Genomic DNA, 56,232 nt, shown 5'->3' with positions numbered 1-56,232 from the left:
AAAGTAGCTCCCCTGAGCGTGGTTACGCTGGAATACACAGTCACCGACGAACACGGTGAAGTCATCGACACCACTGTCGGTAAAGAGCCTCTGGTGTATCTGCACGGTACCCGTTATCTGGTCTCCGGCCTTGAAGCCGAGCTGGAAGGCCGCAGTGTGGGCGAGGCGTTCGACGTCACGCTGGCACCGACCCAGGCCTATGGCGAATACGACGAAAGCTTGGTGCAAGAAGTACCTGGCGAGCTGTTTGACGGCATGGAAGTGTCTGAAGGGGATACTTTTGTGGCCGAGACTGACGATGGTCACCGCCCGGTGACTGTCATCGAAGTGTCCGAAGAGTTCATCAAGGTGGATGGCAACCATCCGCTGGCTGGCGTGACCTTGGGCTTCAAGGTCGAGATCAAGGACGTGCGTGCCGCCACGGCCGAAGAGCTGGCTCACGGCCACGTTCACGGTGCCGGTGGTTGCGGTCACGACCACGACCATGACCATGACCACGATCACGGCCATGAGCACGGCGGTTGCTGCGGTGGTGGCCATGGCCACGATCACGGTCATGACCACGGCGACGATCAGGGTCAGGGCGGTTGCTGCGGTGGCGGTGGCTGCGGTGGCAAGGGTCACCAGCACTGATCTGCGTTATGGGCAGAGCCCGATAAAAAACCCGCGTCTAACGCGGGTTTTTTTATGGCTGGGTGGCGGTGCGCGTTGCAGCTCAATAGTGCGGGGGGGGCGTCTCTTCGGCCATGCTGGCGATCTGGCTCGGCTGCACGCTCTGCAGCTTGTCCACCAGCAGCTGGATCTGATGCTTGAGTCGATCCAGCTCGCGGCCCTGGGTGGTAACCTCGTCGTTGAGCTGCTCTACCGTGTACTCGGCGAAGGCGAGGCGGCTTTCCAGGGTTTCGAGGCGATCGTTAAGTGGCTGACTCATGGGCCTTTGGGTCCTTACTTGATTGTCCAGATTTCGGCCAGGCCACTGGAGCTGGCGCTGACAAGGTGGCTATTGTCGCGCAAAGCCACGCCGTAGACCACTGCGCTCGGTGGTTTCACTCTGGGGTGGGGGGAGACGCGCCAGCTTTGCAGCAGGTTGCCATCGCTCACCCGCCACAGGGAGAGCCTGCGAGAAGGAGAGCCTGTGATGAGCCAGTTGCCGTCGTTTGCGAAGCGGGCGCTGGTGTAGACCTCGAAGCGGTGAGCGAATTGCAGCCGGCTCACCTCCTTGCCGGTGTTCAGATCCCAGATGCTGGCCTGGCTGCTGTCGGCGGTAAAGGCGAAACGGCCCTGGGGATCCAGCCTTGCTATCACCACCCGGCCGGCGTGGTTGAAACGCCATATTACCTGGCCGGAGCGGGTATCCCACAGATAGGCGCTGTAGTCGTTGCCGCCGGTGAGGGCGTAGTGGCCATTGGCGGAGAGATCCACCGTATTGACCTGCTCGGTGTGACCGAGGAATTGCAGCCTGCGGCCGGTGCGGGTATCGACCACCTCGGCCTTGCCATCTTGCCGGCCGATCAGCACCTGACGGCCATCGGCTGACAGGGCTATGTCCCTCAGCCTGGATTCAGGAAGCGAGTAGTAGCCTTGGGATTGACCATCTTGCAGACGCCAGATGGCGAAGGTATCCAAGGTCGCAGTGACGGCGTGGCGGTTGTCTGGCGAGAAGCGGGTGATGATGACGAAGTTGTCCTGATTGTCGGATTGGCGCCAGCGCCAGCGCTCTTTGCCCTGCTCCAGGTCCCACACTACTGTGCCCTGGCCCAGGCTGGAGACGATGGCCTGCTTGCCGTCGCTGGTGAGATCGGCGCTCAGCAGCCCCTGGTTGGCGAGGGTAATTTGCCGGTCCGGTAGTGAGCTCTGTTCGCAACCTGTCAGTATCAGGCAAATACCGATGAAATAAATGGCACTTTTTATCATTTTTCCTGTCTCATGCTTTCGTTACCTGCGATCACGGCGTTAGTATAAGGCGCTTGTCACGATAAACCTCTCATTTCACGAAGGAACCGAGAGCGGTATTTAGAGTTTTGGAGAAACTGATGAACAATTTTCTGAAGGTGTCCCTGTTGGCTGCGGCAGTTGCCGTGAGTCTGACTGCTTGCCAAAAAGACGAGAAGACTGCTGCGAATACCGCAGAGGTCAAGGCAGAAGCCAGCAAGCCGGCCGAGGCTCCCAAGGCTGATGCCAAGAGCTTCGAAGAGCAATCCGGCTATGCAATTGGCCTCTCCATGGGTCGTTATATCGCCAATACCCTGGAACGTCAGCAGGAACTCGGCATCAAACTGGACAACAGCGTCATCCTCAAGGGGGTGACTGATGGTCTGGGTAAAGAAGCCAGCATGACTGACGAGGAGATCCAGACGGTTCTGCAGCAGTACGACGCCAAGATCAACGAGTTGACCAAGGCCAAGTCTGACAAGGATGCCGTGGATAACCAGAAGAAGGGTGAAGAGTACCTGGCTGCCAACGCCAAGAAAGAAGGCGTGAAGAGCACCGAATCCGGCCTGCAATACCTGGTTGAGAAGATGGGTACCGGCGCCAAGCCGAAGGCCACTGACATCGTCAAGGTCCACTACACTGGCACCCTGACCGACGGCACCAAGTTCGACAGCTCAGTCGATCGCGGCGAGCCTGCCACCTTCCCGCTCAACCAGGTGATCCCTGGCTGGACCGAAGGCGTGCAGCTGATGCCGGTGGGTTCCAAGTTCAAGTTCTTCCTGCCGTCCGAGCTGGCCTATGGCGAGCACGGTGCAGGTTCCATCCCGGCCAATGCCGTGCTGGTGTTCGATGTTGAGCTGCTGGCGATCGAGAAGCCGGCTGCTGATGGCGACAAAGCCAAGAAGTAAGCGCTCATCGTTGAAAAAAACGGCTCCTTAAGGAGCCGTTTTTACTTGTATATCTTCGTAAATAGCGGGATAAAAGAGAGCGTCGCCAATTGTGCTAAGATGGCGGACAAGACTTGAAATAGACAACAAAATCAATTGCAAGGATGGCTCCCGTGGCTGAAAGCAAACCTCGAGTCCTGTTGGTGGAAGATACCCGCAGTCTGGCGGTGGTTTATGAACAGTATCTGGCCCAGGATGGCTATGAGGTGCTGCTGGCCGATTGTGGCCAGCAGGCGCTCGCACAGTTGTTGACCAGCCCGCCGCCTGTGGTGCTGCTTGACCTCGAACTGCCCGACATGTCCGGCATGGATATCCTGCAACAGATTACTGAGCAGCAACTGCCCTGCTCCGTGGTGGTGATCACAGCCCATGGCTCGGTGGATGTGGCGGTGGAGGCGATGCGCCTCGGCGCTTTCGACTTCCTGACCAAGCCGTTCGACGGCAAACGGCTGTGTGCCACCGCTCGTAACGCCCTCAAGCACCAGCAACTGAGTTCGCTGGTGGCCCAGTACCGGGAGAACTTCGAGCGCAGCTCGTTCGCCGGTTTCATCGGTGCCTCCATGCCGATGCAGGCCGTCTATCGCATCATAGAGAGCGCGGCGCCGAGCAAGGCGACCGTGTTCATCACAGGGGAGAGCGGCACCGGCAAAGAGGTGTGCGCCGAGGCCATTCACCAGTGCAGCCCCCGCAGCGAGCAGCCCTTTATCGCGCTCAACTGTGCCGCCATTCCCCACGATCTGATGGAGAGCGAGATCTTTGGCCATGTGAAGGGATCCTTTACCGGCGCCCAGGGGGATCGCAAGGGGGCTGCCAGTCTGGCGGACGGTGGCACCCTGTTTCTGGACGAGATCTGCGAGATGGATCTCGACCTGCAGAGCAAGCTGCTGCGCTTCATCCAGACCGGCACCCTGCAACGGGTCGGCAGCGGCAAGCTGGAGACAGTGGACGTGCGCTTCGTTTGCGCCACCAACCGGGATCCCCTGATAGAGGTGAAGGCGGGACGTTTTCGCGAGGATCTCTATTACCGTCTGCACGTGATCCCCCTCAGCCTGCCACCGCTGCGTGAGCGGGGCGAGGATATACTGCTGCTGGCACGCAGTCTGTTGCAGAGCTACACCAGAGAAGAGAACAAGCGCTTCAAGGATTTTGATGCCGAGGTGGCACGGGTGCTGCTCGATTACCCTTGGCCCGGCAACGTGCGCGAGCTGCAAAACGTAGTGCGCAACATAGTGGTGCTCAACGATCGCGAACTGGTGAATCTGGATATATTGCCACCGCCGCTCAGCGGCCGCAGGGGCGGGGTGGTGGCCATGGCGCCAGCCAGCACGGCCAGCGGTGTTGCCATGCCTTCGCTCAATACGCCGATCCGCCCACTCTGGCTGGTGGAAAAAGAGGTGATCGAGCAGGCCATCGCAAGCTGTGACGGCAATATCCCCAAGGCGGCGGCACTGCTGGAGATCAGCCCTTCCACTATTTATCGCAAGAAGCAGAGCTGGGAAGAGGCGAGCCTGGTTTGAGTGGCGAGGCATGGTCAATGTCCCGCCATCGAGCAGGCAATCGCCAGTGGTAATGGTAATACTCCCAAGGCGGCGATTCTGCTGGAGATCAGCCCCTCAATCCTCTCATGTATCGCAAGCAGCAGAGCCGGGAAGAGGCGAGCCTGGTTTGAGGCAGATGTCGGGATGGCATCCATGATCCCAGCTTGATGTGTATGTGTGCGGGGCGGCCAACTGGCCGCCCCGCTGCTTTGCTAGAGGCGGTTTTTCAGAGCTTGGCCAGCTGCTTGAGCCTGGCCAGCCGCTCTGCCCCGTTGGCCCTGAGCCAGCCATCCTGTGACAGCAGAAACCAGGCTCGGGCGAAGTATTCGGCTGCGGCCGGGTCAGACAGTACCAGTGCATTTTCCCCCAGCTCTTCGAACACATAGCCATCCTCGGGGGCACCGGCGGCGGCCATATCCTCTTTCAGCTGTGTCAGCTCGGCATGCGCCTGTTCGTGCTGCCCCTGGGCCCGGCTCAGGCGGGCCAGACTCCAGCGGGCGATAAAAGCCTTGGCCTGGTTGTTGTGCTGCTCGTGCCAGGTCAGACACTTTTGCTGGGATATCCTTGCTTCATCGAAACGACCCAGCTCGAACAGGGTCCAGCCCTGGTTGTTGTAGAGGGTGGCGAGCCAGCCACGCACCTGCTTGTCCTGGCTGCGCTCTGCCAGCTCCATCGCCAACAGGTTCCAGCGGCTCTGCTCCTCCAGCGGGGCGGCGATGGCGATCATGTGCGCTGCATCGATGGCGAGATACAGCTCCTTGTGCTTGAGCCCAAGCTGCCAGGCTTGTTCAAACAGCGTCTTGGCGCTGGCCTTGTCGCCGGCGGAATTGAAGGTGCGGCCGCGTTCCAGCAAGACGCGCAGGCGGGCCCGCGGGGTGGCCTCGGTGAGGCGGAGTTCGATGTCGTCGAGCAGCTGGTGCGCCTCGGCAAACTGGCGTTGCAGCGAATGGGTGCGGGCTATCTGGGTGAGCAGCTCCAGCTCGTACTGCAGATCGGTGGTGCGCGCCTCGGGAAGCAGAGTGTTAAAACGCAGGGCGCTGGCGGCGGGATCCCGATAATCCCACTGCGCCATGAAATCGGGCGGATTGTCCATTTGGCCTCCTTGCTAGCGATCCTGTCACCAAGATGCCTGCAGGCCACTATTTGCACAAGGGGCACCCGTCACAGAGTGCCCCTTGAGTCATGCCAACACCCGTTGTCAGCCGGTCAGTAGACCATGGCCAGGCTCATCAGCATCAGGCCGAGGGCGGCAAAGGCCCCCTCCTTGATGGCGAGGCGCGGCACCAGCGCCTTGGGCAGGGCCGGAAACAGACTCAAGGCAAAGCCGAGCCCCGGCATCAGCCAGTGAAAGGCCGGGTTGCGCAGGCTCGGGTCTGCCGCACCATTGATGATGATCAGCAGGATGAAGAGGGTGAAGGCCGGCAGAATAAACCAGCGGGCGCTGCCAGCGGCAACGGCGCGCAGCGGCGAGATGCGATAGAGCACCAGGGTCACGATAAACAGCACCAGAGGTGCCAGCAGATAGAGCGGAGCCGGGTTCATGGTTGGTGTTCTCCAGACGGTGGGTAAGTGGGGTTGGGGTTCAGCCATCGCACAGAGCCGGCGGGATGGCCTTGGCCGGCGAAGAGCCGTGGCGCGGGTTAAAGCTTGGAAGGAGAGCCTGGGCAAAACCTTGCCATCAGGGGATCAACGCAACCAGAACCAAGCGGCGGCAATGCCCAGCCAGCTCAGCAGCAAGAGGATCCAGGGCAGGGGATGCTGGCGGGAGACCTCAATCAGCTCGATCTCGCTCTCCTCTACCTGGTCGGCTTGCGGTTGCGGCTTTGCCTTGCTCTGCAACTTCTTCTGGCGACTGGCCTCCCGGGCCCGTGCCTTCATCTGTTTCTTGTACTCGTCTATGCCTTTCTGGATCCCTTGGGCGATCAGCTGGGTCTGCTCCTTGCTCTGTCCCGGCTTCTGATTGGCGCGGGCGATCTTCAGCGCATCCTGCTGGGTCTCTGGGGATATTTTGTCGTACTTCGCCATCAAAGGGTCTCCTCGGCATCGATTGGCGGGGAGTATGCCATAAAAACGGCGCCCTCAGGCGCCGTTGTAGCAGGTTGTGAGCCGGATCAGGGCTTGTAGTAGGTCACGGTCGCATAGGGCAGCGGATTAAGGGTGCCCAGGGACTCGGCGTACTCCATGAACATCTCGTTCTCACCGACGCCGGAGTCGACATAGTCACCCTTGTTGGGCAGCTCTTCACGCTTGAGCAGACCACTGTAGCCATCCTTGCCGGAGGCGATATAGGTGTTGGCACCGACACGGTACACCTGGTCGTCGTCCAGCGGCTGCCACTGGCCGTTGGCGTCCAGCAGTTCCAGCTTGGTGATGCGGGAACCCTTGGGCTGTGTGCCGTCATAGGTGTAGCTCAGGTGGCCGACGTAAGGGAAAGCTCCGCTGGAGGCGCCGATCCCTGTCTCGTGGCCGATGGAATAGTCAACGGCGTACTCCAGGGTGGCGCGCACGTCCTTGCCCTTGAGGTTGAAGGCTGCGATTTTGTTGCCAAACGGCAGCAAGGTGCCCATCACGTAACCGACGGAGAGCGGGCCCGCATTCACATCAGTGCGCACACCACCGGCGTTCTGGATGGTGAAGTCGACCTTGGTATTGAGCTTGTTGAGCTTCCAGTAGAGGGATTCGGCCACCAGAGGATCGATAAGACCCGCGCCATTCGGGGTGGTCGGCACGCGCACATGGGGCAACTGGGTCGGCACATCGGCGATGATCTTGGCCTCGAGCGCGGCCACGACCGGTTTGTACTCGGTGTCGATCACATCGCGCATGGCGGTGTTTTCCGGCACGATTTCGATGACGGGTGACTTGGTGATGAAATCGACCACGTTGGTCTGCTCGCTGCCGCTCAGGGGCTCTTTCTTCTTGGCCACGTCCTTGGTGAAATCGTCGCCCGTCATCAGGGTGTTGCGACCCTCACACTTGGTGATCTGGCCTTCCTTGTTCAGGGAGACGTTGACCAGGCCATAGCCTTTGGCCCATTCACCGGCCTGCACGATACAGGTCTTGCCACCGTCTGGGTTGCTCACCAGCTGGGCATAGGTGTTGTCGTCGTCCGGATTCTGGTTGTGGGCGGTGTAGCCTATGGTGTTGATCTCGTTAATGTCGCCGAGGAAGGTCTGGGAGTGACCACCGACAATCAGGTCGATACCGTTGACCGCCTTGGCGACGGCCTGGTCATTTTGCAGACCGATATGGGTGACCATGATGATCTTGTTGGCGCCTTTTGACTTGAGGGTGTCGACCATTTTTTGGGCGGTCTCAATCATCGGCAGGAATTGGGTATCGGTATCCGGTGAAGAGATATCATGCATATTTTCCAGCACCAGCCCGAAAATACCCACGCTCTCGCCATTTATTTCCTTAATGACATATTCATGAATATTTTCACTGTCTTTCAGGGTGGCGCTACTGGATTTCACCATGTTGGAAGCCAATACAGGGAAATTCACCCGTGAGGCGAAATCTTTAATGGCCTGATTACCCAAATCAAATTCGTGGTTGCCCAGCACCATGGCATCTATGCCCATGTCGGAGAGCAGGCGAGACTCCTCTTCCCCCTTGAACTGGGTGAAGTAGAGGGTGCCCTGGAAGGCATCGCCGCCGTTGAGCACCATGAAGTTGCGGCCTTCATTGGCAGCTTGGCTGCGCAGCTCGTCCAGCTTGAACTTCAGGCGGGGATAGCCGCCCAGCTGGGCGTAGAATTTGAACAACTCCTGGCCGGTGGGCTGGATGGCCAGCGCATTTTCGGTCGGGTCCAGGTGGGCGTGGGTATCATTGATGTGGGCAATGGTCAGATCCAGCGGAATATGTTCCTTGCTGCTGTTTTCTGAATTGCAGGCGGTCAGCCCGAACAGGGTAATAGAGACGGTGACGGCCAGTAGCGTCTTCTTCATCGGTAATCATCCTCTTGTTGTTATTGTCCTGTATATCGTTCCCGCATGACAGGAGTGTGGCGATTCTAGGCAAAACGCAATAATTGGAAATAAAGAGAGCCGATTCCTTTGAGCTACTGCACATTTAATAAATAAGCAAACGTTTGCCATATTGCGTAATGCCATGACCACAGACTAATGACAAATGTCATATCGCCGTATCTGGGTCTGACTGTATCGGGGGATCAGGCTGTGCCGGGCCGCTTACTCGGTGGTGATGGCGGGCAGCAGTCGCAGAAACTGCGCGGGGGTCAGCGGGCGGCCATAGAGATAGCCCTGCAGGTAGTTGACGTTGCGCTCGGTCAGGAAGTCCGCCTGCTCCTGGGTCTCGACCCCTTCGGCTATGGTCTCCAGCCCCAACCGGGTGGCCAGGCTGATGGTGCTGTCCAGAATATGACGGGAGAGGGCATTGGTACCTATCATGGCGACGAAGCTCTGATCGATCTTGAGATAATCCACGTGGAACTGCTGCAGATAGGTGAGACTGGAATGGCCGGTGCCAAAGTCGTCCAGCCCTATCCTGACCCCCATCTGCCGCAGCTCGCCAAACAGCTGGTCCGTCAGCTGGCAGGGGGGGATCAGCTCCCGTTCGGTCAGCTCCAGCACCAGCGTGATCGGATTGTCGGCGAAGGCGGCGAGGAAGGTGCGGCAGTCATCGATCAGGCTCAGATCCTGACAGTGTTGGGCGCAGATGTTGAAGCTGAAGTGAAAGCGGGTCGGTAGCTGCGCCGCATGGGGGGCGAACTGCAGGCGTACTTGCTGCATCAGGGTCTGGGTCATGAGTATGATGAGGCCGCTCTCCTCTGCCAGTGGGATGAAGAGATCAGGCCGGATCAGCCCCTGGCGGTGGTGTTGCCAGCGCATCAACACCTCGCAGCCATGCAGCTGGCCACTCTTGCTGAAGACAATGGGTTGCAGATAGGGGACGAACTCCTGTTTGATGATGGCGCGCTTGAGTTCCAGGGTCGGGGTCGAGATATGGCTCCACCAGCGATAGGTGGCGAGGCCGGCCAGGCCTCCCAGCGTCAGGATCAAGATGATGATGGAGCCCTGCGTTTGCAGGGGTAGGGACAGCACGGCATGCAAGGGAAACCCTTGGTTGAGGCTGTAGTCGAATGCTGCCGAGTTGAGCCGATAGTTGAATCCCCGCAATCTTGGGGGCTGGCCGTCGTGGATCTTGCCCTTGACGTCGAGCCACTGGTCGCCGATCTGCACCCAGCTATGGGCTCCGGCGAGCCGCCACTGCAAGGGGTTGCTCAGGTGATAAGGGTTGATGGCGACCAGCACCGAATGATCTCCTTCACTCAGGTGATAGAACAGCAGCGAGGGCTTGTTCCCGAGCCGGGTGACGGCGGTGAGCTTGAACCGCTCTTGCGGGCCGTCTTGCAGCTCATTGCTCAGGTCTATCTCGTCGAAGATGGAGGAGCAGTAGAGGCGGCCGTGGCGGGAGAGGTTGACCGAGCGCACATAGGGGGAGGTGGCGACCAGCACCCGCAGCTCGCGGGCAACCTCGACACAGGGTCTGGTCGCCAGTGGCAGGGCGGCCCTTGCCGCCAGGATCGAGTGGTGCAGGGCGCTGTCGATCTGCACCATGGCGCGCTCGGTGGCATTCTGGGCTTGCTGGCGAGTCAGAGCCCAGGCTTGCCAGTAGAGGGTGGCGAGGGAGATGAAGATCAACGAGGCGCAGCACAGCAGGCTGGCCAGCAGACGGGGCATGTTGCTGCGACGCAGAAAAGAGAGAGCCATGGACCACGCCTCAGTGAACGGAAATTGAACAAAAAAGGTCGGTCATACTACACAATCAGCCATCATTCTCATAGCCACCACAGGGTGTCAATGGCAGGGGCCCGGGGGGGGGCGGCGGAGAAGGGATATAGGGACTCAAAAATAACAGAGGCGGCCCAGGGCCGCCTCTGTTGTCATCGTAGACAAGGGAGTGCTTACAGCTGCTCGATGCCGACTATGTGCCAAGGTGCATTGTCCTTGGCCAGGTTGCGCTCGAGGTGCCACACCTCCTTGATGTCCTCCTCGACCTGCTCCTGGCGATCCATGTAGCGGCCGCTGAAGCGCACGCTGACCTGGGCCCAGTCGCTGCCGTAGTCGGCACGCACCAGCTGGGTATCCACATACATGACTTCGGTATGCTGCTCACCGGTCAGCTCGGCACGTTCCGCTTTGAGCTGTTCGAACAGCTCAGGGCTCACGTACTCGCGTACCTTTTCCAGATCGTTTTTATTCCAGGATTCTTGCAGGGTGCGGTAGTGATCACGGGCACCTGACAGGAAACCGTTCATGTCAAAGCCTGGCGGGAGACGGAAGGGCACGTCGCTGTCGGCAAAGCCGGTCGCTTGCGGTGCACTGTTGCTCTGCTCGAACTGCTGGGGGGCGGCCGATGGCGGCTGATAGCCGGCGTAGGCGGCCTGTGGCTGGGGCGAGGCCGCCTTGCTTCTGCGCATGGCACGGAACAAGAAGACGGCGCCCAGCGCCAGGGCGGCGATCAGCAGCATGTCCATGCCTTGCAGACCTTCGAATGCACCGCTACCCAGCAGGTAGGCGAACAGACCACCGGCCAGCAGGCCGCCGAGCAGGCCGCCCATCATGCCACCCTTCTTCGGTGCGGCCTGAGCCCCGACCGTCGGGTTCTTGCTGTCGACGGGCTTGGCCGCCGGCTGGGCCGGAGCTGTCTTGTAGTTCTTGCCAAAGGATTTACCGCCGCCAAACTTTTTGGCTTCGGCCATGGGTGCCCCCAGGCCAATGGCCAGGATCACGGCAAACAGGGTCAGCATTTTTTTCATTTTGACTCTTTTCACTCTCATCAGTGGGTGGGGCAAGCTCAGCGCGGCGCATGGCAGGCTGCCTGTCCCGCGTTGTATTGCAGCTTGCGACTATGATTAACATGCTTGTCATGAATTATTCATGAACAGATTGTCCCGATCGGGGGCATCAGAGGAGAAGCGCAATGAAAAGTCGACGACCGAGCCGCAAGGAGCGCAAGTTGCGCAACAAGGCGAGAGCCAAGCCCCATGACCAGATCCTGGTCTGGCCCTTTATCATGGTATGAGGCGGGGGTGAGCCCCTGGCATAGTTCATCGGCAAGTGGTGCCAGCCACCATCAGGAGGAGGGTTGCACCAGACAGAGGTGAATAGCGTGCATTAGCACTCGCGATGGCGGGGTTTCTTTTGTAAAATTCCCGTCCCCTTCCCGCTGCGGTTTTTATGTGTATGGCAGAGCAAGTGACGGCGAAAAAAGACGCCAAGACACAACAGCTGAAAGTTCCTCCCCACTCTTTTGAGGCCGAGCAGTCCGTACTGGGCGGCCTGATGCTGGATAACGACGCCTGGGATCGGGTCGCCGAACGGGTGATCGACAAGGATTTCTACAGCCGTCCGCACCGGCTGATCTTCCAGGCCATGACCCGCCTCTCCAATGTGGGCAACCCCATCGATCTCATCACGCTGCAAGAGGAGCTGGAACGCTCGGAGCAGCTGGAAGAGTCCGGTGGCTTCGCCTATCTGGTGGAGATCGCCAAGAACACCCCAAGTGCCGCCAACATCAATGCCTACGCCGAAATCGTGCGTGAGCGGGCGGTCGTGCGGGAGATGATCTCGGTCGCCAACGAGATAGTCGAAGCAGGCTATGAGCCGCAGGGACGCACTTCGGGCGATCTGCTCGATCTGGCCGAGAGCAAGGTGTTCCAGATCGCCGAGCAGCGCACCAGCGCCAACGAGGGGCCGCAGCCGCTCAAGCTGATCCTCGAGCAGACGGTCGACAAGATTGAAGAGCTGTTCAAGACCCCCCACAACGGGGTGACCGGGGTCTCCAGCGGTTATGGGGATCTCGACAAAATGACGGCAGGTTTGCAGCGCTCGGATCTGATCATCGTGGCGGCCCGTCCCTCCATGGGCAAGACCACGTTTGCCATGAACCTGTGCGAGCATGCAGCGCTCACCGCCGAGAAGCCGGTACTCATCTTCTCGCTGGAGATGCCCTCCGAGCAGATCATCATGCGTATGCTCGCCTCGGTCGGGCGTATCGACCAGACCAAGGTGCGAACCGGTCAGCTCGATGACGAAGACTGGGCGCGCCTCTCCTCCACCATGGGGCTGCTGCTCGAGAAGGGCAAGATGTATATCGATGACGCCTCCGGCCTCACCCCGACCGACGTGCGCTCCCGTGCGCGCCGCATTGCCCGTGAGCACGGCGGCCTATCCATGATCATGATCGACTACCTGCAGCTGATGCGGGTGCCCGCACTTTCCGACAACCGGACCCTGGAGATAGGTGAAATATCCCGATCCCTCAAGGCCTTGGCAAAAGAGCTGCAGTGCCCCGTGGTGGCGCTCTCTCAGCTCAACCGAAGCCTGGAACAGCGTGCTGACAAGCGTCCGGTCAACTCGGATCTGCGGGAATCCGGCTCCATCGAGCAGGACGCGGATTTGATCATGTTTATCTACCGTGATGAGGTGTATCACGATGACAGTCCTGACAAGGGGATTGCCGAGATCATCATCGGCAAGCAGCGTAACGGCCCCATCGGGCGAGTGCGCCTCACCTTCCAGGGTCAGTTCTCCCGGTTCGATAACTATGCCGGTCCTGCGTTTGATGATGACTACTAATCCGGGGGATGGCGCTTGTGTGGGTGCCACCTCCGGTTCCTGAAACAGTTTTCCCGGTTCGACAATTATGCCGGTCCGGCCTTAGACGATGACAATTAAGGGCTGACACCACACGGTGCCTGGCGCATTTACGTGCCATCATGCCCTCGTAAGGGAAAACAGATGAAAGCGGCAATTGCCCAAATCAATACAGCGGCCCTGCGCCATAACCTCGCCGTGGTCAAACGGCATGCTCCCGATTGCAAGATCATCGCAGTGGTCAAGGCCAACGCCTATGGCCATGGCCTGTTGCCGGTCGCCCGCACCCTGGTGGATGCCGACGCGTATGCCGTGGCTCGCATCGAAGAGGCGCTGATGTTGCGCTCCTGCGCCGTGGTCAAACCGATAGTACTGCTGGAAGGCTTCTTCTCGGCCGATGATCTGCCGGTGCTGGCGGCCAACAACCTGCAGACAGCGGTCCACACCTGGGAGCAGCTCGAAGCGCTGGAGCAGGTCGAACTGCCTGCCCCCGTGGTGGCCTGGCTCAAGCTCGACACCGGCATGCACCGCCTCGGGGTGCGCAGCGATGAGATGCCCGCCTTTATCGCACGTCTCGCCAAGTGCAAGAACGTGGTGCAACCGTTCAACATCATGACCCACTTCAGCCGCTCCGATGAGCTCGATCAATCCACCACCCGCGAGCAGATTGATCTCTTCAGCCGTCTTACGGCGCCGCTGCTGGGTGAGCGGGCCATGGCCAACTCGGCGGGGATCCTGGCCTGGCCGGACTCCCACTGTGACTGGATCCGTCCCGGTGTCATCCTCTATGGCGTATCCCCCTTCCCCCATTCGGTGGCGGCGGATTACGACCTGCAACCTGTGATGACCCTCAGGACCCAGCTCATCGCGGTGCGAGATCACAAGGCGGGTGAGCCGGTAGGTTACGGTGCCAACTGGGTTTCTGATCGTGATACCCGGCTCGGTGTGATTGCCATCGGTTACGGCGATGGCTATCCGCGCATGGCGCCCAACGGTACCTCAGTGCTGGTCAATGGCCGCATAGTGCCGCTGGTGGGCCGCGTCTCCATGGACATGACCACAGTGGATCTGGGACCGGGCGCCACCGACAAGGCCGGTGACGAAGCCGTGCTCTGGGGTGAGGGGCTGCCGGTGGAGCGGGTTGCCGACGAGATTGGCACCATCCCCTACGAACTCATCACCAAGCTCACCTCCCGGGTCTTTATGGAATACGTCTAGGCACGGCAAGCACCAAACGTAAAGAAGCCCCGCATGCGGGGCTTCTTTACAACTGTCTGCAGGAGTTTTACTGCCTGTGCATCCGCACAAACTTCTCCAGCAACTGCGCTTCGGTTTCCACATGCGCGGGATCCCAGATGATGCAATCGATGGGGCAGACGCTGATGCAGGTCGGCTTCTCATAGTGACCGACGCACTCGGTACAGCGACTGGGGTCTATCTCGTAGATCTCTTCCCCCAAGCTGATGGCCTGGTTCGGACACTCGGGATCGCACATGTCACAGTTGATGCACTTGTCGGTGATGAGCAGGGACATATCAGGCCGCCGAGTGCGGCTGACGGGTGTCCTGGCGATCGCCGAGGTTGCGCAGCAGTATGCCGTAGTTGATGTCGATCTCTTTAGGAACAGGCACATAGACCACGTGACCGTTGCCCGGCGCTGTGTCGATGAGCTCGCCCTTGCGGTTCTGCATCTGCTCCAGATTGAAGCTGACGTTGCCCTGCGGTGTCATCAGTTCCAGGCTGTTGCCCACCAGGAACTTGTTCTTCACTTCCACTTCCACCATGTCGCCCTGGCGACCAGTGATCTCGCCGACGAACTGCTGGGTGTCGGAGACGGAGTAGCCGTAGTCGTAGTTCTGGTACTCGCTGTGGTTGTGACGGCGCAGGAAGCCTTCGGTGTAGCCACGGTGAGCCAGGTTCTCGAGGGTGCCCATCAGGGTAGGATCGAACGGACGACCGGCGACCGCATCGTCGATGGCCTTGCGATAGACCTGAGCGGTGCGGGCGCAGTAGTAGAAGGACTTGGTGCGGCCTTCAATTTTCAGCGAATGCACGCCCATTTTGGTCAGGCGCTCGACGTGCTCGACGGCGCGCAAGTCCTTGGAGTTCATGATGTAGGTGCCGTGCTCATCCTCGAACGCCGTCATGTATTCACCCGGACGGTTGGACTCTTCCAGCAACACCAGTGCGTCGCTCGGCTTGCCGAGCCCCAGAGTGTTGTCCGGGCGAACTGCGATGGGCTCCTGACGGTGGACTATCTGGCCCACGTCATCTTCCTTGCCCTCGTGCACCTTGTACTCCCAGCGGCAGGAGTTGGTGCAGGTGCCCTGGTTGGGGTCGCGCTTGTTGATGTAGCCGGAGAGCAGGCAGCGGCCGGAGTAGGCCATGCACAGGGCGCCGTGGACGAAGACTTCCAGCTCCATCTCTGGCACTTGCATGCGGATCTCTTCGATCTCGTCGAGGGACAGCTCGCGGGAGAGGATAGCGCGGGTCAGGCCCATCTGATGCCAGAACTTCACCGTGGCCCAGTTGACTGCGTTGGCCTGCACCGAGAGGTGAACCGGCATCTCCGGGAAGGCTTCGCGCATCATCATGATGAGGCCCGGGTCTGACATGATCAGCGCATCCGGCTTCATTTCCACCACGGGACGCATGTCGCGGATGAAGGTCTTGAGCTTGGAGTTGTGGGGCTGGATGTTGGCCACCACATAGAACTGCTTGCCCAGCGCATGGGCTTCGTTAATGCCGAGCTGTAGATTCTCGTGATCGAATTCGTTGTTGCGTACCCGCAGGCTGTAACGCGGCTGGCCCGCATAGACGGCGTCGGCGCCATAGGCATAGGCGTAACGCATATTCTTGAGGGTTCCGGCGGGGGAGAGCAATTCTGGTCTGAACATGTTGGACTCTTAGTATCTGATTGCAAATCAGGACGGCGCCACCTGATGGCGCCGGATTGGTTGAGCCGTGGTACGAGACGGCGCTCGCGACACAACTACCCGATGGTGTACATCATTATGCAAGATTGCATGGGATGCACCTGATATACGGGGTGCGAGATTGTACTCGCCCCCACGCCATCATGCAATTTGACAGGCAATGGTTGCCGGCGCGAGCCGTGAGGAATGTCAGGTTCCGATCAGGTCCAGAGAGAGAGGGGGCATGGCGTAGGCGTAGCCGTAGCCCTGCTGGTAGTCGCGGCCGATTCGATATGTTGCAGTGTCTCGACCCCCTTCATACCGAGTCGCTGCAGGTATTCCACCAGACCGGTCAGCATCCGCCGCGATGGGTGCATCGTCAGGCTGGCACCATCATCCATGATGATGGTGCGCGATCTGGTGCAGCAAGCATGGCATCTGGAGGAGAAGATCCGCAGGGAGGGGACCGGGCAGTGTGAAGCCGAGTTGGCGGATTTCAGGGCTCTGTTACAGCAGATAGTCGATGAGCTGACCGGGTTGTTTGCCCGGTCTTGAAAGGGGATATCAGCGGGAGACGGCGTCTAGATAGGAGAGCATGGGTTCCCTGCCCGGGTCGGTAGCGTGCACGGCTTGTGCCAGCCAGGCCCAGTCGAGCAGGGGCCTGTCCGCTTTGAAGCGCTGATAGGCCAACCCCTGATCGACAGTCAGGAACAGGGTCGTCGGCAGTCCGATGCGATTGGTGTAGCGCACCATGACTTCACCTCGATAACTGGTCAGCCGTTGCTGCAATTGTGGTAGCGTCAAGTCGTTTGCCTGTCCTGCCTCATCCCAAATTTCAAACATGGTTATCCATGACTCCGAACTGTGTGAGCACTACTGTTTCCAAAAAGAGCAGGTGATGCAATTGTCAGATCTGACAGTGCCAAATGGAGTCATTTTTACAAAGCAAAAACCCGGCGCTAGGCCGGGTCTTCTAAAGGATGGTGGAGGGAGAAGGATTCGAACCTTCGAAGGCAGAGCCGTCAGATTTACAGTCTGATCCCTTTGGCCGCTCGGGAACCCCTCCACAGGGGTAAAGCATAGGTTATTCAGCCATTTCAATCGGGAAAATGGTGGAGGGAGAAGGATTCGAACCTTCGAAGGCAGAGCCGTCAGATTTACAGTCTGATCCCTTTGGCCGCTCGGGAACCCCTCCACGGGGTATTTCCTGATTGTCACTACTTTTGCACTTGAATGGTGGAGGGAGAAGGATTCGAACCTTCGAAGGCAGAGCCGTCAGATTTACAGTCTGATCCCTTTGGCCGCTCGGGAACCCCTCCCCAAGTGCGAGGCGCATACTATCAGATCCGGCAGCTTTGTGAACCCCTTCTGGTGATATCTGGCGACAAAAAAGTGCTAGCCGGTCATTTTTTGATATATTTCGCTCATTTTTCATCCTTATCAACGACTTCTATATCGATTCCCGGCATGAATATGGCGAGAGACCCGTGCCGGCAGGTACTGATGGGGCAGGTGGGTTCTGCACCGAACTTCAGCATTTTATACTGAAAATATGACCTCATCTTGTCACTGTGATGGTTGACTGGTTCACGGATGGAGATTGCGGCTACCGCATCTTACTCTCACCATTTTGTTAAAATGTTAATGGGGACGGTGGGCTCTTCATATGCAGGCTCTCGATATCGCCGTGTTGTGCGGCCAGTTTCCCGCCCTCAATCAACTGCTTGATGGCAAGATCCCATCTTTTTCGACGGTAAGGGTAGCGTTCGGATTCATCATGCCGTGATCACGGCCATGACTGACTATCTCGGCCACTTCAGACCGAGATGGCCGAGTATCTTGGCCAGCATTAGGTATGCAGCTGGGCCGGCCACTTCTATGTGCTGGCTGATGTGCAATGCAGCTAGCGGCCCACTATTGCGTGGTGAATGTCCTGCAGCGGCAGTATGTGGCGGACAGCCCCGAGCTTGATGGCCTCCTTGGGCATGCCGAATACCACGCAGGAGGTCTCATCCTGGGCGAAGGTGTTGGCGCCCGCCTCCAGCATTTCTCTTAGCCCGCGTGCACCATCATCCCCCATTCCCGTCATGATGATGCCGGTGGCATTGCCACCGGCAAATTTGGCCACAGAGCGAAACAGCACGTCCACCGAAGGGCGGTGACGGTTGATGAGAGGGCCATCGATCACATCGACGTGATAGTAGGCCCCGCTGCGCTTGAGCAGCATGTGCTTGCCCCCCGGCGCTATGAGCGCAAGACCCGGAATGACCCTGTCATTGCTCTTTGCTTCCCGCACTTCTATCTGGCACAGGTTGTTGAGTCGCTCGGCGAAGGAGGCGGTGAATTTCTCCGGCATGTGTTGCACTATGACGATGCCGGGACAAACGCGAGGCAGAGTCGTCAGCACGGCTTCCAGTGCCTGGGTGCCGCCGGTAGAGGTGCCGATTGCCACGATCCGCTCCGTGGTCTGAGCCATGGCATGCGGGCTGGCTGCGGGCATGATGGCGTCGGCATTGAGTTTGGCGGCGACAGTGGCCAAAGGCGCCTTGCCCAGTCGTTTGACATTGGCCTGGGCGGCGGCACGGACTGCCATGGCCAGCGCTTGCGCCGACTCCTGCAGAAAATTTTTGAGCCCGACCGTGGGTTTGGTGATGATGTCCACTGCGCCGGCAGCCATGGCCTGCAGCGTGGTTTCCGCCCCCTTCTCGGTCAGGGAAGAGCAGATCACCACAGGGGTCGGGTGCTCGGCCATTATCTTGGTGAGGAAGGTGATGCCATCCATGCGCGGCATCTCCACATCCAGCACTATCACGTCGGGCCACTCTTTTTTCAGCTTCTCCAGTGCAAACAGCGGGTCAGACGCGGTGGCAATCACCTTGATATCCGGTTCCTGTTCCAGAATGGCCTGCAACACCTGCCTGACCACGGCGGAGTCATCCACCAGCATGACTTTGATCTGTTTCATAGCCCAGTTCCCTTAACGATGAGGCAGCCGGTGGTGGCGTACCCAGACATTGCCGTTGGTCAGTTCAAAAATCAGGCTTCTGTGTCCTGCATGTCCGAGATGGTGGGCCTTGATCGACAGTCCCAGGTGCTGAGTCAGTTGCCAGGCCGCCTTGATGTTTTTAATTGCCACATTCATGGTGTTGAGTGTCTGCTGTTCGATAAACATGTTGCCGCCGCCGAACAACTTGACCTCGTATTCGTGAATGGGGGCGGGGTACTTGCTTATTTCATTGATAAACAACTGGATTGCCTCATCTGCATAGCGGCCATCCAGCACGTCATCGTTGTGACCACGGCTTGGCAGCATGTAGTGGCACATGCCACCCCGTTTCTGTTCCGGATGCCACATGGTAATGGCCACGCAGGAGCCAAGATGGGTGCGGATGATGGTGTTATCCTGACCAAAAAAGAATTCTCCCGGTTGCAGCACTATCTCTTTCATTTTGAAACCCTCAGGGTTTCAGATAGATGGAGGGTGATACCAGTTGCAAACCGTGGGGCAGGCCGTTCAGGCTCTCCGCATGGCTGACGATGAGATAGCCTCCCTTCTTCAAGCGTGGTACCAGGCGCTGTAGCACCTGCCCCTTGGTTTCCCGATTGAAATAGATCATCACATTGCGGATCAGAATGATGTCGAACATACCGATGTCAGGCAGCTCCTGATTCAGGTTGATGTGATGAAATTGCACCTTGTCCCTGAGCTTGCGGTCGATGATGAAGGTACCCTCCTGAAAGCCGACGCCCTTCAGGCAGTACTTCATCAGGAAGGAGAGCGGAATATTATGGGCCCGCTCGATGGGATATTGCCCCGATCTGGCCTGCTCCAGCACCCGGGTCGAAATATCCGAAGCTATCACCTCCCAATTGCCCTGGCTCAAGGTGTCAGCCAGCGTCATGGCCAGACTGTAAGGCTCTTCGCCGGATGAGCTGGCCGCGCTCCAGATGCGCACCGCCCGCTCTTTTGGCAGCAGTGCCAGCACCTTCTCGCTGAGAAACTCGAAGTGCTTTGGTTCCCGGAAAAAGTAGGTCTCGTTGGTGGTGAGCAGGTCCAGTGCGATTTGCAGCTCTGCCCCCCGGTTATTCATGATCAGGCTGAAATAGTCGCCGTAGCTCTCCAGTTCGTAGTGACAGAGCCGTTTTGACAGCCGGCTGGCGACCAGCGCCTTCTTCGCCGGTGACAGATCGATGCCCGCCGTTTGGTGGAGCCAGCGTTGAAACTGTGTAAATTCATCATCATGCAACTGGGTCTGATACACGACCTGACTCCCTGTGGTGATCGGGGCGTAGCGGGTGAGCCATGCTCACCCGCTACCTTGCTTAGAACCGAACAAAATCAGCGTCGTTGTGGGGGCGAGGGGAACCATTGAAGCCATCTTGTCCATTGCCGTCGGTGATGAAACGTCCTCGGGTTGCAGCCCGGGGGGTTGTGGTTTTGTGACCCGTGCCGCCCTTGTGTTGCTCCAGGGTAAAGAACTCCATGGCCAGTTGCAGTTGCTCGGCCTGGCTGCTCATCTCCTCTGCTGTGGCCGCCAGCTGCTCGCTGCAGGATGCATTCTGCTGGGTCACCTGGCTTAGCTGATTCATGGCGATATTGATCTGGCTAACGCCGGTGGATTGTTCGGCGGAGGCCGCGCTGATCTCCTGTACCAGATCCGAAGTCTTGTTGATGGAGGGCACCATCTGATCGAGCAGGCGGCCCGCTTTTTCCGCCATGTCGACGCTGCTGGAGGCCAGCTCGCCTATCTCCTGAGCCGCCACCTGGCTGCGCTCCGCCAGTTTGCGGACCTCGGCGGCGACCACCGCAAAGCCCTTGCCGTGATCCCCCGCACGGGCGGCTTCGATGGCGGCGTTGAGGGCCAATAGATTGGTCTGGTAGGCGATGTCATCAATGATGCCGATTCGTTTGGCGATCTGTTTCATGGCATCGACCGTGAGCTTGACTGCTTCACCGCCTTCCACGGCCTCCTTGGCCGCCTTGCTGGCCATGCCATCCGTGACCTGAGCGTTGTCTGTGTTCTGGTTGATGCTGGCACTCATCTGCTCGATGGAGGCGCTGGTCTCCTCCATGCTGGATGCCTGCTCACTGCTCGACTGACTGATAGATTGGGCGGTGGCGCTGACTTGTTCCGAGGCACTGGAGAGGTTATCGGACGCGCTCCGCACCTCGGTCACTATGTTGGTCAGCGAGATGATGGTTTGGTTGAGGGAGTCCTTGGTAGTGCCAAATACCCCGGGGTAGTCGGCCACGATCGTTTGGGTCAGATCTCCCCGAGCCAGGCATTGCACCACCCGGATCACGTCGTTGAGACTGGTGTCTATCACCTCTGCGATGCGGTTGATGCCTTCCCCCAGGGTCTGGAAGAAACCACTCTTGCCCACCAGATCCATGCGTTTGTGCAGCTCCCCGTTGATCACCGCCTGCACGATCTCCGACATCTCCCGCTCGATCGCGACCTCCTTGGTGCGATCAGACCACTCGACCACGGAGCCCAGCCGCTCGCCATCATCGCTGAACACTGGGTTGGCAATGAGCGAGAAGGTGCGGCCACCGAGCAGGATCTGGGTCTTGTAGGTATTGCTCAGCTTGGCCAGCATGCCGCGCTGATGGCCGGGATTCTTGTGAAAACTGTCGATGTTGGCCCCCATCAGGGTGGACGAATTGAAGCTGAAGAGATCCTTCTTGATGTCGGACTCGGCCAGGCTAAGCATCTCCTTGACCGATTCGTTCATGTAGATGATGTTCAAATCTGTGTCGGCAATCATCACGTTGGTACTGGCGCCATCCAGCGCTCTTTTGACTCGCAGGCTTTCGGCGGCGGCGAGTTTGGCCGCCGCGTTGGCCGCTTTCACCTCATTTTCGATGGCGATCTCCTTGGTGCGATCTGCCCACTCCACCACTGAACCGAGCCGCTCTCCGCTATCGTTGAAGACAGGGTTGGCGATCAGGGAGAAGATGCGGCCACCGACCGAGATCTGCGTGCGGTAGGTCTTGTCCAGCTTGGCCAGCATGCTGCGCTGGTGGGACGGATCCTTGTGAAAGGTGTCTATGTTCTTGCCCATCAGCTGTCTGGTATCGAAGTTGGGCAGATCCTTGCGGATGTCGGACTCCGCCTGCCCCAGCATGGCGAGCACGGCTTCATTCATGTAGACGATGTCGAGGTTGGTATCGGCGATCATCACATTGGTCGAGGCACCATCCAGAGCCTTGCGCACCCGCAGGTTCTCGTCATACAGGGCCTGGTTGGCGCTGATGGCCGCCAGCCCGCTGTTGAGCCGCTGGCCCAGCAGCGTGATTACCTGGTTGAACTCCTGACAGAGTTCCCGCAGCGGGCCATCCAGTGTGCCCAGTTCCAGCAGGAACGGCGGTTCACCCTGCGCGATCCCCTGCGAAATAGTGCGAGTAGCCCCGATCAACTGGGTCAGTTGTGCTTGTTGCAAGGTATGAGCGCTACCGTTGCCGAAGAGATTGCCAAAGAATGATTGAGTCATGGGCCTGATCCTTGTGCGACATGTCATTGCTGTGTGGTGTGAGCGACACTCTCGTTGTTGTTGATGTTTGGGTTATGGCGTTGGCTGTTTTTGTTCCAGCAGCCGTTCCTGCTGCTGGGTCAGTTCACTTAGTTGTGTCATCTCGTCGATGGAGAGCACCTTCTCGGTATTGATGAGGATGACGAACTTGCCATTCACCTTGCCCATACCGCTGATGAAATCGGCCCGGATGCGGGCGCCAAAACTGGGCGGTGGCTCTATCTCGTTGCAGGGAATGGTCAGTACTTCCGAGACCGAATCCACCACGACCCCAATGTCCTGATTGCCGTGCTCGGGATCATCCGGGTGCATCCCTTCGATGATGACGATGCAACTACGGCGGGTGATGCTGGAGGGGGCATTGCCAAAGCGAGCGTTGAGGTCCACCACCGAGACCACTGCCCCCCTGAGGTTGATCACGCCGCGGATGAAGCTGGGCATCATGGGGATGGGAGTGATGTTGCCGTATTCGATGATTTCTTTGACCCCGAGAATGTTGATGGCAAACATCTCACCCTTGATCAGGAAGGTCAGATACTGGGCATCGCCCTGATTGTCATGAGCCAGTGTGACTGGCTGTGGGACCACTTCGGTTGACATGCTCATGAGTCTCTCCGGTTAAAAGCGGACAAAATCGGCTTCATCAACCTGGGGTTGAGGTACCGTGTTGCCGTGCAGCGGGTGGTGGGCGGGCATGACAAACGTGCCTCTGGGGGACGCTCCCCTGTGCGTACCCTCGCTGAGTTTTGAGGGCCTGACCAGGTTATCCAGCGAGAAGAAGTCCATGGTCTGCTGCAGCTCGTTGGCCTGGGAGCTCATCTCCTCGGCGGTGGCGGCCAGTTCCTCGCTGCTGGCCGCGTTCTGCTGGGTCACCTGATTGAGCTGGTTCATGGCCATGCTGATCTGGTTAGCCGCGCTGGCCTGCTCGCCGGACGCAGCATTGATCTCCTGGACCAGGTCGGATGTCTTGCGAATGGAAGGCACTATCTTGTCGAGCAGACTGCCCGCTTTCTCTGCGGTATCGACGCTGCTGGAGGATAGTTCCCCTATCTCCTGCGCCGCAATCTGGCTGCGCTCAGCCAATTTGCGTACCTCGGCGGCCACTACCGCAAAGCCCTTGCCATGTTCACCGGCGCGGGCCGCCTCTATGGCGGCATTGAGCGCCAGCAGGTTGGTCTGGTAGGCGATGTCATCGATAATGCTGACTTTGCGGGCTATCTGTTGCATCGCCGCCACGGTTTGCTGTACCGAGTGACCCCCTTCGGTCGCTTCGAGGACGGCGCTGCTCGCCATGTTGTCGGTCACCTTGGCGTTGTCGGTGTTCTGGTTGATGCTGGCACTCATCTGCTCGATGGAGGCGCTGGTTTCTTCCACGCTCGCTGCCTGTTCACTGGTGGCCTGACTCAGGGACTGGGCCGTGGTGCTGACTTGGCTGGAGGCATTGGTGAGGTTGTCAGCGGCGTTGCGTACCTCTTCAATGATGGCTGTCAAGGCGTCTATGGTGCTGTTGAGACCATCTTTGGTCTGACCAAAAATCCCCGGGTAGGGCTGATCTATCTTTTGGGTGAGATCCCCCCGCGACAGGGCGGTGGCGATGCGCATGACATCCTTGAGGCTGGTATCTGTGACGTTGGACAAGCGGTTCAGCTGCTCGGACAAGCGTTTGGTATAACCCTGCCGATTGTCCAGCGCTATCTTGTAGCTGAAATCCCCTTGATCGACGGCGGCGGTGACCAGGGTTTCTATGTCGTTGATGAGTGCTGTCAGCTTGTTGACCATATTCTGCATGGCCATCAAGAGTTGACCCGCTTCATCGTTGGCTCCTATGGTGATGGTGACGTCGAGGTTCCCCTCCGCCAGATGGTTGGCCACCTGCAGCGCCTGATTGATGGGGGCAATGATGCTGCGGATGAGCACTATACCAAGCCAGGCCGCCGCCACTATCCCCGCCGTGACCACTACCATCATGGTGAGCAGCATGGCGTCGTACCAGGATTGAGCCTGCTCATATTCGGCTTTGGCCACATCGAGTTGCAGAGTGACCAGCTCAGTTATCTTGTTGCCGATGGGATCGATAGAGCTGTAAAGCTTGCCGTCAAAATCATTGAGGGTGCCGGCGATGACTCCGTGCTGGGTCGCTAGAAACTGCTCCAGTTTGGTGATATCGCGATCCGCCGCGTTGAACAGGGTGCCCGCCTCAGCCGATAGTTTCTGCTCGGCTGCGGTCAGCTTGGTGGACTGATAATGCTGCCACTCTTGCTTGATCTGCTGCTGGGCCCGCTGGACCTGTTGCAATGCCTCTTCGGCGCTGATGAGGCCCACATTGGCCTTGTTGACGTTGTCGATGACGGCGACGGCGTAGTTGTCTGAGATGGTTTTCAGCTGTTTGAGCGGCACCACACGGTCGTTATAAACCCGTTGCAGGCCCTGGTTGCTGCTCTGCATGTTGTAGAGTCCTAGCCCGCCAACGCCTAGTAGCAGCAGGCATAGTAGGCAGAGCAGGATGGTGAGTCGCATTTTAATGGTGGAGTTTCTGAACATAATGGGCTCCTGGCGTTAATTGACTCTTGGTTGAGTTTGCTGGCGAGGAAGGGCGTACTGGCTCAGCTGGCTCAGTTCCTGATCGATGGCATGTTGAATGAGGGAGGGAATATCCAGGATCAGGGCAACCTCGCCACCGCCCAGAATGGTGGATCCGCTGATCCCTTGCAGGCGTTGAAACAGCTTGCCGAGCGGCTTGATCACGATCTGAAACTCCCCCAGCAGTTCATCGACTACCAGCCCGGATTTTTTGCCGCCGTGACTGACGACCACTATGTTTTCCCTGCGCCCTCTCGCACCTTCGATATCGAAGTATTGTTGGAGTCGTACGAATGGCAGCACCTCGCCGCGCAGGTTGAGGTAGTTGCGTCCCTGAGTATCGGCCAGCGCACTCTGGGTCAGCTCAACGCACTCGATTACCATGTCGAGGGGTATGACGTAATGTGTGGTGCTAACCCTGACCAAAAAGCCGTCGATGATGGCCAGGGTCAATGGCAACCTGATCTGCACTCGGGTGCCCTGTCCTGGCTTGCTGTCCAGCTCGACGCTGCCGCGCAGGGCCGTGATGTTGCGTTTGACCACGTCCATGCCAACCCCTCGACCCGAGAGGTTGGTGATTGTCTCTGCGGTGGAAAAACCGGGCTCGAAGATGAGCAGGTAGATCTCCTGATCTGTCAAGGCCGCATTGGCGGCGACCAGGCCCCGTTCTTGCGCCTTTTGCAGAATTCTTGCTTTGTTGAGTCCGGCGCCATCGTCCTTGATCTCGATGACGATGCTGCCGGAGTCGTGATAGGCATTGAGGGTCAAAGTGCCCCTCGCCGGTTTGCCGGCGGCGAGGCGCTGCCCCGCCGATTCGATGCCGTGATCCATGGAATTGCGAACCAGATGCATCAGGGGATCACCTATCTTTTCCACCACGGATTTGTCGAGTTCGGTGTCACCGCCTGTGATGACTAGCGCAATGTTCTTGTTCAGCTCTTGGCTTACGTCGCGCACGACGCGCTGGAAGCGGTTGAAGGTGTCCCCAATGGGTACCATGCGCAGGCGCAGGGCGCCATCCCGGATCTCCTCGACCAGCATGGCGATGGTGGAGTTGGCCTCCTGCAACTGGCTGTCCCGTGAGCGTTGGGCTAACAGACTGGCGCCCGAGCTGGCGACCACCAGCTCGCCAACCAGGTTGATCAGATCATCCAGCTTGTCGGCATGTACTCGGACGTAGCGCCCCTCTTTGGTTTTATTCTCCTTGTTCTGGTGTTGTTTCTTGAGCGCGGCCTCTACGACCACTTCGTTGACTGCGCCCTGTGCAATCAGGATCTCCCCCAGCTTGCTGCTGTCTGTCTGCGGGTTGTCATGCTGGGTTTGCAGGCCGAGCGCTAGCTCGCTGGCGGTTAGTGCTCCCGTTTTGACCAACAATTGTCCCAGCATATCGTTGTCTTCTGGCAGGTCATTGATGAGCGCTATGTACTCGGCAATTTTGCTGTGAGGGGGCAGTATGGTGATGCGGCAGTCATCGCGTACGAATTCGAACACGTCGCTCAGGGCTCCCTTGTCGGCCTGGGTGTCGACATCGAGTTCATAACCGAGGTAGCAGTTCTCGGGATCGAAATGTTCCCAGTCGGGAAGGGCGTCGTGAAGGGTTTCGATGGAGCAGAGGGTGCCCATGGTGCCGAGGTAGCGCAGAAACGAGGTGGGATCCATGCCATTGCGCAGCACATCCGGGCCAAAGCGCAGGGAGATGTGCCACAACGAGGTGGTGCTGACATGACCCTCTTCCTTGCTGAGCGGCTCAGCGCCTGCTGATGGGGTGCAGTCCGTCAACCCGGTCGGGCGGGTCGCCTGATGGCGTGCCAAATTTAGCCGCAACTGAGAGTCCATAGCCTGTTCGTCACCCCCCAGGGACGCGCCTTGCTCTGCGACCAGATAGACCAGCCGCTCGATATGATCCCGGCTCTCCAGCAGATCCTTGATAAGCGTCGTGGTGATCGCCAGTTGCTGATTGCGCACCTGATCGAGCAAGTCTTCAACTATGTGGGTGAAACTGACGATGGGCTGCAAGCCAAACAGGCCGGCGGATCCCTTGATGGTATGTGCCGCCCGAAAGATAGCACCGATCAGCTCGCTGTTGTTCGGGTCGTTTTCCAACGTCAGCAGGGCGGACTCCATCTCTTCCAGCAGTTCGCGTGCCTCGGCGATGTAGGTTTGCAGGGCCTGATCAAGATTGATGCTCACGAATGACTCCTTGTCACTGGGACTGCCTAGGCGTGATCAGCGTGGGGCATGAGGGTTGGATCGCCAAAGAAGGCTGTCAGTTGACACAGCTCCAGCGCGTCGAGCACCGCATGGCTGTGCATGATCAGGTGCAGTGGATAACCGCCCTGTTGCGCCGTTTTCTTGGCAGCCAGCAACAGCTGCAAGCCGGCACTATCCATCTCGGATACTTGGGACAGATCTAGCTCCAGCGCCTGCTGGCGGTAAAGCAGGGGGGTGAGTGCCTGCTTGAGATCGGCGGCTGTATAGATGGTCATATCCCCCGAGACTTTGACCAGCGTCTTGTGTTCACCTGTCTCTATGTGCAGCGGCATTGGTGGCTCCTGACTCAGGGCATGATGAGCTTGGCGACGGCCGCCAGCATCTGATCGGGTTGAAATGGCTTGACCACCCAGGCTTTGGCTCCTGCAGCCTGTCCCTCCTGCTTCTTGCTGTCCTGGGATTCGGTGGTCAGCATGATGACGGGGGTGAACTTGTAGCTTGCCAGTTTCTTGGCCTCCTTGACGAAGCTGATGCCATCCATGTTCGGCATGTTGACGTCGCTGATGATGAGATTGATCTTCTTGCCGTCGAGTTTCCTGAGGGCATCCTTGCCATCGCAGGCTTCCATCACCTCGTAACCGGCTCCCTTGAGCGTCATGCCGACGACTTGGCGAATGGTTGCCGAGTCATCCACGATCAGGACTGTTTTGGACATATCTGTCTCCTAGAAAAAAGTAACGTCTGCGCTGCGGGATGAATTCACCATGGGTTGCTGACGGCGGCCATGATGAATGTTGCGTTGTTCATCTGTGGCGTAGGAGAGTTCCATGTCTGCCAGCCAGCTCTCCGCATCTATCTGGATGGGGCCTGACTGGTGTGTTCTATTACGTGAGGAAATCAGATGGTCATTGAGGCTGTCCATGTTCTGGCGTACATGGTTGAGGATTTGACTGACCCTATCCTGGAACTGTAGCGAAACGATGACATCGGAGATCTCGCGGTGGATCCCCGAGCTTTCGCTCTGCAGCAGGGCTGCCGACTCCGCCAGGCTGGTAGTGGCCATGCGAAAGCGCTCCAGCACCTGCTCGATAGCGTGCTCCGAGTCACTGACGGCTGCTTGATCCCGCGCGGCTGCGCTTTCTGCTATCTGGAAGGCTCGGCCAATGCCGCTATTGATGGTGTCGACCTTGTCCGTCATCTTCTTGGCCGTTTCGCTGGAGAGGCGCGACAGGGTGCGCACTTCATCGGCCACCACGGCGAAGCCGCGACCGGCCTCGCCAGCCCGAGCCGCCTCTATTGCAGCATTGAGCGCCAGCAAGTTGGTCTGGGAAGCAATTTTGGCCACATCGAGCGCCATGGTATTGAGCTCTATGGTGTAGGCGGTAAGCGTCTTGATTTCCGCCAGCATGGCATCGCGATTGGCTTGCGCGGAATGCATGATGGCGAGCACCTGGTTGAGCTGAGCCTGGCTCTCGGCCAGTACGGCGGCCATGCCCGCCGATTTTGTCCCGCCCAGATTTCCGGCGGCATTGTGAGAGGCGGCTACCGCCTCTTCCAGCTTGGTGGTGAGCCCGGAGAAGCGCTGGGTCAGATCGATCATGGCCCCTTCGGTCTGCTGACGAGAGCTCTCAATTTGCTGTGACCAGATGGGGACCGCTTTCTCGCACACTTGCTCGAGCCCAATAATGGAATGGCTGAGCTGGGCGGCAGACCAGGTATGGGCAGCCTCCTCGTCGTGATGGCTTGCCTCCGGCTTGTTGTGATAGTGATGGGAGCACCAGAGGGCTGCGCCCAGGGCCAGCACGCCGTTGGCCAGCAGATAAGACAGAGGGCTGCCAGCGAGAACTAGCAGCAGGATGCTGAGCAGGCCTATGCCTAGGCAGCATGCCCAACTCACGGGGTCCCAGAATGCAATTGTCTCTGCCGTCTTGTGATCTGTCATACGCAAACTCATCCCTGCACGTGAGTCGAGGCGGGAGCAAGCTGTTATCCCACTGGTGTCAGAGAGGATGAACCACGCCCGAACCCATTAATTACAAATGGCTCAATAAGGTTAGCGCAAAAAAATAACTTGGTTGCAAGTCGCCCCAATTCAGCGGGGACTACTGATAAAGCTGGAATATGGAGGCAGCCGACGGGGGCTCTGGCGAAATGAGATCGCTGTGACGTGGCGTATAACGAAGCGTGGGGATAGCGGGGAGGCAAGCACAGATAAAAAGGAGCCTGATGACTCAGGCCCCTGATAAGGATTAGTCCTCGTTGGCGTGGGCCTTCTGGCAACCTTCTACCGCATGGGCAATCAGCTCAAGTGCACTCTTGTCGCACGGGGGCAGTTCGGCATCACACGAGTTGATGGGGGTGACGCGGTCGCCCCACTTGATGATGGCAGCGCCCCAGGTCAGACCGGCACCGAATGCGGCGGTCAGCAGATAGGAATTCGGCTTGACGCGGCCTTGCTCCAGCGCTTCGCACAGGGCGATGGGGACTGTGGCAGCGGAGGTGTTGCCGTAGTTCTCTATGTTGACCATCACCTTCTCCATGGGCGCGTTCATGCGCTTGGCCAAGGTTTCGATGATGCGGATGTTGGCCTGGTGCGGCACGATGAGATCGATTTGCTCAGGTGTAATTCCGGCTTGGGTGAGTGCGCAACTGGTCGCTTCACCCATGCCGCGCACCGCGCGCTTGAAAATTTCCTGGCCTTCAAAGTTGAAGGTAAACAGACCGTCGATATCGGCAAAACGCACCCGATCGGTACCAAAGTTCGGGACGTGCAGTATCTCCCTTGCTTCGCTGTCACAGCCGAGTTTGTTGGCAATCAGGCCACACTCCTGCTCGCTCGCCTCGATCACCACTGCCCCCGCACCATCACCAAACAGCACTGCGGTATCGCGGCGGGTCCAGTCCAGCAGGTAAGTCAGACGCTCGGCACCGATCACCAGCACTTTCTTCATCATGCCGGTTTGCACTAATGAGGTGCCGACCGAGAGGGCGTAGACAAACCCGGTACAGGCCGCATTGAGGTCGAACACGGCCGCATTGACGGCGCCCAGTTTCTGCTGCACCGCAGAGGCTGCATTGGGCGCGAGCGTATCAGGTGTCGCCGTCGCCAAGATGATGCCATCGAGATCGCTGGCTGTCAGGCCTGCACAGGCCAGGGCGCGGCGACTGGCCAGGGTGGCGAGATCCGAGGTGCTGACGTGGGAGATCCGGCGGGCCTTGATACCGGTACGCGGATAGATCCATTCATCCGACGTATCCATGATGGTGCTGAGGTCATCGTTGGTCAGCACTGAGGGAGGCAGACATTTGCCCCAACCGGTGATATTGGCGTATTTCATCTTGTTACCGCTTCTCAAAGTGGATCGCCCGCGGGCGGAAAATCGCGCAATTATGCCGCACGGACCAACCACTGTCATCTTGTGGCCATGGTTATCTGGCAGGGAAGGGGCGTAAAACCGCCGAAAATAGCGGGAGATTTTGCTTAAAGTCGAGGACTCGCCTGCCCTAAAATAGGGTTTTCCACCATCCTATGGGGCCGCCCCTTGCACAAAGCCAACCTCAATCTGCTGCCCACCCTCAAGGTACTGCTGGAGACCCGCAACATCAGCCGGGCAGCTGAGCTGCTGCACCTTAGCCAGCCCTCCATCAGCAAGCAGCTAAGTCAGTTGCGCAACGAGTTTGGCGACGACTTGCTGGTGCGGGAGGGGCAGCGCTGGCTGCTGACGCCACGGGCCGAGACGCTGGCGGCAGCCTTGGCGGATTCCCTCGGTGCGCTGGATCGGCTCTACGAAGCACCGGGTTTCGACCCCGGTCGCTGCGAGCGGGTGTTTCGGCTTGCCTCGTCCGATTATGTGGCCCAGCACATCCTGCCCGATATCTGCGCCGCGCTGGCCAAAGAGGCGCCGCTGGCGGCGCTGGAGTACAGCTTGTGGGACAAGCGCCAGTTACCGCAGCTGTGGCAGTCAGAGCTGGATCTGGTCTCCACCATTACGGATCTGGTGCCGGAGCAGATCCGTGGCCTGCATCAGGGAGAAGACCGGCTGGTGGTGCTGATGGGGAGTCACCATCCGTTGGCGGGCAATCCGCTCAGTCTGGATCACTACCTCGCCTGGTCCCATCTGCAGGTGAGCGGCGGCGGCGACAAGGACAGCCCGGTGGAGCAGGTGCTGGCGCCGCAGGGGCTTACCCGGCGCTGGTTTGCCAGGGTGCCCTTCTTTCAGGCCGCAGTCGAGGTACTGCTGCGCACCGACTGCTTGATGACCACCCCCGCCCATATCGCCTGGCAACTTTCACGTGAGCACGATCTTACATTCTGTGATCTGCCGTTCGCCACCCGCCCCCAGCAGTATCATTTGCTGTGGCACCAGCGCCATCATCAGGATCCGGCTCACAAGTGGTTTCGTGATCTGGCCTACCCCTTCTTGCGCGAACACCTGCAAAGCACTGTCGCCGAGGGTCGCAAGCTGTTGGCTGGCGTCCGCTAACCGCAGTCGGTTGCGCCAACCTATAGCCATTGGCTATGGGATCTATTCATAACTTTCACTTCTGGCATAACTGGCCGCCCCTTACCCTGAGCTCCGCTGCTGATATTCGGTTTACAGATAGGGAAAGATATGGAATTGACGAGTTGGCTGGCACTGGCCGCAATCTGCGTGATGGGGGCCATCAGCCCGGGGCCGAGCCTGGCGCTGATCATCCGTAACACGGTGCAAGGAGGGCAGGGCCACGGGGTGGCGACTGCCCTGGGTCATGGCTTCGGGGTCGGGATCTATGCACTGATTACCGCGCTGGGGCTCTCCGTGCTGATCACCCAGACCCCGCTGCTGTTTGATCTGATCCGCTACGGTGGCGCCGCGTTTCTCGCCTGGCTCGGCATCAAGGCGCTGCTTGCCAAGCCCGCCAGTGAGTCGGTCGAGGAGGTGGTACATCAGCTGCGTGGGCGTCAGGGCGCCTTTGAAGGCTTTATGGTCGCCTTTCTCAACCCCCAGCTCGCCATCTTCTTTATCGCCCTCTTCAGCCAGTTCGTACGGGCCGACACCGGTTGGAACGAGGGGGGGATCATGATGCTCACCGCAGGTGGCATAGATGCTATCTGGTACGTGCTGGTGGCGCTGGTGCTCTCTCGTGGGCCCGTGCTGGGCTGGCTCAAAGCCAAATCCTTCGTGATCGACAAGGTCAGCGGCCTGGTACTGCTGGGATTGGCTTTGAAGGTGGTGCTCTGAGGTTCACTTGTCAGTGGCTCGCGCGATGACAGGGCAGGGCTGCTGAATGAATATCCGGCTCCGCGGCAGGGACTGTGAGCACGGGACGCTGAATCCTGTATTTCGCAGTGATCTTAAGCGGGATCAAGGCAAGCAAAGGGTGACTGACCTAGAGTGACCGGCATTTTCTGTCTGCCGATAGACTCAGAGACCATGCACCCACAGACCCATAGCCACGTCCTGAACCGCCTCGAACTGCTGGCTCCGGCCAAGAACCTCGCCTACGGCATCGAAGCCATCAACCATGGCGCTGACGCCGTCTACATGGGCGGCCCTGCCTTTGGCGCCCGCAGTGCGGCGGGCAACGCCCTCGAAGATATCGAAGCGCTGGCACGTCACGCCCACCGTTTCGGTGCCCAGGTCTTTGTCGCCTTCAACACCCTGCTGCACGATCACGAGCTGGAGCAGGCCCGGCGCCTGACCCACCAAATCTATGAAGCGGGGGCCGATGCGCTGATCGTGCAAGACATGGGATTGCTGGCGCTGGACCTCCCTCCCATCGCGCTCCATGCCAGTACCCAGACCGACAACCGCACGCCGGAAAAGGTGAAGTTTTTGCAGGATGTGGGCTTCTCCCAGGTGGTGCTGGCACGCGAGCTGTCGCTGGCGCAGATCCGCGAGATCAGCGCGGCAACCAACGTGCAGCTGGAGTTCTTTATCCACGGCGCGCTTTGTGTCTCCTACAGCGGTCAGTGCAACATCAGCCACGCCCGTACCGGCCGCAGCGCCAACCGCGGTGAGTGTGCCCAGCTCTGCCGTCTGCCCTGCTCGCTGCAAAAGCCGGACGGTGAAGTGCTGGTGGCCGACAGTCACCTGCTGTCCCTCAAGGATATGGATCAGACCGACAATCTGGAGGCGCTGATCGCCGCAGGCATTCGCTCGTTCAAGATTGAAGGGCGCCTCAAGGGGCTCGATTACGTCAAGAACGTCACCGCCTGGTATCGCCAGAAGCTGGACGCCATTCTCGATAGCCGCTCCGATCTGGTGGCCGCTTCGGCGGGTCGTTGCAGCTACAGCTTCGAGCCGGATCCGAAAAAGAGCTTCAATCGCGGCAGCACCGACTACTTCCTCAATGGCCGAAAGCCAGGGATCGACTCCACCAAGAGCCCGAAATACGTGGGCGAACCGCTGGGGCGTGTCACCAGAGTCACCAGGGATGGCATAGAGATTGACGGCAAGCAGGTCAGCCTCAACAACGGCGACGGTCTGGGCTTCTTCAAGCCGAACAACGAGCTGGTGGGGATGCGCCTCAATAAAGTCGAAGAGAAGGCGGAGAGTAAGCTGTTGCTCCTGTCAGAACGTATGCCGGGGCTGAAAGTAGGCACCGAGCTCTATCGCAACCACGATAGTGCGTTCAGCAAGATGCTGGAGAAGGCGAGCGCGGATCGCCGGATCCGGGTCGATATGGAGCTCTCCGAGTGCGATGAGGGATTGCGCCTCACGCTCACCGACGAGCAGGGCATCAGCGCCGCGGTGACGCTTCCCTGCGACAAGCAGCCTGCCGACAATCCGGAGCGGGCGTTGCAACAGGCGCGGGATCGACTCGGCAAACTCGGCAATACCCTGTTTGTGGCGCGCAAGATTGAGTTGGTGGTAACGAGGCCGCTATTCATCGCCGCATCACAGCTCAACGGTTTGCGCCGGGATGGCATCGCCGCGCTGGAGGCAGCGCGTGTGGCCAGCTACCAGCGCCCCGAGCGACGCATCGCTCTGCGGGATATCAGCTATCCCCAGCACCGCCTCTCCTACCTTGGCAACGTGCTGAACAGCGCCGCCGAGCAGTTCTTCCGTGAACACGGGGTGGAGCGCATTGCTCCCGCCTATGAGGCTAACAAGGAGGAGCGGGAAGTGGTGCTGATGATCACCAAGCACTGCATCCGCTACAGCCAGAACCTCTGCCCGAAAGAGGTGCCCGGGCTCAAGGCCGAGCCGCTGGAGCTCAAGATGGGTAAAGACACCTTCCGCCTGCGTTTTGACTGCAACCGCTGTGAAATGCAGGTGATGGGTAGTTTGAAACGCTGATCAAACTGCCCTTTTCTCCGTCTGGGAAAGGGGCAACTTTTATCGCAGGCGCTCTGCCAACCTCCCTTTAGTTGTTCCCCTCCAGCGCCAGCAGCGCTTTTTTAATCTCCAATCCCCCCGCATAGCCGGTCAGGCTGCCGTTTTGGCCGATCACCCGATGGCAGGGAACGATGATCGAGAGCGGATTGCGGCCGTTCGCCGCGCCGACCGCGCGGCTCGCACTCGGTTTGCCGATGGCGCGAGCAATCTCGCTATAGCTGCGGGTCTCGCCGTAGGGGATGTCACACAGCGCCTGCCATACCGCTTGCTGAAAGGCGGTGCCGTGGGCGGCAAGGGGCAGGGAGAAGCGCTGCAAGCGACCGGCAAAATAGGCGTCAAACTCGGCGAGGAAGGGGGCCAACGCCGTGTGGTTTTGCTGCCAGCCACTCATATCGGGTAGTGCCCGCAGGCCCGCCACAAAGTCCACGTGCACCAGACCAGATTCAGTGATGGCGACCAGCAGATCGCCGCAGCGGGTCGGCAGGATATCGTAGCGGATCATGGGGTTATCTCCTGTTGTTGGTTATCTGGCTGTTTTTCGTTGCCGGTGGCATGGATCAGCAAATTGGGCGCTTCACTCATGGCGTGCCACAGCCAGCTCGCCGCATAGCTGCGCCACGGTTGCCATGCTGCGCTTTGCGCCAACACCTCCTTCACCGGCAGTTTGGTGCCACCTCCGAGCGCTTTTTGCAGCACCAGATCGGAGGCGGGGAAAGCATCAGGATCCAGAGCGCAGCGCAGTCGCCAGTACGAGACCGTCCAGGGGCCTATGCCCGGTAGCGCCAGCAACTGCTCGTCACTGGCCGTAGTGAGGGTCAGCTCGCCGCTGGCCAGTGCCTGAGCCACTCCCCGCAGGGTACGAATGCGGCTGCCCGGCATGCCGATGCCGTCGAGATCGAATTCGCACAACTGGGCGGGGGTTGGCAGTTGCGCCACCCCGAATTGCGCTTCGGTGCGGGCCACCAGTCGCCCGAGCAGGGTGATTGCCCCCTTGACCGACACCTGCTGGCCGACGATGGCCCGCAGCATCACCTCGTATTCGTCCCAGCCACCCGGCAGCCGTACGCCGGGCCAGCGCGCCTGCAAACGGGCGAGCAGCGGATCCTGACCAAGCAGATCGCCGATCCGCTGCATATCGGCATCCAGATCCCACATCCGGCGCACCCGATAGAGCAGATCAGGCAGCGCCGCGAGCGGCAGATCATGAACGGTGAGCTGCAGGCTGTGCCCCTTGCCCTGCGCGATGCGCACCAGCGCAACCTGATCGCCGACCCGGTAGCGCCGCTCATACACCTCACCATCCACCCGCTCCAGCCCCGGGATCGCCCGTAGTCGATAGAACGCCAGCATGGCCGCCACGTCATAAGGGGGGCGATAGGGCAGTTGCAGGGTCAGGGTTGCGCCACGCGGCTCCGAGCCCATCTGATCTGGCGCGTTATCGAGCGCCTCCTGCTGGCGCAGGGTGCGCGGGGCCAGCCCGTAGGCGTTGAGCCAGGCGTCGTTGAAGCGGCGGATGCTGGCAAAACCGGCGGCAAACGCGATGTCGGTGATGGGCAGCCGGGTTTCGGTCAGCAGCCGTTTCGCGAGCAGCAGGCGGCGCGTCTGTTCCACCTGTTTTGGCGAGGCGCCAAGGTGCTGTTCGAACTGGCGGCGCAGGGTGCGTTCGCTGATCCCGGCCTCAGCGGCCAGTTCGGCGAGCGAGCCGTCCGCCAGCTCGCCGCGATCGATCCGCGTCAGCAAACGGGCGAGTTCAACCGGCAGATCGCCACGGGCGGCGGGGGCCAGCTCCGGTCGGCAGCGCAGGCAGGGGCGCAGGCCATGTTGCTCGGCAGCCGCGGCGCTTTGGAAGTAGCGCACGTTGTGTTCGTGCGGCGGCCGTGCGGGGCAGACCGGCCGGCAGTAGATGCCGGTGGAGAGCACGCCGGTAAAGAAGCGGCCATCGAAACGGGCATCGCGGGCGAGCCGGGCGGCGTGGCACTGTTCGCGGCTGAGGCTCGGGGTCCCCTCATCCTGATGGTTGTCACTGGCGGGTTGCGAGTTCATGGTCCGGGCGCTCTGTACTGGGTGCATGAATGAGAGAGTAAAGAGGAGAAAAGGCGGTGACTAGCCAGAAACGGACAGGGATTGAAATAAAGATGTGGCCGGGAGCGCCCCGAGCCACTTTGAATCCGGTTGTTTGCCAATGAAAAACGGGGCAGCCAAGCTGCCCCGTTCTCCTCTTCAACTCGCTGGCGCTGTATCCGTTATTTCAGATAGCGCTGCTCCAGATGCTGGCGCAGCCAGCGCGGGTTCAACGCCTCGCCAGTCGCGCGGCGAATGAGCTCGTCCGTGCTGTGCTGGCTGCCCTGTGACCAGATGTGGCGGCCAAGCCACGCGAGTATCTCCGGCAGGCGACCCGCCTCGATCACGCTGCTCATGTTGCCCAGCTCCCGCTCCAGTGCGAAGCGCAACTGCGCCGCATACATGGCGCCGAGCGTGTAGCTCGGGAAGTAGCCGAACGAGCCGTCCGTCCAGTGAATGTCTTGCATGCAGCCATTCTGGTCGTTGCCCCTGGTGGAGAGGCCGAGCCACTGCTGCATCTTGGCATCCCACAGCTCGGGCAGATCGGCCACCTCGATGCGCCCCTCGATGAGGTCGCGCTCCAGCTCGTAGCGCAGGATCACGTGCGCCGGGTACGTCACCTCGTCCGCATCGACGCGGATAAAGCCGGGCTCGACCCGGTTGTAGAGCTTCGCCAGGTTCGCCGGCGCAAATGCCGCTTGCTCGCCAAAGTGCGCGCGGATGCGCGGCACCAGCAGAGCTAGGAAGGCCGCATCGTGGCCGAGCTGCATCTCGCAGAACAGGCTCTGGCTCTCGTGAATGCCCATGGACCGAGCCTCGGCCACCGGCTGGCCCAGCAGCTGACGTGGCAGCCCCTGCTCGTAGCGCGCGTGACCCGTCTCGTGCACGATTCCCATCAGGCTGGAGACAAACTCCTGCTCGTTGTAGCGGGTGGTGATGCGCACGTCGGTCGGCACGCCGCCGCAGAACGGGTGGCTGCTCACATCGAGCCTGCCGTGGGCGAAATCAAAGCCCAGCACGCCCATCACCTCTTGACCGAGCGCCTGCTGGCTTGCAATCGGGAAGGGGCCTTGCGGGATCAGCAAGGATTCGCTTTTCTGCTGTTCGCTCACCGTCTGGATCAGGCCCGGCAGCCAGCTGGTGAGATCACCGAAGATCTGATCCAGCCGCGCACTCGTCATGCCGGGTTCATACAGCGCCAGCATGGCGTCGTAGGGGCGCACCCCGAGTGCCTCGGCGCGAAGGTGCGCCACTTCCCGCGACAGGGCCACCACCTCCTTGAGATTGGGGGCGAAGCCTGCCCAGTCGTTATTTTTGCGCTGGCTGCGCCAGGCGTGCTCGCACTTGCTACCAGCCAGCGACAAGGCTTCTACCAGATCCGTGGGTAGCAGGCTCGCATCCTGCCAGTGGCGTTTTATCTCGGCGAGGTTGGCGCGTTGGAGCTCATTCAAGTACTCGCTCTCGGCTTTGGCGATCCAGTCGCCGAGCTCGGGGGCGGTACGCTTTTGATGGATCAGCACGCCGAGTTCGGCCATGGCCTCGGCGCGTGCCTCGTTGCCACCCTCCGGCATCATGGCGGCCTGATCCCAGCCACAGATGGCACTGAGGTGGGAGAGCCGGTGCAGCTGTTGCTGATGTTGTTCAAGTTTTTGATATGACATGGGATTGTCCTTGTTATCGTCCCTGATGGTGTGCACCCCGTACCTGGCATGATCGGGGCCGTTCGATGCTAACACTGCCATCGCGCGTTTTACCACCCTGGCCGAAGGGGCCTGACCAGATGACTGGTACTGACTAGCCGAGGCGCTTCTGGTGTCGCTCGCGGTTCTCCGCCTTCTGGCGCTCGCTTTTTCGCAGCAGCACATAGAGGGCGCCGCTGCCGCCGTGGCGGCGCTCGGCGCTGTGCATGGCCATCACGGCTGGCAGTTGTGGCAACCAGGTGCTGACATGGCTTTTCAGCACCGCGCGCGGCGTGCTGCGCTCCCCCTTGCCGTGCAGGATCAGCAGGCAGCGGATGTCCCGCACCTCGCAATCCGCAATGAACTGCACCAGGCTCTGGCGCGCTTCGTTGAGTGTCTTCTGATGCAGATCCAGGCTTGCCTGCAGTTCGTACTTGCCGAGCCGCAGCTTCTTGTAGACCCCCTCTTGCACACCGTCGCGCTTGAAACCGACGATGGCGTGGGGATCGAGCATCTCGACCGCCTCCATGCTGAGGTGATCCAGGGTCAGTTGCTCGGCGGTCGCGGCCTGGCGGCGGGCCAGTTGCGCTTCGGTCGGGGCGGATGTGCCCGTGAGAGAGAGGGTGTTGTCACTACGAATGGGCCGCACGTCGGCCACTTCCTGCAGAAACAGTGAGAGTTCGTCGTCATGAGACACGGCAGGCTCCCCGCATTGGAATGAGCGGGCATTATAGCGGGGGAGTCGGGGTCAGAAAATGGGGCCACAGCTAGCCAGTCTGGAGGACCACTGTCAGTCGTGCCGGGCAAGCGTTAACAGGCGATCGCGGGATCGCCTGACGAGATGTGTTACTGCTCCTCTTTCGGCGGCTTGGCATTTATCACCTTGTAGATGAAATAGGCCGCGTAGGAACTGATCAGCAGGAAGGTACCGATAATCACCAACATGGACATGAGCCCCACGCTGTTGCCGAACATCAGGTTCATCCAAAATTCCATCTCATGCACTCCTGTCATCCCATTGATGACAAGCATGATAGATACCCCTTTGGGAGTGATGAGATGATCTCGATCAAGTCCCCTGGTGGTTATTTAATCGGCAGCCTGATCTGTGAGCCATCTCGCACTCGGCTAACCCGCTGGGCAGAGCCAGCGCTGCGATGGGGCATCAATCGGTTGCCGTGCGTGGGCCCGGTGCGGTCAGTGGAGTGATGCGCCATCCCTGCTGCTCCAGCAGGGCGATCAGCCCCTGGTCACCATAAAGGTGCAGGGCGCCTACCACAATAAAGCTCTCGTTCGGCAGGGTAGGCCACTTCTTCAGCCAGTTGTGGTTGCGCTCCGCCAGCAAGGTCTGCTCCAGCCAGGCTTGCAGCTTGGGTGGCGCCATCTCGGCTTTGAGCAGGTTGACCAGGGCTGCCTGATCCCCCTGCTGCCACGCCTTCATCACGTCGCGAAAGCCGGTTTCGAGCTGGGGCAGCTCATCCAGGGTGCTTTCCAGCATCAGGGTCTGGTTGTCACCGACACTGGCGAGGTAGCCGAGCTGTTCGAGCAGGGTCTCGAGGCCGATGATGGGCTTGCCGCTCTCGGTGGCGCGTTTGGCAAAGTGTTGATCCACCCCGAGCGCGCTGCTGAAATCGGTACGTTCCAGCGCCGCCTGGGTCAGAGTGATGGCCGCAAACCAGGGGCGCAGCGGGGCGATCATGTGCTCGGTCAGGCCATTCTGGCCGGCGGCTATGAGGGTGCGTTGATACAGATCGAGCGGCACGTGATCCTGGAGGGTTTTGCCATCCACCAGCCGGGTGATGGCGCCCATCTCCTGCCACTGCGTCTGGCTGATGTGGGTGAGATCGACCTCCATCACCAGGGCACGGCTTTGTTGCCAGGCGCGTTCGACGGGATCGGGCAGCGGATAGAGCGAGGGTTTGCCCGCATGAATGGAGCCCAGCAGCCAGTGTTGCTGGTCACCCTTGCTCACCCGATAGAAGGCGGGGTCGGCAAAGGCGGTCAGCGGCAGCAGCAGGCAGAGCAGGAAGGCAATCAGCGTGCGGTGAAATTTCATGAGGCACCTTATGTTGGCGGGATGGCTTCTCTTCATAACATTAAGCCCTATGATAAGTCCTCATTCGTCACAGCCAAGAGGTTTCCCATGCCCCATCTTCGTTTTCGGGCCGTTTCCGTCGATACCCTGCAGCAGATAAGCACGCCTTTGCTGGCGGATCTGTGCGCCCTGACCGGCGGCAAGCCCGAGTTTGTCACCCTGGAGCAGGTCGAGAGCAGCTGGGTACGCAGCGGGGCGGTCGAAGCCGGTTTTCCGTTTGTGGAGCTGGTCTGGTTCGAACGACCGCAGGAGCTGCAAGATGCCGCCGCGGCGCTCATCACCCGTCATCTGAAGGCGGTGCTGGGGGAGCAGACCTATGTGGTGGTGCAGGTGCTGCCCATCGTCAAAAGCCACTACTACAGCGATGGCCAGCATTATTGAAAAGCGGGTAAACAAGATCGGCGGGTCGGGTTACGCCGCTAACCCAACCTGGGTTGCTTGATGCCCATAGCCGCTAACCGGATCAGGCCGACTTGGCCAGGATCCTGTCGAGCCAGCGGCTTGGCAGCAGGCGGCGCAATACCGCAAACAGCCGGGTCGGGAAGGTGACAGGGTAACGATGCTTTGGCCGCTTGCTCTGCAGCGCGTGCAGCAGCGGTGGGATGCAGGCTTCGCTTGGCAGCGTGAAACCGCTGGTAGCCCCCTCTTTTTCCAGCCGGGTCAGGGTCTGGCGATAGGCGCCCTGATGGCGGCTCTGGGCCGGATCGATATGGCGCACGAAGGCGGCGTGGGCATTGGCGCGAAAGCGGGTATCGATGGGGCCCGGTTCGATCAGGCTGATGTGCACGCCGCTGCCTTCGAGCTCCAGACGTAGGGTGTCTGTATACCCTTCCAGTGCAAACTTGCTGGCGTTGTAGGCGCCGCGATATTTCATGGCCACCAGCCCTAGCACAGAGCTATTTTGCACTATGCGTCCTTCTCCTGCGGCCAGCATGGCCGGCAGTATCTGGCGGATCAGGTGGTGCCAGCCAAACAGGTTGGTGTCGAACTGGGCACGTAGCGCCTCGGTGGGCAAGTCTTCCAGCGCACCGGGCTGACCATAGGCGCCATTGTTGAACAGGCCATAGAGACGGCCCCCGGCCAGGGCCAGCGCCTCTGCCGCCCCTCGCTCTATGCTGGCGGTGTCCGCCAGGTCCAGTTGTACAGCCAGCAGACCCTGCTGTTGCAGCTGTGCCACATCGTTGGCCTTGCGGGCGGAGGCGATCACGGTAAAACCGTGCTGACCCAGCGCCTGCGCGGCAGCGAGGCCAATACCACTGGAACAACCGGTGATCAGAACAAAACGGGGCATGATGGCGTCCTTGTAACTGCTGACAGAAGCGTGCGGGCAGGATAGCGCGGATAAAAACCTTATCCGGCTCGCATGTTAGCCTGCCACCCGGAAAAAAGAAAACCGGGCCAAGTAGCCCGGTTTGCTGACATCGTCATTTGCCTGATTACATGATGGTAAGTGGCATGATGATGTGGAATTTGACGTCACGCTCGGAGGTAAATACGTTTGGATAGTCAGTCCAACCTTTCCAAGTGGATGGCAGATCGTTGTTATAGTCGGTGTAGTGCAGTTTGAACAGGGTGCCTTTCAGCTTGCCATCTTGGACTGTGTAGCTGACATCGAAGTTAGCTGCCCACTCTGTATCTCCTTCGGCAACTTTAGTGCCATCACCTTTCTCCATATCCCAGCCGTAAGCACCGGATACACCGACAGACCAGCCAGGTGCACCAACCAGGTCATCCAGAGAACGCGTTACGCCGAAGAACAGTGCTTTTTCGTTGTTGGCGTTCCAGTCGGAGCGGGAATCCCACCAAATTTCGTTAGCACCCTGGGAGTTGCCGTAGCCGCGGGTCAGACGGGGCAGGTAGTTGCCTTCAGCCCCTTCCGCTTTGGTCCACAGACCTTCCAGACGGAAACCGTACTGAGCGTAGCTCCAGGCGGCGGTCAGGGCTTGTTGCCATGCCAAGCCATCATAAGTCTCTACAGGACTACCAGAGGCATTTTTGTAAGTCTCAGTCTCGGAGCCATAGAACTGGTAGCTGGTTGAGAGGCCTCCCAATACGTCAAACTTGTGAGCCAGTTTGGCGTGGTAGCTATCCATATAATCGGCAGACTGGCCGAAGGAGCCGGTAATGGCCGTGCCAGTCTCAAAGGTGTAACGAGCAGCAACTGCATGGATGTAGTCGATTTCGTTTTCTTTATCGAAGGTATTACCCCAAGGCCCGCTCCACGCTTTACTTTTGTAAAAGCCCTGAGTTTCTTTGAACCAGGGAGCCTTGTATTCATCGGCGATCGCGTAGGTCAGATAGAGACCACCAAGGTTACCTTCAATTTGTCCGCCCCGGTAAGTACCAGGTTGATAAGACCAGTTAACGCCAATTTGGCCAGGAACATACAATTGGGTATAGCCAGCTTTTGCGGTCACACCTTCAATCAGCTTCAACTTAAGAGCTGCGTTTGTCAGGCTCGCACCATTTTCAGATTCGGTGTTGCTGGTTCCCCAAGCTCGTCCCCAGAAAGAGAATTCATTCTCGGCGTTGACAGGGTTACTTTCATCAATGGCTAAGTCATAGGCAGTGAATCCGCCCAAGTCTAAACCCACCACGTCCCATGCATAGCCGGAGGTAAAGTTAAGGGCTGCTTGAGCGGTAGCATGGCTCAAGTTGGAGCGATATTTTCCGGTGTTCTCTGCAGGTACGACACCAGAGTCAACACGAACACGATCACGTTGGAAGTAGAACAGCCCGCCGGTCAGCTTGGCATCATCGGTAAAGGCTTCATAAGATTTGCCATAAGTTGGGCTCATCATATCCTGAGCTGCCAACGCCATGCTGGGGGTGACCAAGGCGGCAACAACCGCCGCGCTTAATGCAGCACGCTTGAAGATCACGTTTTCCATTTTTATTGCTCCTGATTTTATGGACTTAGCTTTTTTGTCCGGCAGTCAGGCGATGGCCCGCCGCTCGGTATTGGCATTGCAATCAAAAACCCCGTAGGGCAAAAAATTACTGGTCGTTCGTCTGCGGCCGCGACGTCTTGGCGTATGTGCGGTGGGCAGTTCTGTTCATCACATCATGTTATTTTTTGTGTTCCGATTCTTGGCTATCGGACAATGCCAAGAGTACGTTCGCGGTGCGAAATATCAATGGAAAGTTCCCGCCAAGTTTCAAAAATATGACAGAGTGCAAATAATCATGGATCTTGTCATGGACACCCGCAGCCCGCTTATATCAGCGCTGATAGCCATATTCAGGTGAAATTGGTCAGAGACTTGGGCGGATCTTTTGCAAGGGGCGTCACTTTTTTCGTTAACCTGTATGCAACAGATAATTTTGTGCCAAAAAAAAAGATATGCCCCCGCGTTGGGGGCGAGAGCAGGGGACTCATAAGAGAGATAGGACGGGATATTCAGACCTGATGGCCGAGGCAGGAGAGATGGCGTTTTTATGACAGCCACTTCATGGCGGTGCTGTCATGACAACGAAGGCGCGGCGGGCTCCTTCTGCTTGCGGGCGGCAGGTGACTTGCCCAGCATGCCGAGCAGGGCCCCCCCCATGATGAAGGCTCCGGCCAGCAGGTGACGGGGCGTCAGCTGTTCGCCATTGAGCAGCACCAGCAACAGGGTGCTCAGCAGCGGCGTCAGATAGGCCAGTGCCCCGATGCGACGGGGATCTCCGTCTCGCAGCGCCAGATACCAGGTGACGAAGGCCGCTCCCATGGGCCCGAGCGCCAGCCCCACGATCAACCACCAGTCGCGGGTGGGGATCTGTTCGAGGGGCAGCGGTCCCTCCAGCCACAGCGCAAGCAGCAGCGCCAGCAATCCGGCGGGCAGGCAGGCCGCCGCCGTCACCACAGCCGGTGCGGGTGGCAACCGGCGGGAAAGCACAGAGTAGGCACCCCAGATGATGGCGGCGCCGAGCGCCAGCAGGTAGCCGGGCAGATAGGCCTGTTGCAGCTGCAACTCGCCGTTGACCATCACCAGCACGGAACCGGCCAGCCCTAGCGCACCGGCCAGCAGGTGGCGAGCATGGAGCGGATGGCCCGGCAGCAGCAGGGGGGTGAACAGTATGATGCACAGGGGCCACAGGTAGTTGATGAGGTTCGCCTCCAGCACGGGGGCGTGGCGAAAGCTCATGAACAGCAGCAGATGGTAGAACAGCAGCGCCGCAACCGTGACCAGCCAGGTGATGGGGCGAGCCCGCCACTGGCGCCAGAACGGCAGGGCACCGGCGCCGCAGAAGAAGAGCACCAATCCCACCAGCACCAGAGGTGACACGCTGGCGATCCGGGAGGTGAGCGCCGCCAGCGAGGCCCACAGCAGTATGGTCAGCAGCGCAAAACCGGTGGACTTGTCCCACCAGGAAGAAGCAGACATCCAACACTCCTTTGCAAGATGAATAAAAAGAGGGCCAGTCTAGCAGACTGACCCTCCCTCCTGACCATCCCTGTTTTGGTCTGGTTATCGACTATTTACCGTTTACTTCCGCATTGGCAACAGGGGTAATTGGCTGACGCCTTACTCCCCAGATGATCAGCGCCAGTACCACCAGTGGCAGCAAGGGATCGAGCCAGGTGCCGCCCGAACCGAACAGCAAGTTGAGCAATGCCACACTGGTGCCGCCAATGGCCCAGGCTATGGTGGTGGGGATGGACCAGACTACCATCTGTTGTTTGACATCCGAGATACCCATCATGCGGTTGACCACCCAGAACAGGCTGTCGTTGAAGTAGCCGAAGAACAGCGACCCCATGGTGGCTGCCTGGGCTGCCAGCAGCATGTTGACCCCCGGGATCTGGGCCAGTATGGGCGCAGAAATAGAGGCCGCTGTCACCATGGCCACTGTACCCGAGCCCTGGATCAGGCGCACCAGGGTCGCCACGATGAAGGGGATCAGGATGGGGGAAATGGGTAGCTGGGCGATCTGCTCGGCCATCTGCTGGCCCGCACCGCTGTCACGGAGCACGGCACCCAGGGCGCCACCGGCACCGGTCACCAGCAAGATGATGCCGGCCGATTGCAGCCCCTCTTCCAGACGGGCGGCGGTGGCGTGGCGATCCATGTGCGGTACTAGTGTATAGACCGCCAGCAGCACGCTGATGGCGAGCGCTATGATGGGGGTGCCGATGAAGTTGACGCCCTGCACCAGAGGGTTGGCGGCCAAGCCGTCCATGCCTTCCAGGGTGGCCAGGGTGGTGAAGATGGCCTTGAGGAAGATGAGCACTATGGGCACCAGGATCGGTAGCAGTGACAGGGTCAGACTGGGCAGGCTCTTGCCCTCCTTCCCCTGGATGTACTGCTCGTAGGTGGACTGGAGTTCATCCGGCGTCTTGGTGACCTGGGCGGCGAACTCGGGGTACTTCTTGTCGAGCCACTGGGCGTAGAAGACGATGCCGAGCACGCAGGGGATGGCCAGGGCAATGCCCATCAAGAGCATGGCGCCGATGTCCACGCCAAACAGACCGGCGACACCGAGGGGACCCGGGGTTGGCGGCACAGTGTGGTGGGTGACCACCAGCCCCCCCGCCAGCGCTACGCCCAGGGTGAGCAGGGAGCGCTTGCCGCTTTTCGCCAGCGCCTTGGCCACCGGATAGAGGATGACGAAGGCAGAGTCCACGAAGATGGGGATGCTGACTACGTAGCCCGTGATGGCCAGGGCCCACTCCTCGCGGCGTTTGCCGAGCCACTTGATGAAGCTGTAGGCGATCTGTTCGGCAGCGCCCGACACCTCCAGCAGGCGTCCCATCATGACGCCGAGGCCGATGACGATGCCGATGCTGCCAAGGGTCGAACCAAACCCCTGGGTGATGACGGTGAGGGTCTTGTCGATGCTCATGCCGCCAGTGATCCCGGCGATGCAGGCCGCGGCCAGCATGGCGATCAGGGCGTGTACCCGGGTACGCACTACCAGGAAGACCAGCACGAAGACCGCGATGATGAGTCCGATGATGGGGGTTGGTATGGTGCTCATGATGCCTCCTGCAGGTCATGGGTCATGAAACTGTCGATGATCCCGGCAAACGTCCAGTCTGCCATGAAGCCGGATGCCAGTGCCCGGCTGTTGTCTATTTGTCCGGGCCAGCTGGCGACGATGCGCTCGATGGCCGGGTCATGGGCAAAACTGACCTTGTCACGGGCCGCCTGACCGCCTGCCTTGGTGAGTGCGTCCAGCATCTCGCCGACGGTGACGCTGATGCCGGGCAGGTTGATGCTGCGGCCATCCCCTCTGGGCAGCGTGGCAGCCAGCAGGAAGTTGTTGACCACGGTGGCGGGGCTCGAGAGCCAGAGGCGAAGCGCTGGGCTCACCGGGCAGGTGGTTTGTTCCCCCTGTAGCGGTTCGCGAATGATGCTGCTGACAAACGATGAGGCGGCGCGGTTAGGCTTGCCGGGCCGCACACATATGGTGGGCAGGCGCAGTGCCAGGCCGTCGACGTAGCCCTTGCGGCTGTAGTCGTTGACCAACAGCTCCCCCATCGCCTTCTGGGCGCCGTAGGAGGAGGTCGGGGTCAGTGCCGTGCCGTCGTCTACCACCTCCGGCAGCGGGCCGCCGTAGACGGCCAGCGAGCTGGTGAACACGAAGCGGATGCCTGGGCGGGCCTGGCGGCACGCCTCCAGCAGACTGCGGGTGGTGTCCAGGTTGACCCGCCAGCCGAGATCAAAGTCTTGTTCCGCATGGCTGCTGACGATGGCGGCAAGGTGATAGACGATGGCGGTATGTTTGCTTATCAGCGATTCGGCCACTCCGGGAGCGGTCAGATCCGCCTGCAGGCAGCGTACTCGCGGGTCGGCCAGGGCTTGTGGCTCCTGAATGTCCACCAGCAACAGCTCGCTGAAAGAGAGGGAACTGTGCAACAGGGCATGGGCCAGCTTCTGTCCCAGAAAACCGCCTCCGCCGGTGATAATGATCTGCATCTTGCTATCCTCAGACTCGTTCGTGTTTAGGGTTGTTATTGTTGTGCCAGCCAGGCCAGGCCTTGCCGGGTATTGCCTCTGGGGTTGTATTCACAGCCGATCCAGTCGTGGTAGCCCGCCTGCTCGAGCACCTTGAACAGGTGCGGGTAGGCGATCTCCCCTTCATCTGGCTCGTGACGGTCCGGCACCGAGGCGATCTGGACGTGGCCGATGGCCGGGCCCAGTTTGCCGATGAGGCGGGTGAGATCCCCGTCCATGATCTGGGCGTGATAGAGATCGAGCTGCACCGCCACGTTGGGTCTGTCTATCTCCTGCACCAGTGCCAGGGCATCGAGCTGATGGGCGAGGAAGTAGCCGGGCACGTCCCGATCGTTGAGCGGCTCGAGCAGTACCCTGATACCGTCTTTGGCCAGGAAATCGGCGGCGAAACGGATGTTATCGATCACGGTTTGGCGGTGGGCTGCCAGAGTGTGTGCCGGGTCGACGATACCGCTCATGGCGTGCACCTTGCGGCAACCAAGGGCCAGGGCATAGTCACGCACGGTGGGCAGGTGAGCACGAAATTCGGCTTCTCGCCCCGGTATGGCGGCCATGCCGCGCTCCCCGGCCGCCCAGTCACCCGGCGGCATGTTGAACAGCGCCTGGGTCAGACCGTACTGCTGCAACTGGCGGGCGAGCTCGGCGGCCGGCCACTCGTAGGGAAACAGGAACTCCACCGCCTCGAAGCCAGCCTCGCGGGCCGCCGCGAAGCGTTCCAGAAACGGCAGCTCGGTAAACAGCATGGTGAGATTGGCGGCAAATTTGCTCATGGCTTCAGACTCCTCAATTCGTTGATCTCGGGCTCGCTCAGATAGCGGATCCGCTGGCCGTGCAGCAGCAGGGCGAGGCGGGCCGTCTCTTCCAGCTCCTCCATGTTGTTGACCGCGTCGACAAGATCCTTGCCGGTGACCACGGGACCGTGGTTGGCCAGCAGGAAGGCGTTGCCGTCAGCGGCGCGGCGCCCCAACTCTTCGGCAATGCGCGCATCCCCCGGCTTGTAATAAGGGATGAGCGGCAGCTGGCCGACCCGCATCACGTAGTAGGGGGTGAAGGGGCGGATCACATTGGCCGGATCCAGCCCCTCCAGACAGGAGAGGGCGGTGAGGTAGGTGCAGTGCAGGTGCACCACGGCCTGGCAGTCCGGATTGTTGTGGTAAATGGCGAGGTGGAAGGCCACCTCCTTGGAGGGGCGATCTCCCCCCAGGTGCTCGCCGCTCATGCTCACCCTGGCGAGGCGTGCCGGATCAAGCCGGCCGAGGCAGGAGCCGGTCGGGGTGGCGAGCAGGGTGCCGTCCGGCAACTTGGCCGAGAGGTTGCCGGCACCGCCGGTGGCATAGCCTCGTTCGAAAAGGGATGCAGCCAGCATCACCATGGTGTCGCGCAGTGCCTGTTCAGTCATGGAAGAACTCCTGTGCCCGGCTGAAGAAGGTTTCGTCACCAAAATTGCCCGATTTGAGGGCCAGTGACAGAGGGGCATCGGTGGCTCGCACCCAGGGGACGCCGGGGGCGATTTGAGGACCGATGTGGAAGGCGGCGATACCCAGAGCCTGGGTGATGCGGCTGGAGGTTTCACCGCCGGCGATGATGAAGCTCTCCACCCCCGCCTCGCGCAGCTGCACGGCAATTTGCGCAAAACACAGCTCCACCGCCTCGCTCGCCGCTTCGCGGCCAAAACGGGCCTGAATGGCGGCCAGCTCGTTCGGGCTGGTGGTGGCGTGGATCATGGGGGCCGGCGTTGCCGGCTGACTCAATACCCAGCGGGCCAGCTCGGCCGGGTAATCGGCCTGTGTCAGGCATGCCGCCACATCGAGAGCCAGGGACGGTGCCATGGTCTGGTAGCAGGCCACCTGGCGATTGGTCATCTCGGAGCAGGATCCCGACAACACCACGGCGCGGTTGCAAAGCGGCCTTCCAGCCTCGCGGGCGGCAGCCCGATTACCGTCGCCGAGCAGGCGGGCCAGGCCGATGGCGAGCCCGGAGCCGCCGGTCACCAGTGGCATGTCGAGGGCAGAGGCGGCGATGTCCAACAGGTGCTGCTCGGTGAGGGTGTCGACCACGATGTAGCGCACCCCGTCGGCTGCCAGCTGCTCAAAGGCGTCGGCAATGGCGCCGGGTCCCTGACTGATGGTGGTGAACGGGACCAGACCTGCGCGCCCCCCGGCCTGAGCCTCCATCAGCCGCAGCAGGTTGCTGTCGGTCATGGGGGTGATGGGATGGTGGCGCATACCCGACTCGGCGAGCGGCTGGGTGCCAACAAACAGGTTGCCCTGATAGACGGTGCGGCCGTTGACCGGCAGCGCCGGGCAGATCAGGGTGAGTTGGCTGTCCAGCGCCGTCAGCAGGGCGTCGGTCACCGGGCCGATATTGCCCGCCGCCGTGCTGTCGAAGGTGGAGCAGTACTTCTGGTAAATGCGCGGGCAACCGCGCGCTTTGAGCCAGTCGAGGGCGGCTAGGGAGTCGCGCACCGCCTCGCTGGTCGGGCAGGAGCGGCTCTTGAGGCTGATCACCACGGCGTCAACCCCCGTCAGATCCGCCTCTGCCGGGATGCCGGAAAACTGGATGGTGGCGAGGCCGTTTTCCACCAGAAAACCGGCGATGTCGGTGGCCCCGGTGAAGTCGTCTGCGATGACACCAAGTTTCATGCTGTGCCCTCCATACCCGGCAGGCTGATGCCGTCGAAGATCTTGATGACGGCGCTGTCGTCTTCCTTGCCGTGACCGGCGTTGCTGGCGGTGAGGAACATGTTGAGCGCCGTGCTTGCCAGCGGCAGCGGGAAGTGCAGAATCCGCGCCGTGTCGGCCACCAGATTGAGATCCTTGACGAAAATGTCGACTGCGGAGCGGGCCTGGTAGTCACCGGTCAGCACTCGGGCCATGCGGTTCTCGAACATCCAGGAGTTGCCTGCGGCATGGGTCACCACGTCATACATGAGGTCGAGGGAGATGCCTGCCCGGCTGGCCAGCGCCATGGCTTCGGCGGCCACGGCGATATGCACCCCGGCCAGCAGCTGATGGATGATCTTGACCGTGCTGCCCTGACCCGGCTCGCTGCCGACCCGGTAGACCTTGCCGGCCACGGCGTCGAGCACCGGCTGCAGGCGTGCAAAGGCGGCGTCGGAGCCGGCGGCCATCACCGTCATCTCGCCCGCATCGGCCTTGATGGCACCGCCGGAGACGGGGGCGTCCAGCATCAGCAGCTCCAGCTCGGCCAGCTCGTGTGCCAGCGCTGCGGCTTCATCAGCAGCTATGGTGGAGGAGATCATGACGCCTGTGCCCGGCTTGAGGTGGGCGGCCAGGCCGCTCTCGCCAAACAGGATTTGGCGCACTTGGGCGGCGTTGACCACCAGCAGCAGGACGGCATCCAGTGCTTCTGCCTGGGGGCGGGCATCGGCCATGACGGCGGTCGCACCGGCTGCTTGCAACTGCTCCCGGGCGGTTTCAGAGAGATCAATGCCATAGGTGGCAAGTCCGGCCCGTAAGCAGGAGCGGGCGGCGCCCATTCCCATGGCGCCCAGGCCGATGACGGCTACGTGGTAGGGTCTGCTCATCTGTCTATTCCTCGATTACAACGGATGAGCCGATAGTAAGGGGTTGTTGTGGTTAAAAATCAGGCTGACATCACAAATATTAACTATCGATGTGTTAATTTTTGTTATTTATGAATGTCTGGAGCCAATTGGATGGCTTTGGATGTCGTTTTTGTGTGAATTTATGTGAGGCGTGAGCGGAGGGGGGATTTTTTATCAAAATTTCCCATTCCACTGGGGTAACATGAACACCCGTTTTACCGTTACGGATTGCCCATGATCCCCGTAGAGAGACAGCAACAGATACTGCACCTGTTGGCCGAGCGCGGTGCCGTCAGCATCACCGAACTGACCGAGCGGCTACAGGTCTCCCACATGACCATCAGGCGCGACATCCAGAAGCTGGAAGAGCAGGGGCGAGTGCTCTCTGTTTCGGGAGGAGTGAGTCTCTCCCAGCGAATCAAGAGCGAACCCTCTCATGCCGCCAAGCGCAGCCTGATGCAGGAGGCCAAGCTGGCCATTGCACGCAACGCGGCCGCCCAGGTGGCGCAGGGCAGCACCATCTATCTGGATGCCGGCACCACCTCCCTCGAACTGGCCCGCGAACTGGCGCAGCGGGAAGATCTGATGATAGTGACCAACGACTTTATGGTCTGTGCCTACCTCATCGAGCATGGTCGTTGCCGCCTCTATCACTCCGGGGGCCAGGTCATTCGGGAGAATCAGTCCTGCGCCGGTGAGGCGACCGCCCATTTCCTGCGCAATCTGCACCTTGATATGGCGTTTTTGTCGGCGTCCTCCTGGGATGCCATGGGGATCTCCACCCCCAGCGAACAGAAGGTGCCGGTCAAGCGCGCCGTGGTGGAGGCGGCCGCTACCCGCATACTCATCTGCGACTCGTCCAAATATGGCAAGGTGGGGACTTTCAACGTGGTGGGATGGGAAGTGATCGATCAGGTGATCACGGATGGACAACTGCCGGAGAGCGCCCGCGAGGTGCTGGCCCAACATGGCGTCAAGCTCACGCTGGTGTCCTGGTTGGCAGAGCAGCAGGCCGCCGGTTAGGCGGCTCACTGCCCACGCCCTATTTACTGGCGGAGCGCTGGATCACTTCCCCCGCTTTTTCGATATCCCTGCCGATACCACTGACGGTGTTGCAGCCCATCAAGAGGACGCAGCAGAGCAGCAGCCCATATTTCATGTGTTTCATCTTGTTTCCTCTCAGGTGAGTTAGGGAATCAGTTTTAGCAAGCGTCCGTCAGGGGCATCGGTTAGCAGATAGATGGCGCCATCCGGTCCTTCCTTGACTGTGCGGATCCGTGCCCCCAGCTCGGTCAGCAGGCGTTCTTGCGAGACTATCTTGTCTCCCTCCATCTTCAGGTGCAACAGGGCCTGACCCCGCAAGGCACCGACCAGCAGGTCGCCCTGCCACTCCTTGAACAGGGTGCCTTGATAAAACGTCATGCCGGAGGGGGCGATGGAGGGAACCCAGATCCATTTTGGCGGCACCATACCGGGGGCCGCAGTGCCTGAACCAATTTTGCCGCCGCCATACTCTTCGCCAAAACTGACGCTGGGCCAGCCATAGTTGCGGCCAGGCAGGATCAGGTTGACCTCATCGCCGCCCTGGGGACCGTGTTCGTGGGCCCAGAACTGGCCAGTGACGGGGTGCAGGGCTGCCCCCTGCATGTTGCGATGACCCAGGCTCCAGATCTCGGGCAGGGCTCCGGCGTGCTGTACAAAGGGGTTGTCTTGTGGCACCCGGCCATCAAGATGCAGGCGTATGGTCTTGCCCAGGTGGTTATCGAGGGACTGGACCTGATCTCGCCCCTGATAGCGATCTCCCAGCGTGATATAGAGGTAGCCATCGTCCCCAGTCAGCAGCCTGGCACCAAAGTGGGCACCCCCGCTCATTTTCGGCTGCTGGCGAAACAGCAGTTGCCACTGGTGCAGTCTGTCATCTTGCAATTTGGCACGGGCCACTGCCGTGCCTGCACCGCCCTCACCCGGTTCGCTGTAGCTCAGATAGATCCAGCCCTCCTTGTCCTGGGCCAGGTCGAGCAATCCCCCCTGACCGGCGTTGGCGATGGGAGGCAGTCCCTGCACCGAATGGCGCTCCCCTTGCGGATCGATGCGCAGCAAACGGCCTGTCCGTTCGCTGATGAGAAACTCCCCGCCAGGCAACAGCACCAGACCCCAGGGATGGGAAAGCCCTTCGACCAGCGGGATCAGAGTGATGGCCCGGACGGGCGCGATCAGACAGAGCAGTAGTACCAGCACTCTGAACATGTGGATCTCCTCTACAGTGACCGGTCAAAATACAGGTTGCCGGGGCGGGTCAATATCGCTGAAGTATAGAGAGACGTGACAGCAGCATCAGGAGCAATGCTCCCCTGTACGAGCCGGGATGAGGGAGCGTTTGTCTGATGTCTGGCGTGTGTTGACGCAGAGAGTAGATTGGCCCCTGAAGATCCAGTGTCATACAAAGACGCGTTTTCTAGTGATATTGTGGCCAAGGACCACATCAGCCTCTTGTGCCAGCGCATTTAACTCCTTGAGGGAGAGATCCTGCGGGCCCTTGAGATTGAGCTCACGATCAGCCAGGAGTGCACCCAGATGACGGAGCTTTTCATCTCGGGTCAGTTCAAGGTCAAAGGAAAGAATCTTGTCATCCCCAAACAGGGCCACGACATCAGTCGAGTTCATCAATAGCCATCTCCATCTGGCGTTGACCTCTCATGGCGATAATAAGTGCCAAAAGATCAGTGAGTTGGCCGAATATTACCCGAAATGTTGAACGGTGGCATCATTCAGAGCCCTCTGGTCGCAGTTCTTTTGGCTGGCATCCCGTTTTGGTAAATGCCTCTGCCCCCTTAATGGTTCATGTTTGGAAAGTGTCGTCCTTGCCATGGTCAACCCACTGATCTTGTGAGACTATTTCCCTTCCTTCTCCGATCGGAACGCATTGTGTCCCTCGATTACTACCAGCGCCACGCCACCGAATTGGCGACCCGTTACCTGCAGGTATCTGCTCGCGCAGTTCACGGCGACTGGCTCACTCTGCTGGAGCCTTGGCTCTTGGCTGCGCCGCGCAGGTTGCTCGATGTGGGGGCTGGCAGTGGTCGTGATGCCGCGTTTTTAGCGGGGCTCCATCAGGGCCACTGTGTGGTCGCTGCCGAGCCCTGTCAGGCACTCGCTCTACAGGGGCAATGTCATACCCGTGAGGCTGCGGTGGCGTGGGTCAGTGACGCTATGCCTGCTCTCTCTGGCGTGACAGGCACTTTTGATCTGATTTTGCTCAGTGCTGTCTGGATGCATCTACCCCCTGAGTCTCGCCCCTTGGCGCTGGCTCGTCTTCATGAGCTGCTCTCACCAGATGGTTATCTGGTACTGAGTCTTCGCCTGGTTGTATCGGAGCAGGAGATGCGGGAGCGAGCCATGTACCCGGTGGCTGCCGATGAAGTTGAGCAGCTTGCATTGGGGGAGGGGATGACACTGCTCCATGTGTCAGAACCACAGGGGGATGCCTTGGCGCGTACCGGGTTGAGTTGGCAGAGTCTGATCCTTGGGGGCGAGCATGCACGCCTCCCCTGAGCAGCAACTCGCCTTTATTGCTTATTTGCAACGCATCTTTACCGAAGGCGATTTTGTTGCCACTTACAAGTGCGCCTTGCTCCACGGGATTGCAGATATCGCAATTGAGCGCAGCAGCGAGACCCATGATCTGACTGCGGCGCGCACCATTACGCTGGACGAACTGGCCACCAAGTTTGTGGAGCTCTATTGGCAGCACAGTCTGCCCTACTCGGCGACGGGAGAAACAGCCACCTTGCTCAAGCAGAGCAGCGGTCGTCAGGCCATCATGCTGACGGAGTTGTCACGGCTGCGTGAAGAGGGTGTCCGTTCGGTGACTGCACTGCGTCGTCACGACGCTTGGCGGCCTCTCCTTGCCCGAGTTCGACGCATCCTTATTGAGGGTCCCTTGTGGCGTCTGCAGATCCTGGGTGGGCGAGAGGAGTGCCACCTCTATCCTCATCAAAGGGGCGAGGATCATATCTGCCTTAACCCCGGCATTCTCTACTGTCTCCACCGCTTTTACGATTTGGTGGTCTCCCTCTCCCGACAGCATTGGCTGCAGCTTATCTGCGACATCAAGGGGAATCAGCCACTGATTGGCCCAAGCGTGGGGCTGGAGAATTTTCTCTTTGGTTCAAGCCGTCAGGCGCTGGGGCGGGTAGGGGAAGTATTGAGGGACTTGCAGGGGGGGACCTGTTTTTACTGTAACAAGGCGATACACGGGACTGGCGAGGTAGACCATTTCATTCCCTGGCGTCGTTATCCAATCGATTTGGGCCACAATTTCGTACTGGCACACGCCAACTGTAACCGGAGCAAACGGGATTTTCTCGCCGCTCCCGAGCACAGGGATACCTGGTACGAGCAGAATATCCTGACTCATGGGGCGTACCTTACTGGCGAGTTGGCCCCCTTGGTGAGCGTCGATGCCGAGCGTTCTACTGCCATCGCCACTTGGGCCTATCAGCAGGCCGTCCGTGAGCATGCCCGGTTGTGGCGTGGTATTGACGAGTTTGTGGATGTAACAGCCCCTAGTGTGGATATTCCCCTGCGCTTTTTATGAGGTTTTAAAGCTTGATAACAAAGGGCCACCTCTTGTGAGGTGGTCCTTTTCAAACGTTTGGTTGGCCGGGTCTGCGCATTGATGTAGTCAAAGAAATCGACCTCCTGCTCGGCCATCTTGATCTTCACTCGCTCCACCAGATAGGGAATGGGCTTGCTGAAGTTGTCATACCCCATCAGGCTCACCTTGCCGGAGCGAATGTGCAGTTTGATCACATCGATATCGGTCAAGTCACCATAGAGTTGGCAAGCCGCCCCCAGGTAGACACGCAGCAGCGGCGGTAATTGCGCAATAAAGCATTTGTGCAGCAGCAGTGAATGGTTGGGATAGAGCAGGCTGTTGGGTAGCTGTTGATGGGCCAGCTCGCAGGCCTGGTTGATGAGGGAAATGTCGGCAATCTGGTAGAGCAGCGCTTTGGCGGCCTGCTGTGCCTGCGACTCTGCTTCGGTCCATAGAGATAGAGACGATCAAACGGGGTGTGTTGAGCCAGCCACAGGGCAATCTGATAGCTGTTTTTCCTTGGGTATATCAAGTCAATAGCAGCACCTTGCCGAGGACAGACAAGTCGCCCCTGCTTGTTGAGTTCACAGGCTGAATGCTGATCAAGGGTGGGGGCTATGCCGGGGGAGGGGTTGGCCAGAATCGTTTTACGCAGCAGCGCCCCGCAGAACCCGTAGGTGAGTGACGG

53 protein-coding genes, 3 tRNA genes and 2 pseudogenes (1 of these 58 only partly in view) are annotated in these 56,232 nt (G+C 59.8%); 14 read left to right on the top strand and 44 right to left on the bottom strand.

Going from position 1 to position 56,232, the window contains the following annotated elements:
* Window positions 1-633, top strand: the 3' portion of a protein-coding gene (locus tag BN1129_RS05595; protein ID WP_042035016.1) for an FKBP-type peptidyl-prolyl cis-trans isomerase. Its footprint begins 3 nt before the window's first position; the window shows 633 of its 636 coding nt (coding positions 4-636); the start codon falls outside the window, past its left edge; it ends in the stop codon at window positions 631-633.
* 82 nt (window positions 634-715) lie between these two features.
* On the opposite strand, the gene BN1129_RS05590 is transcribed toward BN1129_RS05595, so the two are convergent.
* Together BN1129_RS05590 and BN1129_RS05585 are read right to left on the bottom strand one after the other, a co-directional pair.
* Complete coding sequence (locus tag BN1129_RS05590; RefSeq protein WP_042035015.1) at window positions 716-931, bottom strand: SlyX family protein; 216 nt, start codon at window positions 929-931, stop codon at window positions 716-718.
* A gap of 14 nt (window positions 932-945) precedes the next feature.
* Complete coding sequence (locus BN1129_RS05585) at window positions 946-1,914, bottom strand: WD40 repeat domain-containing protein (protein WP_042035014.1); 969 nt, start codon at window positions 1,912-1,914, stop codon at window positions 946-948.
* Between the two features lie 119 nt (window positions 1,915-2,033).
* Between BN1129_RS05585 and fkpA the strand changes: the two genes are divergently transcribed.
* Both fkpA and BN1129_RS05575 read left to right on the top strand, forming a co-directional pair.
* The gene (gene fkpA / locus BN1129_RS05580) at window positions 2,034-2,840 is read left to right on the top strand and encodes an FKBP-type peptidyl-prolyl cis-trans isomerase (protein WP_042035012.1); all 807 of its coding nucleotides are present in this window, start codon (window positions 2,034-2,036) and stop codon (window positions 2,838-2,840) included.
* Between the two features lie 152 nt (window positions 2,841-2,992).
* Window positions 2,993-4,396, top strand: a complete 1,404-nt coding sequence (locus BN1129_RS05575) for a sigma-54-dependent transcriptional regulator (protein ID WP_042035011.1) — start codon at window positions 2,993-2,995, stop codon at window positions 4,394-4,396.
* A 247-nt stretch (window positions 4,397-4,643) separates the two neighbouring features.
* Here the strand turns inward: BN1129_RS05575 and BN1129_RS05570 are convergent, their stop codons facing one another.
* The 6 genes from BN1129_RS05570 to BN1129_RS05545 form a co-directional block, all read right to left on the bottom strand.
* Window positions 4,644-5,510, bottom strand: coding sequence for a tetratricopeptide repeat protein (locus BN1129_RS05570; RefSeq protein WP_042035009.1), 867 nt, complete (start codon window positions 5,508-5,510; stop codon window positions 4,644-4,646).
* A gap of 113 nt (window positions 5,511-5,623) precedes the next feature.
* Window positions 5,624-5,959, bottom strand: coding sequence for a hypothetical protein (locus BN1129_RS05565; RefSeq protein ID WP_042035006.1), 336 nt, complete (start codon window positions 5,957-5,959; stop codon window positions 5,624-5,626).
* A gap of 144 nt (window positions 5,960-6,103) precedes the next feature.
* Window positions 6,104-6,442 (bottom strand): DUF2956 domain-containing protein, encoded by a 339-nt coding sequence (locus tag BN1129_RS05560; RefSeq protein ID WP_042035003.1) that lies wholly within the window; start codon window positions 6,440-6,442, stop codon window positions 6,104-6,106.
* An 86-nt stretch (window positions 6,443-6,528) separates the two neighbouring features.
* Window positions 6,529-8,367, bottom strand: coding sequence for a bifunctional metallophosphatase/5'-nucleotidase (locus BN1129_RS05555; protein ID WP_042035002.1), 1,839 nt, complete (start codon window positions 8,365-8,367; stop codon window positions 6,529-6,531).
* Between the two features lie 243 nt (window positions 8,368-8,610).
* Complete coding sequence (locus tag BN1129_RS05550; RefSeq protein ID WP_042035001.1) at window positions 8,611-10,152, bottom strand: EAL domain-containing protein; 1,542 nt, start codon at window positions 10,150-10,152, stop codon at window positions 8,611-8,613.
* Between the two features lie 194 nt (window positions 10,153-10,346).
* Window positions 10,347-11,201 carry a Tim44 domain-containing protein gene (locus tag BN1129_RS05545; protein WP_042035000.1) on the bottom strand — a complete coding sequence of 285 codons (855 nt, stop codon included), beginning with the start codon at window positions 11,199-11,201 and terminating at the stop codon, window positions 10,347-10,349.
* A 427-nt stretch (window positions 11,202-11,628) separates the two neighbouring features.
* Here BN1129_RS05545 and dnaB point away from each other — a divergent pair, with 427 nt between their 5' ends.
* Window positions 11,629-13,023 (top strand): replicative DNA helicase, encoded by a 1,395-nt coding sequence (dnaB, locus tag BN1129_RS05540; RefSeq protein ID WP_042034999.1) that lies wholly within the window; start codon window positions 11,629-11,631, stop codon window positions 13,021-13,023.
* Window positions 13,024-13,185: 162 nt separating this feature from the next.
* Entirely contained in the window at window positions 13,186-14,259 is a 1,074-nt protein-coding gene (gene alr / locus BN1129_RS05535) for an alanine racemase (RefSeq protein WP_042034998.1), read from the top strand.
* Between the two features lie 67 nt (window positions 14,260-14,326).
* On the opposite strand, the gene BN1129_RS05530 is transcribed toward alr, so the two are convergent.
* The 3 genes and pseudogenes from BN1129_RS05530 to BN1129_RS23965 all read right to left on the bottom strand — a co-directional run.
* Window positions 14,327-14,575 carry a YfhL family 4Fe-4S dicluster ferredoxin gene (locus tag BN1129_RS05530; RefSeq protein WP_042034997.1) on the bottom strand — a complete coding sequence of 83 codons (249 nt, stop codon included), beginning with the start codon at window positions 14,573-14,575 and terminating at the stop codon, window positions 14,327-14,329.
* 1 nt (window position 14,576) lies between these two features.
* A complete protein-coding gene (trhP, locus tag BN1129_RS05525; RefSeq protein ID WP_042034995.1) occupies window positions 14,577-15,938 on the bottom strand; it encodes a prephenate-dependent tRNA uridine(34) hydroxylase TrhP in 1,362 nt (453 codons plus the stop codon).
* Window positions 15,939-16,177: 239 nt separating this feature from the next.
* Window positions 16,178-16,345, bottom strand: a pseudogene (locus BN1129_RS23965) (EAL domain-containing protein); the annotation flags it as partial.
* A gap of 10 nt (window positions 16,346-16,355) precedes the next feature.
* Between BN1129_RS23965 and BN1129_RS23125 the strand changes: the two are divergent.
* Window positions 16,356-16,511 (top strand): hypothetical protein, encoded by a 156-nt coding sequence (locus BN1129_RS23125; protein WP_157013270.1) that lies wholly within the window; start codon window positions 16,356-16,358, stop codon window positions 16,509-16,511.
* A 9-nt stretch (window positions 16,512-16,520) separates the two neighbouring features.
* Here BN1129_RS23125 and BN1129_RS05520 read toward each other — a convergent pair whose 3' ends face one another.
* From BN1129_RS05520 to BN1129_RS05505, 4 genes are all read right to left on the bottom strand, one after another.
* Window positions 16,521-16,799 (bottom strand): hypothetical protein, encoded by a 279-nt coding sequence (locus BN1129_RS05520; protein ID WP_042034994.1) that lies wholly within the window; start codon window positions 16,797-16,799, stop codon window positions 16,521-16,523.
* Between the two features lie 138 nt (window positions 16,800-16,937).
* Window positions 16,938-17,022, bottom strand: a tRNA-Tyr gene (locus BN1129_RS05515).
* Between the two features lie 44 nt (window positions 17,023-17,066).
* A tRNA-Tyr gene (locus BN1129_RS05510) sits at window positions 17,067-17,151 on the bottom strand.
* Between the two features lie 39 nt (window positions 17,152-17,190).
* A tRNA-Tyr gene (locus tag BN1129_RS05505) sits at window positions 17,191-17,275 on the bottom strand.
* A 347-nt stretch (window positions 17,276-17,622) separates the two neighbouring features.
* Here BN1129_RS05505 and BN1129_RS24470 point away from each other — a divergent pair.
* Window positions 17,623-17,774 (top strand): annotated as a pseudogene (locus BN1129_RS24470) (cysteine desulfurase-like protein); the annotation flags it as partial.
* Between the two features lie 85 nt (window positions 17,775-17,859).
* Here BN1129_RS24470 and BN1129_RS05500 read toward each other — a convergent pair.
* The 11 genes from BN1129_RS05500 to BN1129_RS05450 all read right to left on the bottom strand — a co-directional run bounded on the left by BN1129_RS05500 (window position 17,860) and on the right by BN1129_RS05450 (window position 30,619).
* Complete coding sequence (locus BN1129_RS05500; RefSeq protein WP_042034993.1) at window positions 17,860-18,921, bottom strand: protein-glutamate methylesterase/protein-glutamine glutaminase; 1,062 nt, start codon at window positions 18,919-18,921, stop codon at window positions 17,860-17,862.
* Window positions 18,922-18,933: 12 nt separating this feature from the next.
* Window positions 18,934-19,404: a chemoreceptor glutamine deamidase CheD gene (cheD, locus tag BN1129_RS05495; protein WP_042034992.1), complete on the bottom strand. Its 471-nt coding sequence runs from the start codon at window positions 19,402-19,404 to the stop codon at window positions 18,934-18,936.
* Between the two features lie 10 nt (window positions 19,405-19,414).
* Window positions 19,415-20,218 (bottom strand): CheR family methyltransferase, encoded by an 804-nt coding sequence (locus BN1129_RS05490; RefSeq protein WP_042034991.1) that lies wholly within the window; start codon window positions 20,216-20,218, stop codon window positions 19,415-19,417.
* Between the two features lie 61 nt (window positions 20,219-20,279).
* Entirely contained in the window at window positions 20,280-22,451 is a 2,172-nt protein-coding gene (locus BN1129_RS05485; RefSeq protein WP_042034989.1) for a methyl-accepting chemotaxis protein, read from the bottom strand.
* Window positions 22,452-22,523: 72 nt separating this feature from the next.
* Window positions 22,524-23,096 (bottom strand): chemotaxis protein CheW, encoded by a 573-nt coding sequence (locus BN1129_RS05480; RefSeq protein ID WP_042034988.1) that lies wholly within the window; start codon window positions 23,094-23,096, stop codon window positions 22,524-22,526.
* A 12-nt stretch (window positions 23,097-23,108) separates the two neighbouring features.
* Window positions 23,109-25,031, bottom strand: a complete 1,923-nt coding sequence (locus tag BN1129_RS05475) for a methyl-accepting chemotaxis protein (RefSeq protein ID WP_042034987.1) — start codon at window positions 25,029-25,031, stop codon at window positions 23,109-23,111.
* 15 nt (window positions 25,032-25,046) lie between these two features.
* Window positions 25,047-27,260, bottom strand: coding sequence for a chemotaxis protein CheA (locus BN1129_RS05470; protein ID WP_042034986.1), 2,214 nt, complete (start codon window positions 27,258-27,260; stop codon window positions 25,047-25,049).
* Between the two features lie 26 nt (window positions 27,261-27,286).
* Window positions 27,287-27,613, bottom strand: a complete 327-nt coding sequence (locus BN1129_RS05465; RefSeq protein ID WP_042034985.1) for an STAS domain-containing protein — start codon at window positions 27,611-27,613, stop codon at window positions 27,287-27,289.
* Window positions 27,614-27,627: 14 nt separating this feature from the next.
* Window positions 27,628-27,996: a response regulator gene (locus BN1129_RS05460; RefSeq protein WP_042034984.1), complete on the bottom strand. Its 369-nt coding sequence runs from the start codon at window positions 27,994-27,996 to the stop codon at window positions 27,628-27,630.
* A gap of 9 nt (window positions 27,997-28,005) precedes the next feature.
* Entirely contained in the window at window positions 28,006-29,223 is a 1,218-nt protein-coding gene (locus BN1129_RS05455) for a methyl-accepting chemotaxis protein (protein ID WP_042034983.1), read from the bottom strand.
* 307 nt (window positions 29,224-29,530) lie between these two features.
* Complete coding sequence (locus BN1129_RS05450; RefSeq protein ID WP_042034982.1) at window positions 29,531-30,619, bottom strand: ketoacyl-ACP synthase III; 1,089 nt, start codon at window positions 30,617-30,619, stop codon at window positions 29,531-29,533.
* 204 nt (window positions 30,620-30,823) lie between these two features.
* On the opposite strand from BN1129_RS05450, the gene BN1129_RS05445 reads away from it, so the two are divergent.
* The 3 genes from BN1129_RS05445 (at window position 30,824) to BN1129_RS05435 (ending at window position 34,564) form a co-directional block, all read left to right on the top strand.
* Window positions 30,824-31,765, top strand: a complete 942-nt coding sequence (locus BN1129_RS05445; protein WP_042034981.1) for a LysR family transcriptional regulator — start codon at window positions 30,824-30,826, stop codon at window positions 31,763-31,765.
* A 129-nt stretch (window positions 31,766-31,894) separates the two neighbouring features.
* Window positions 31,895-32,503: a LysE family translocator gene (locus BN1129_RS05440; RefSeq protein ID WP_042034979.1), complete on the top strand. Its 609-nt coding sequence runs from the start codon at window positions 31,895-31,897 to the stop codon at window positions 32,501-32,503.
* 192 nt (window positions 32,504-32,695) lie between these two features.
* Complete coding sequence (locus BN1129_RS05435; protein WP_042035137.1) at window positions 32,696-34,564, top strand: peptidase U32 family protein; 1,869 nt, start codon at window positions 32,696-32,698, stop codon at window positions 34,562-34,564.
* A gap of 67 nt (window positions 34,565-34,631) precedes the next feature.
* Here the strand turns inward: BN1129_RS05435 and BN1129_RS23115 are convergent, their stop codons facing one another.
* From BN1129_RS23115 to BN1129_RS05410, 6 genes are all read right to left on the bottom strand, one after another.
* Window positions 34,632-35,105: a methylated-DNA--[protein]-cysteine S-methyltransferase gene (locus tag BN1129_RS23115; protein ID WP_042034978.1), complete on the bottom strand. Its 474-nt coding sequence runs from the start codon at window positions 35,103-35,105 to the stop codon at window positions 34,632-34,634.
* Complete coding sequence (locus BN1129_RS05425; protein ID WP_042034977.1) at window positions 35,102-36,646, bottom strand: DNA-3-methyladenine glycosylase 2; 1,545 nt, start codon at window positions 36,644-36,646, stop codon at window positions 35,102-35,104. Before BN1129_RS05425 ends, BN1129_RS23115 begins: the two co-directional genes overlap by 4 nt.
* 200 nt (window positions 36,647-36,846) lie before the next feature.
* Entirely contained in the window at window positions 36,847-38,325 is a 1,479-nt protein-coding gene (locus BN1129_RS05420) for a carboxypeptidase M32 (RefSeq protein WP_042034976.1), read from the bottom strand.
* 133 nt (window positions 38,326-38,458) lie between these two features.
* A complete protein-coding gene (gene smrA / locus BN1129_RS05415) occupies window positions 38,459-39,040 on the bottom strand; it encodes a DNA endonuclease SmrA (protein ID WP_042034975.1) in 582 nt (193 codons plus the stop codon).
* A 149-nt stretch (window positions 39,041-39,189) separates the two neighbouring features.
* A complete protein-coding gene (locus BN1129_RS22270) occupies window positions 39,190-39,375 on the bottom strand; it encodes a DUF3149 domain-containing protein (protein WP_108537844.1) in 186 nt (61 codons plus the stop codon).
* Between the two features lie 133 nt (window positions 39,376-39,508).
* Entirely contained in the window at window positions 39,509-40,399 is an 891-nt protein-coding gene (locus BN1129_RS05410) for a TraB/GumN family protein (RefSeq protein ID WP_042034974.1), read from the bottom strand.
* Window positions 40,400-40,486: 87 nt separating this feature from the next.
* Between BN1129_RS05410 and BN1129_RS05405 the strand changes: the two genes are divergently transcribed.
* Window positions 40,487-40,819 (top strand): DUF1904 family protein, encoded by a 333-nt coding sequence (locus BN1129_RS05405; protein WP_042034973.1) that lies wholly within the window; start codon window positions 40,487-40,489, stop codon window positions 40,817-40,819.
* A gap of 82 nt (window positions 40,820-40,901) precedes the next feature.
* Here the strand turns inward: BN1129_RS05405 and BN1129_RS05400 are convergent, their stop codons facing one another.
* From BN1129_RS05400 to ltnD, 9 genes are all read right to left on the bottom strand, one after another.
* Window positions 40,902-41,729 (bottom strand): SDR family oxidoreductase, encoded by an 828-nt coding sequence (locus BN1129_RS05400; protein WP_042034972.1) that lies wholly within the window; start codon window positions 41,727-41,729, stop codon window positions 40,902-40,904.
* Between the two features lie 145 nt (window positions 41,730-41,874).
* The gene (locus BN1129_RS05395) at window positions 41,875-43,329 is read right to left on the bottom strand and encodes an OprD family outer membrane porin (RefSeq protein WP_042034971.1); all 1,455 of its coding nucleotides are present in this window, start codon (window positions 43,327-43,329) and stop codon (window positions 41,875-41,877) included.
* A 573-nt stretch (window positions 43,330-43,902) separates the two neighbouring features.
* Window positions 43,903-44,805, bottom strand: a complete 903-nt coding sequence (locus tag BN1129_RS05385; RefSeq protein ID WP_042034969.1) for a DMT family transporter — start codon at window positions 44,803-44,805, stop codon at window positions 43,903-43,905.
* 91 nt (window positions 44,806-44,896) lie between these two features.
* Window positions 44,897-46,399, bottom strand: coding sequence for a GntP family permease (locus tag BN1129_RS05380; RefSeq protein ID WP_042034968.1), 1,503 nt, complete (start codon window positions 46,397-46,399; stop codon window positions 44,897-44,899).
* Entirely contained in the window at window positions 46,396-47,340 is a 945-nt protein-coding gene (gene denD / locus BN1129_RS05375) for a D-erythronate dehydrogenase (RefSeq protein WP_042034966.1), read from the bottom strand. Before denD ends, BN1129_RS05380 begins: the two co-directional genes overlap by 4 nt.
* Before the next feature lie 35 nt (window positions 47,341-47,375).
* Window positions 47,376-48,149, bottom strand: a complete 774-nt coding sequence (gene otnI, locus BN1129_RS05370; protein ID WP_042034965.1) for a 2-oxo-tetronate isomerase — start codon at window positions 48,147-48,149, stop codon at window positions 47,376-47,378.
* The gene (otnC, locus tag BN1129_RS05365) at window positions 48,146-48,778 is read right to left on the bottom strand and encodes a 3-oxo-tetronate 4-phosphate decarboxylase (protein WP_042034963.1); all 633 of its coding nucleotides are present in this window, start codon (window positions 48,776-48,778) and stop codon (window positions 48,146-48,148) included. The genes otnI and otnC overlap by 4 nt, the downstream gene beginning before the upstream one ends.
* On the bottom strand, window positions 48,771-50,021 hold the full coding sequence (gene otnK / locus BN1129_RS05360) for a 3-oxo-tetronate kinase (protein ID WP_042034961.1): 1,251 nt from the start codon (window positions 50,019-50,021) through the stop codon (window positions 48,771-48,773). The genes otnC and otnK overlap by 8 nt, the downstream gene beginning before the upstream one ends.
* Window positions 50,018-50,926, bottom strand: coding sequence for an L-threonate dehydrogenase (ltnD, locus tag BN1129_RS05355; protein WP_042034960.1), 909 nt, complete (start codon window positions 50,924-50,926; stop codon window positions 50,018-50,020). Before ltnD ends, otnK begins: the two co-directional genes overlap by 4 nt.
* 255 nt (window positions 50,927-51,181) lie before the next feature.
* Between ltnD and BN1129_RS05350 the strand changes: the two genes are divergently transcribed.
* Window positions 51,182-51,970: a DeoR/GlpR family DNA-binding transcription regulator gene (locus BN1129_RS05350; RefSeq protein ID WP_042034959.1), complete on the top strand. Its 789-nt coding sequence runs from the start codon at window positions 51,182-51,184 to the stop codon at window positions 51,968-51,970.
* Between the two features lie 19 nt (window positions 51,971-51,989).
* Here BN1129_RS05350 and BN1129_RS22265 read toward each other — a convergent pair whose 3' ends face one another.
* The 3 genes from BN1129_RS22265 to BN1129_RS05340 form a co-directional block, all read right to left on the bottom strand.
* Window positions 51,990-52,115 (bottom strand): entericidin A/B family lipoprotein, encoded by a 126-nt coding sequence (locus BN1129_RS22265; protein WP_084204580.1) that lies wholly within the window; start codon window positions 52,113-52,115, stop codon window positions 51,990-51,992.
* Between the two features lie 20 nt (window positions 52,116-52,135).
* A complete protein-coding gene (locus tag BN1129_RS05345; protein ID WP_042034958.1) occupies window positions 52,136-53,194 on the bottom strand; it encodes a PQQ-dependent sugar dehydrogenase in 1,059 nt (352 codons plus the stop codon).
* A 189-nt stretch (window positions 53,195-53,383) separates the two neighbouring features.
* Complete coding sequence (locus tag BN1129_RS05340) at window positions 53,384-53,611, bottom strand: hypothetical protein (protein ID WP_042034956.1); 228 nt, start codon at window positions 53,609-53,611, stop codon at window positions 53,384-53,386.
* Window positions 53,612-53,872: 261 nt separating this feature from the next.
* Here BN1129_RS05340 and BN1129_RS05335 point away from each other — a divergent pair, with 261 nt between their 5' ends.
* The gene (locus BN1129_RS05335; RefSeq protein WP_042034954.1) at window positions 53,873-54,499 is read left to right on the top strand and encodes a class I SAM-dependent methyltransferase; all 627 of its coding nucleotides are present in this window, start codon (window positions 53,873-53,875) and stop codon (window positions 54,497-54,499) included.
* Entirely contained in the window at window positions 54,483-55,544 is a 1,062-nt protein-coding gene (locus BN1129_RS05330) for an HNH endonuclease (protein ID WP_042034952.1), read from the top strand. The genes BN1129_RS05335 and BN1129_RS05330 overlap by 17 nt, the downstream gene beginning before the upstream one ends.
* The last annotated feature ends 688 nt before the right edge of the window (window positions 55,545-56,232 follow it).

The sequence above is a fragment of the Aeromonas popoffii genome (genome assembly GCF_000820025.1).
Lineage (GTDB): Bacteria > Pseudomonadota > Gammaproteobacteria > Enterobacterales > Aeromonadaceae > Aeromonas > Aeromonas popoffii.
This window is presented reverse-complemented; position numbering and strand designations above follow the sequence as displayed.

Coding starts and splice junctions, on each gene's coding strand:
- BN1129_RS05590 (WP_042035015.1), bottom strand. CDS start 931: ATGAGTCAGCCACTTAACGATCGCCTCGAAACCCTGGAAAGCCGCCTC.
- BN1129_RS05585 (WP_042035014.1), bottom strand. CDS start 1,914: ATGATAAAAAGTGCCATTTATTTCATCGGTATTTGCCTGATACTGACA.
- fkpA (WP_042035012.1), top strand. CDS start 2,034: ATGAACAATTTTCTGAAGGTGTCCCTGTTGGCTGCGGCAGTTGCCGTG.
- BN1129_RS05570 (WP_042035009.1), bottom strand. CDS start 5,510: ATGGACAATCCGCCCGATTTCATGGCGCAGTGGGATTATCGGGATCCC.
- BN1129_RS05565 (WP_042035006.1), bottom strand. CDS start 5,959: ATGAACCCGGCTCCGCTCTATCTGCTGGCACCTCTGGTGCTGTTTATC.
- BN1129_RS05560 (WP_042035003.1), bottom strand. CDS start 6,442: ATGGCGAAGTACGACAAAATATCCCCAGAGACCCAGCAGGATGCGCTG.
- BN1129_RS05555 (WP_042035002.1), bottom strand. CDS start 8,367: ATGAAGAAGACGCTACTGGCCGTCACCGTCTCTATTACCCTGTTCGGG.
- BN1129_RS05550 (WP_042035001.1), bottom strand. CDS start 10,152: ATGGCTCTCTCTTTTCTGCGTCGCAGCAACATGCCCCGTCTGCTGGCC.
- BN1129_RS05545 (WP_042035000.1), bottom strand. CDS start 11,201: ATGAAAAAAATGCTGACCCTGTTTGCCGTGATCCTGGCCATTGGCCTG.
- dnaB (WP_042034999.1), top strand. CDS start 11,629: ATGGCAGAGCAAGTGACGGCGAAAAAAGACGCCAAGACACAACAGCTG.
- alr (WP_042034998.1), top strand. CDS start 13,186: ATGAAAGCGGCAATTGCCCAAATCAATACAGCGGCCCTGCGCCATAAC.
- BN1129_RS05530 (WP_042034997.1), bottom strand. CDS start 14,575: ATGTCCCTGCTCATCACCGACAAGTGCATCAACTGTGACATGTGCGAT.
- trhP (WP_042034995.1), bottom strand. CDS start 15,938: ATGTTCAGACCAGAATTGCTCTCCCCCGCCGGAACCCTCAAGAATATG.
- BN1129_RS23125 (WP_157013270.1), top strand. CDS start 16,356: ATGATGATGGTGCGCGATCTGGTGCAGCAAGCATGGCATCTGGAGGAG.
- BN1129_RS05520 (WP_042034994.1), bottom strand. CDS start 16,799: ATGTTTGAAATTTGGGATGAGGCAGGACAGGCAAACGACTTGACGCTA.
- BN1129_RS05500 (WP_042034993.1), bottom strand. CDS start 18,921: ATGAAACAGATCAAAGTCATGCTGGTGGATGACTCCGCCGTGGTCAGG.
- cheD (WP_042034992.1), bottom strand. CDS start 19,404: ATGAAAGAGATAGTGCTGCAACCGGGAGAATTCTTTTTTGGTCAGGAT.
- BN1129_RS05485 (WP_042034989.1), bottom strand. CDS start 22,451: ATGACTCAATCATTCTTTGGCAATCTCTTCGGCAACGGTAGCGCTCAT.
- BN1129_RS05480 (WP_042034988.1), bottom strand. CDS start 23,096: ATGAGCATGTCAACCGAAGTGGTCCCACAGCCAGTCACACTGGCTCAT.
- BN1129_RS05475 (WP_042034987.1), bottom strand. CDS start 25,031: ATGTTCAGAAACTCCACCATTAAAATGCGACTCACCATCCTGCTCTGC.
- BN1129_RS05465 (WP_042034985.1), bottom strand. CDS start 27,613: ATGCCGCTGCACATAGAGACAGGTGAACACAAGACGCTGGTCAAAGTC.
- BN1129_RS05460 (WP_042034984.1), bottom strand. CDS start 27,996: ATGTCCAAAACAGTCCTGATCGTGGATGACTCGGCAACCATTCGCCAA.
- BN1129_RS05455 (WP_042034983.1), bottom strand. CDS start 29,223: ATGACAGATCACAAGACGGCAGAGACAATTGCATTCTGGGACCCCGTG.
- BN1129_RS05450 (WP_042034982.1), bottom strand. CDS start 30,619: ATGAAATACGCCAATATCACCGGTTGGGGCAAATGTCTGCCTCCCTCA.
- BN1129_RS05440 (WP_042034979.1), top strand. CDS start 31,895: ATGGAATTGACGAGTTGGCTGGCACTGGCCGCAATCTGCGTGATGGGG.
- BN1129_RS05435 (WP_042035137.1), top strand. CDS start 32,696: ATGCACCCACAGACCCATAGCCACGTCCTGAACCGCCTCGAACTGCTG.
- BN1129_RS23115 (WP_042034978.1), bottom strand. CDS start 35,105: ATGATCCGCTACGATATCCTGCCGACCCGCTGCGGCGATCTGCTGGTC.
- BN1129_RS05425 (WP_042034977.1), bottom strand. CDS start 36,646: ATGAACTCGCAACCCGCCAGTGACAACCATCAGGATGAGGGGACCCCG.
- BN1129_RS05420 (WP_042034976.1), bottom strand. CDS start 38,325: ATGTCATATCAAAAACTTGAACAACATCAGCAACAGCTGCACCGGCTC.
- BN1129_RS22270 (WP_108537844.1), bottom strand. CDS start 39,375: ATGCTTGTCATCAATGGGATGACAGGAGTGCATGAGATGGAATTTTGG.
- BN1129_RS05410 (WP_042034974.1), bottom strand. CDS start 40,399: ATGAAATTTCACCGCACGCTGATTGCCTTCCTGCTCTGCCTGCTGCTG.
- BN1129_RS05405 (WP_042034973.1), top strand. CDS start 40,487: ATGCCCCATCTTCGTTTTCGGGCCGTTTCCGTCGATACCCTGCAGCAG.
- BN1129_RS05400 (WP_042034972.1), bottom strand. CDS start 41,729: ATGCCCCGTTTTGTTCTGATCACCGGTTGTTCCAGTGGTATTGGCCTC.
- BN1129_RS05395 (WP_042034971.1), bottom strand. CDS start 43,329: ATGGAAAACGTGATCTTCAAGCGTGCTGCATTAAGCGCGGCGGTTGTT.
- BN1129_RS05385 (WP_042034969.1), bottom strand. CDS start 44,805: ATGTCTGCTTCTTCCTGGTGGGACAAGTCCACCGGTTTTGCGCTGCTG.
- BN1129_RS05380 (WP_042034968.1), bottom strand. CDS start 46,399: ATGAGCACCATACCAACCCCCATCATCGGACTCATCATCGCGGTCTTC.
- denD (WP_042034966.1), bottom strand. CDS start 47,340: ATGCAGATCATTATCACCGGCGGAGGCGGTTTTCTGGGACAGAAGCTG.
- otnI (WP_042034965.1), bottom strand. CDS start 48,149: ATGAGCAAATTTGCCGCCAATCTCACCATGCTGTTTACCGAGCTGCCG.
- otnC (WP_042034963.1), bottom strand. CDS start 48,778: ATGACTGAACAGGCACTGCGCGACACCATGGTGATGCTGGCTGCATCC.
- otnK (WP_042034961.1), bottom strand. CDS start 50,021: ATGAAACTTGGTGTCATCGCAGACGACTTCACCGGGGCCACCGACATC.
- ltnD (WP_042034960.1), bottom strand. CDS start 50,926: ATGAGCAGACCCTACCACGTAGCCGTCATCGGCCTGGGCGCCATGGGA.
- BN1129_RS05350 (WP_042034959.1), top strand. CDS start 51,182: ATGATCCCCGTAGAGAGACAGCAACAGATACTGCACCTGTTGGCCGAG.
- BN1129_RS22265 (WP_084204580.1), bottom strand. CDS start 52,115: ATGAAACACATGAAATATGGGCTGCTGCTCTGCTGCGTCCTCTTGATG.
- BN1129_RS05345 (WP_042034958.1), bottom strand. CDS start 53,194: ATGTTCAGAGTGCTGGTACTACTGCTCTGTCTGATCGCGCCCGTCCGG.
- BN1129_RS05340 (WP_042034956.1), bottom strand. CDS start 53,611: ATGAACTCGACTGATGTCGTGGCCCTGTTTGGGGATGACAAGATTCTT.
- BN1129_RS05330 (WP_042034952.1), top strand. CDS start 54,483: ATGCACGCCTCCCCTGAGCAGCAACTCGCCTTTATTGCTTATTTGCAA.